The following is a 52445-nucleotide window of genomic DNA, read 5'->3' as shown; positions in this document are numbered from 1 at the left end:
GAGTTACTGTTAGGTGTAACTCTCGCTGTCCGTGTTACGCCTGCAACTCCACAACACGCAACGGCTTGTCAGCAATGATCAGGCGCTCGGCCAACTCGCTCCCCGCAGTGTCGCCGTCCTTGGTATGATCAAATCCTTTAATCGTTACGGCCGTGTATGCGCGCGCTGTGGCAATCAGGTGCGGCGGTAGGGTGCCAACTACGTATTTACCGGTTATTTGCTCTGGTGTCACCGCCTCAAGCACCTGCGGGGCCGGAGTCCACTCGCCAAACTGTTTAATCAGAAGATCAACGGTCCCCTTATGCCGGGAAACAATGACTAGTTCCATCGCGGCCACGCTGGATACGTGCTCAACCTGATACTTGCGCACGTCCAGATCGGCCGCAATGATTTCCTCTGTTGTGTTGTAAACCGTGCCGCGCGTCAACTCAAGCGCGTAGTACTCCGTTACACCTTGCTCAGCCAGGACAGACGGGGCCAGCGACGACAACACAACTTCTTCCGCGCCCCGTGAGTGGGTGGACAGCCCAACTATGGCAGCAAACCCAGAAGCGATAACCTTTTTGTTAGCAAGCAATTGAGATAATTTCATGACAACATTCCTCCAAAATTTTTATTACCCGCCTTGCAGACAGGTTGAGCGGAGCGCCGGTTGCCCAGCGGTCCCGGCTTGCACGGGACTGTCCCTAGCCCTGTAACTCAACACGCAAGTTGCAGTAGTTGGTGCTTTTGTCTGCTTTTCCGCCCCACTTGGATCGCTCGTGTAGATTGTAACCCCACGCATCCCCAAACCCATCGTTGATTAGTGCTGCAAATTTTTCCGGGTTGCTGGCAAAATCAAAAATGGAGCGTCTATCGCAATAGACAAACATATAAATTTTGATATGTGTATCGTATTTGTCGTCACCGTAGATGCTAAATTCCACATCTGCGGTGACGACGTGCTCCCTCAGAGTACTTGGTATGCTCGACTCACTGATGCATAGGGAAGCTTCGACTTGTATGGTGACGTCCTCCTGCTGCAGGGTCTTGTGAAGTCTGAGCGCTTCACAGTCCACAATGACCGCTCGGATTTCCTCTGCCGACGCCGCGAAGGTAAGGTTTTTCCACTCGTCAGCAAAATGTTCCCTTGCGTGAAGAATACGCTCACGGCGTTCTTCAAATCTTTTCTGCTCTGCTTCACGTTTAACTTCCTCTTCCTCTCTTTTTTTAATGTTATCTTTCTCTTCTTCTGAGACTGACCCTGTAACAGTCAGTCCCTTATTTAGTAAATCGTCAATTGTATGATCCAGATACAAGTGACAAGTATCCCAACTACCGTCGTAGTCCAGATCAACAGTGGTTGTGTCGTATAACAATTTGCCATAGCTGTCCAGGACGCAATCAAGGCTTTCCCCTGGAAGTAAGTCTTTATTTCCTGCATATACAGAGTAATCTGCCGAAATGGATACTCGAACTGTATCATGGGTGTTATTTGAGATTGTGTATGGCATTTTATTTTTCTCCTTTTCCGCTGCCTGCCAGATTGGTCAGGACTTACGCGATACGGATATCCGCGACCATTCCGGCCGTAGCCGGTAGGTTTCGACCCGTATCCCTCGGGTCATCATCAGGCGGGTTGAATGCTGATCGTATTACCCATACCGTCCTCCCATCCATTTATATCAGCTCCTGCGGAGAGCTCGTTAATGATATCCGCCTGATTGTCCAGATTGGACGGAACGATTTCATACAATGTCTCGCCGTTTTGTACAACCAGAAATAGATGAAGATCGTAATTAAATGCAGTTTCCGCAACTTCATATCCGTTTCGTGCCCATGTGCTCATTTTCTTTCCTCCAGTTTTATTGATATAATGGAGGGCGGGAAGGCCGTCGAAAGTTTTCCCGCCCAGGACGCCCGGATATGCTCTTATCCAGGCGGCTTTTTATTTGAATATGTGTCCCGGAATGCCTGATTCATTGCTTTCAAAAGCTCCAGGCACTCCTCGTCTGCCCACCGGCTTCGTGTTAAGGAAACGTTCACTAATTCCACGAATATGAAGCAGGCTTCATCCCGCTCCTTTATGCGCTCGAAGAAGCGCATATAATACTGATAATCACCATTGCTACTCAAGTCCATAGCAGTTCCTCCCTGCGTAAGGCCGCCGCCGGATGAAGGGGCCAAGCCCCTTAGTTATCGACTCCGTTTTCTTTGTATTTTGGTTCACACAACATGCACACGTCTTCCTCATAGTCAACTAGGTTGACCTGGTTTTCATGGTAAGTTTGCCCGCAAACAGCGCATGTTGCTACTTCGTCCTTTTCTGACAGCAGATAGGCTATATAATGATCTGACCAGCCGTTAGTTTTTAGCACCTGTATTACAACCTTTTCTGCTTCGCCGTTTCCGAACCCTAGGACCTTTAATTCCCCAGTTTCTTTTAGTAGAGCAACGTTAAAACCGACGCCTGCAGATACCCAAATTTGACCCGCGTACTTGGTGTAAGTAGCACCGTATTTGTCTACCATTGTTTTCATTTTCTTTTCCTCCCGCGTAGGGCCACCGCCAGATTGAAGGGGCAGAAGCCCCTTAATGATTAGTTGTGAGCAGCCTCAAGCTCCTGCATTTTTGAATTAACGTCATTGTGAAACATGAGGTGCCAATTGTTGTACTTAAAGCCTTTGTAGTCTTTCTCGGCACGTACTTTCTCGACCGGATAGCCCATCTCCTTCATGGCACTTTCCAGCAAGATTACATTTGCCTTTGTCGCTCTGTACTTTTTAAACATGATCATTCCTCCAGCGTAAGGCCGCCGCCAAGTTGAGGGACCGAAGTCCCTATTTTAAACGTTGAATTGCTGCGCGCATCTTGTCGCTTTTGTGTATGGACAACCAGCGATCAATGCAGTTTTGTATATCTTTATCCGATGCTCCACGCGCTCGGCGCTTGGTTATTACTCGCTTCATTGCTTCTAAAGCCTTGTTCAATTCATTCACCCCGTTTAATTTGATACCCTCATTATACAGACTTTTAAAGTCCTTGTAAATAGGTGATTTAATGATTTGAAAAGTTTTTTAAAGTCTGTATAATCGACAGTACAAGGTGAGGTGATTGTATGGCACGAATGGGGAGGCCGCCAAAAGACGAAAGCGATAAAAAGGTGCGAGAGTCTATTTACTTTGAGAAAGATATAATCGAGTGGCTCCGGGAAAAATCCGTTTCTAGTGACCGGACTATTAGTGTGGAACTTAATCGGATATTAAGACGAGCGAAAGAGCAGGAGGGATAACCTCACTGCTCTTTTTTACCATTGATAAACAAACGTATGTTCTTATATAATACAAACAAATGTTCTTAAGGAGTGGAGCGCATGACGTCAAAATACATCGGCAGAATTGTTGAAATTGTATACATGGATCAGAGCGGCAAACTGTCTCAACGCCGGATCGAGGTCCACGGTTTGAAGAATGGCTTGATTCGGGCAACATGTCAATATACTGGCCAGCCACGAACATTTCGTGAGGACAATGTGCTGGCATGGCAACCCGTATCCCAAACAGCATAGGAGGTTAACATGCTATCAGATATCGAACGGAAGCTGCTGCGAATCCTGTATAACTTTTCACACCAACAACGCCGAATACCTACGATGAATGAGTTTGAGATCAAGACCGGACGACGGCCGGAACAGATTAAACAAGCTCTTTTGGGGTTGGAGAAGAACAACTACATTACCTGGGAAGATAAATCTTCTACCCAGCAAATTTTGATTATAGAGGCTTGGGAGCGGGGAGTAAGCAAACCCAAGTCTCAGCAATCTCAGAGCAATTTGGACTATTGGACGCAATATTGAGAAGGAGGTTATTTAAAGTGTCAAAGAAACTGAATGGCAATGGAATTTTCGAGGGTTCGCGATTTATCCTTCCGGAGTTCAGGGAAGCTTACGAAGCACAAATGAGGGAGCAGGAGAGACGCGGGAAGCCGGCTCTGGATGATCAGGAAATGCAGCTGATCGAGCAGGCCTTGATCGAATCCTACAATCGGCGCGTGCCAATCACAGTGGTTGTTTTCAATCCATTTGATGATGAGGAGCTGCGCGGGATCGTTACCAGTGTGAATACAAGTCTCCGGGAGGTAAAGCTGATCCGAGGGGATGAGGATTGCAGTTGGATTAAACTGGAGGAGATCATATCTGCGACTATATAAGCAAAGCCCCGGGATCAGCCTCCCCGGGGCTCTTTTGAATGATTTGGTACTATTTAAATTGTGATTTTCAAGGTGTTGCTGCTGGAATCAAGTTCGATGCCCGCCCCAAGCCCCCGAGCAAAAACCTGAGCAGGGACATATGTTACTCCCTTAATTACCTTCGGTGCGGCGCTTGCTGTCTCGCTTGACCCGTTATAGGAAACAGTTTTGCTACCAATGGTCAAAGTCATCTTCCGCTCGCCTTTTTTGACTCCAATTTTCCCGGTGTCTTTATCGTATGTAAGAGATGCGCCCAATCCTTCAGCAATTTCACGCAAAGGAACCAGGTTTGTGTTCTGGTAAATCACCGGCTCGCTACCAAAATTGATTTTTTGTCCATTAACATAAACCTTCAACCCGGATTCTTTGTAGGTCGGCGCTGTCGGCTTAGGGGTGGAGTTTTTATGCGTTGAACTCTTGCTCGACGAAGAACCACTTGAAGAAGATCCTCCTCCATTATGATAGTGATACTCACCATCTTGCAATCCCCATTTGGCACAGTTTGTACGACAATAGTGCCCACCATTTGCATCAGTTCTACCCGGATGTGCGTTGGCAATGGTACTGGAGAACAACAGGACTAATGCAAAAGAACCAGCGATTAATTTCTTATTCATAGTTTCCTAACCCCTTTTTGGTATAATATACCTACACATGATAACATAGAGAGTCATAATTTGGGAACTGCTTGAAAAAAAGATTATCTGGTTTGATTGCTATGTAAAAATAAAAGCCTTGGGTATCTGCCCAGGGCTTGTTTTGTGGTATAATCTGGCTTGTACAACATATCAGCTAACAGGGCGGCGGCCAAATCTCCCGGAAGGGAGGTGAGGCTATGACAGTATACGAAGCATTATCTTTGATGCTCGCGTTCGGCATGTTCGTGATTGCCGTGCTGTCTTTCAATAAGCGGAAATGAGCCGCCCTGTGACTAGGTAAACGGCTCATTTCCATGTGACTGTAATTACTGGCTGACCGCTCTTTTAGCGGTTGTTGTACAGAGGGGATCGGTTGGGGCCGGTCCCTTTTTCTATTCTTATGTTATCATATTGAATTTATTCAGGCAATGCGATTGCCAAAAAGCAAAATTAACACTTGATAGGAACTAGCGTTCGTAATAAAATGAAACCAGGACCAAAATCCCAATAAAAATATTGTCAGATTGTGTGGAAAATAATACAATCACATCAACGCTTTAATACTATTATTGGGGGATATTTGAATGTTGGAGGCAGTTAGGTTTTTATTCTTTTCAACGATCGAAACAATTTCTGCGTTTGTTTTAATGCTTTCTATTTTTCGGCTCAAGGCGTCTTACTTTATATGGCCTGCCCTTTTTGTGAGTCTAATGATGAACTTGCAGAGTTTCTATTTAAGGGAAGCAACTTCATTATCATTCTTGGCCTTCACAATTAATACCTTATTGTTCATTTTGCTGTTGGCGACAGTTGTTAGAATTCCAATCATATGGGCCTCTATAATATCTATCACCGGAACATTCCTGTACACAGTGATACAGGGAATAATTATCTTACTGCTATTCGGAACCATGACTCCAGATATGCAAACTTCATCTACCGGATCGCTGATACAAGCAATAACAAGCGCATGGGTTTTAACGATATGTTGGCTCTTACATAAATTCAAAATTGGTTTCACTGCAGACTTCGAAAACTTAAGATTCAAATGGGAACATGGATTAGTAATCACCTTAATCATTGCCGTTTTGGCGATCTGTGCTTATTTGTTTTATATCAATGATTTTCCGCTGACCATAATTTTTCTGGCAATAACTTCGACAGTGTTTTTGTATTATGCAGTAAAAAAGGAGAGGGATTATTATTCTTGATGCATTGGCATATCGAATGGCAGTTCACATAAAAAACACAGTACCGGACCATCCTTCTTCCGTTGTTGTACTTAAATATGGCATATCAATTTTGATAAATACTCTTTCAACAATTTTTATCACTTTATTCATTTCTTCTTTACTTGGAACAACAATAGATGCGTTAATTGCAATGATATCTTTTGCCTTCCTGCGACAACTGACAGGAGGGATTCATATTAAGAGCAGTGGCTTGTGTATTGTGGTATCATCAGCGATGCTCATATTAATTCCTCTTTTGCAAGTTGATTCAAAATTTATCATCCCGATGTCGATAGTTAGCATTGTTTTGATTATTTTATATGCACCTTCACGAGTGGAAAGACAAACCAGGATACCTAAAGAAAAATATTATCTACTTAGAATTGCAGGGGTTTTGTTGATCGTGATCAATTTGTTTTTGAGTAGTACGATAGTTGCCATAAGCTTTTGTATTCAAAGTCTTACACTAATAGGAAGGAGGTGAAAAGTATGAACTTCATGAACCCAAAAAAATACACTTATTATAAATTTGCGGGAATGGTATCATTCCTTGCTTTACTTACGGTTGGAACCGCAAGCCTTTCTTTTATTCATAATCCCAAACCACCAGAAGAATTGCTGAAGTAGCTAGGAGGATATGTATGTTAAGCCTTGCGGTACATCAAGATATTAAAGGGATGACTGGCATTAAGAACATACCTATAAGTTCCATCCTATATATTTCAAGCCGCGATAGAGATCGGGTTGCGGTTCATACATCCGACAATACTTATTACATGATCGGTACATTAATATATTGGGAAAATGTACTGAATAACAGTGGTTATCATTTCCTAAATGTAGATAGAAGCAACACAATTAATGTCGATAATGTGGTTTGTGTAAACGAAATATTCAAGGATGCATATTTCGAACACAATAAAACGAAAGCTTCTAAAAAATGTCCTATAGCTTCACATAGATATGAAGCTATAGTCCGGGAACTGAAAGTGTTGAAACAAGATATAGTAATTATATGAGCTGCTGCTAGGCAGCTTTTTTTTGTCAAAAACAATCGAAAAGTATGTCGAAATATGCAGAATTATAGGAGGAATTCGCCCCCTGAATTTTAGTGGACAAAAAGGATGTTCTGGAGTTTAATGGAATTATTAATGATTCGTAAGTATAGGAAGGAGGAAAAAGACATGGGAAGAAATGGGGGGGATGCCGCCGCTCATATAGGTCCTTCACACTGATTTTGTTGATCACGGGTATTACTTATGGGCTAGAAAAAAATCTCCGTGATTATTTATAATAAACGACGGAGAAACACCCAAATAAAGATCGAGGTCAATACGTTTCAACCGCTTTGCTTCAAAACGGCTACCCTGGACGGAAAGCCACGTTTTTGCCTCAGAGATAATGATTCAAACAGAGTATACAGTAAACTTCACCTTTGGTAAATAATTAAGTTTGTTAATTTTTAAAAAACAATGGGGGATTGGAATATGGATTCTGAATATTTTGAGTCGTTGGTTGATAAAAAGGGAACAGAATATCTTACGGAGTTATCATTGAAATACTCACATTTTTACAGAGTACATACATCCATGGTGACTGAACTTAAGGACAAACTTTCCGGGCCAGACCTCGATAATTTATTGGAACTGGAAGAAATATTTAATGAACGCATTTGGTTATGTGTAGAATCATACAAAGAAGGAATGAGAACAGCCCTAATCAAAGCGACCAAGCATGCATGAAAAAAGCCCCTTAAAGGGGCTTTTTTAAAAGGGATATATCATTGATAACATGATGGAACAGAGGAATTTGCACATTTGGAAATGATTGCCACAATGGTCTATAAGCTGACCAAGGACGCCACAGTGGAGGATCTGCAGGAGGCCGGTCTGGACCCCCATTATGTGGCGCATGACAGAGCTCTGTTTTACGAAAATGCAGGCGGGGTGCCCTGGACAGCGGCATACATTCAGGCCAAGGGCGAAGCTTTTGTATCATGAGACTAAACAAGTGCATGCCAAGTTATTTCTATGTTTTGTCCGTCGTATATCTCTATTTTATTGATTAATTTCCTGATCGCCACCTTTGCTTTTACTCGATCCGCTCCCATGATCTCTCCCAAGAGCTTCGAGGCATTTTCTTTTAAATCCCCCGCATCAACCTTTCGTTTGAGCGCTTTCTCAAGCTTGCTGCTCAGCTTCTCTCTTTCTTTTTCGGCCCGCTCGCTGGCAACTTTCAAATCACTTGCAGAAATCAGATCATTAGTATAGGCTTCTATTTGCTTCTGGATACGATTATTAATTTTGGTCAATTGGTTTTTTAACTCTTCGACCTCATCTATGGCGGTGGAAGAAGGAGCTACCAATATTTTCAGTTCCTTCGACGATGTTTCTGCTAATCGATTGATATTTCCGATAATTTCCTTCTCAAGATCGTCCCTGTGAACTGCGTGGTATTTGCATCCATAGCCAAGGGTGTAGGATGAACAGATATAACGGTAATAGTCATAAGAAGCTGTAGTCCGTCGCACTCTTGCTGTGCTCCCTTTCATGTTTCGGCCACAATGACCGCATTTAATAAGTCCCGTCAGAAGATATGTTTCACTATCTGCATGCTTGTTTGCTGGTTTTCTACTGTCGAGAATAGCTAGAATTTTATCATGTCGATTTTTTTCTATAATTGCTGTATGGTGATCTTCCTTAATAATCCATTCTTTTGGATCGCGCATAACTGTTTTCCCGTTTTTAGATTTACGAGCATTGTATACCATGAACCCTGCGATGGTACGATTACGAATTACACGTTTTACATTAACCTGGTCCCATGGTTTACCTTTTTTTGTGGTGTAACCTTTATCATTAAGGGTCTTAGCTATCATTCGATATCCATGACCTTGTTCCGCTAAATTAGCCATTATTTGGACTGCTTTTGCTTCTTCGATATTTACTATATAAAGGCCGTCAATAATATTATACCCAAAGCATGGGCGCGTAAGGGCCTTGTCTGTGTTTCGAGCCAACGACATCATATTATCTTTCACACGCTCGCTAATACGCTCTCGTTCAAACTCAGCGAAAATCGCGAGTAATTGAAGAACCATTCTACCAACTGCCGTTGATGTATCAAAACCTTCTGATGCAGAAACATAGTTACAGTCGTGTTCTTCGAGGAGTTTGACAAATTGCAGCATATCCAATAGATCACGAGACATTCGGTCAAGTTTCGAGGTTATTACTACATCAAAATCATGATTTTTAACTCTGGATATAACTTCCTGCGCAGCTGGTCGGCGCATATCCTTTGCACTGAAACCATCATCCTCGAAAAAGACAGGTTGTTCCCATCCCATGGCAACGCAATAGGCTGACAATCGTTCTTTTTGTTCTTTTAACGAATTTCCCTTCTCAACCTGTTCATCTGTACTGACGCGTATATAAGCTGCTGATCGCATAATTATCCCCTCCATTAAAATTTGGCGTCTAGTGGAGCCATGTACCACACCATCTTACCTATGACTTTGATTGTTGTCGCTTCTGCACCTGTATAGACTCTTGCGACATGCTCGGGGTTGTAACTATCTGGTTCCAATGCAATCGAATTTTGTAGTTTAAAGAAATGCTTCAGGGTCGCGTCATAGCCATTAACTGCTACGGCCACAATTTCGCCGTTGTTCGCATCTTCGCAAGGATCTATTAAAGCATATGCTCCGTTCGGAACAATCTTGTTCATGCTGTCACCATTTACACGAAGAAGAAAAGAGTTTGGATACCGAAAAGCTACACTCTCGGGGATTTCAATAAGATCCTCAATTTGAATCATTTCAAGAGGTTGTCCAGCAGCAACCGACCCATAAAGCGGGACATTAGACGAAGATCCTTTTACAGGGGTTACAATGTACGATTCTTTTTTCTCGGCCACCTTATTGGAATATTCCTGCGAATCATCAACAAAGACCATTGGATTAACTTCAAGAAGATCCGCAATTTCTTTAATCTTCGATAGAGCGGGAGATTGCTCCCCGGATTTCCACCTACTAATAGTCGAGCGGTTTACTGACAGACGACGTGCTACTTCCGCATCTGAGTAATTTGATTTTTCGACTAGTCTTGAAAAAACACGGCTGAACGTTTGATAGGACATTGAATTGCTCCTCCTTTATAAATAGTATTATAATCAAGTATTGCGGTAAAAACAACAAAATTGTTGTGGAAACAGAAAATTCGACATAAAAAATAATTTTGTGTTGCGTTTATGACAACATTGGATTATATTGTGATTACGAGGAGGTGAGACTAGATGGCAGCATCTACTTCCGAATATGCTGAACTTTTATATCTTCGCAGAATGGTCAAAAAGCTCCCGGCACCAGATATGGCAAAGACAATCGGAGTCAGCACGGAAACGTACCTCCGATCCGAAAGGGGGGAGCGTGAATTTACGCTTGTTGAAGCGATGAAAATTGCCAACAAATTAAATATGCCTATTGCATTAGTATTTCCAAAAATTTTTGAACAAGATGTTGCGAATTAAACAACAAATTAATAGGGCAAGTCGGACAAACGGTTCGGCATACCATCTAACGAGGTGATGCCAGTGGCGAAACGCGAACGACCACAAATCAAGACAGTAGCCCATTTTATGCAGATTAATGGGGAGATGGTCAAAATAGATCCTTTAAAGACAGATCTCCCCGACCGCTGCAAATTGGTAATAGCTGAAGTGATCACAGGTAACAAATATAAGCACATTGAAACAGTAAGCAGCTCCTAAATGGAGCTCGCTAAGCGGGACAAGCACTTTGGATCTAATGAGAAAGGAGCAATCATATGACCCAATTAGTATACATCGACAAAGGCCGCCCGGTAACGGATAGCCTGACAGTAGCGGAGGTGTTCCAGAAAAGACATGCTGATGTGATTCGCAGCATCGTTAATCTGGAATGCAGCGAGGAATTCAACGAACGCAATTTTGCGTTGGTTAACTACATTGACGGCAAAGGCGAAACGCGTCCGAAGTACATCATTACCGAAAAGGGATTTTCATTCCTTGTGATGGGCTACACAGGGAAAGAGGCTGCGCAATTCAAAGAAGCATACATCAATGAGTTTGAACGCATGAAAGAAGCGCTCAATAAGCCCAATGTTCCGGCCCTTGATCCCAACGCAGCATTGGCGGTAGCGCTTCGGCAGACTGCAGACATGATGGACAAGCTTCCTCAGATAGTGAGCAAGCTGGAACACATTGAGCAGAAGGTGGAAAGCCAAATCACCCTGGACAGCGGCCAGCAGCGGACGTTGCAGCAGGCAATTAACAAAAAAGGTATGCAGCATCGAACCGGTCAAAGACCTGCGTGCAGGACTATTCCGCCAGCTCCACAAGGAAATCAAAACCCGTTGGAACGTCCCGAGCTACAAGGATCTGCTCCGGCATGATTTGAAGGATGCTCTTAATTACGTAAACGCCTGGAAACCCATTCCCCAGGCTATCCAATAAGGAGTGACAAGCATGAAAGAGATTCAGAAACGTATTGATGAACTCCGAGGGTTCTATGACCGCATTTGCGAAAATCCTCTATCAGTGGATTTGGAAGTATTGCCAGCATCCATTGATTGGCTGGTGGGCGAAATCAAACAACTTAAAGCACTGTTGCCCGAGGAACAGACATATGTGGCGGTGTAAACGACAACCGGTTGTAAGTCTGAAACGAATTGTTTGGGAGGGAGAACATGGAAACACGATTAATCCCCGTAATCGATTCTACCGGCTCACGCCAATACCTGGATGCGCCGGGACGGTCGTACTTCGAGGCCGCCTATCATTTAAACAGCTTGCTGGGTGATGTTGTTAGGGTTGACAAGGACTTATTATTACTCAACGCCGAGGAGGTTTGGATGTTGGACAAGCAAACAGAAATCAAATCAATTCGCAGGGATCTGCGTGTGCTGTATCAGGAGAAAATCGAGGTTTTGAAGGCAGGTAACAGCGCGACAGACATCAATGAGAGCATGAACAGCCTCAGCGTCCGGCTCTTTAAAATCGAGAGAGCGGACCGCAGAAACGAACCGCTTGGTATCGGGAAATACGTAGGAAATTGCACGCGCTGCGGCAGGGAGGCGTACGACGGTCGAGCCCCCAGGAATACAGAAGAAGGCCTCTTCTGTAATTACTCCTGCCGCAGTGAGTGGCGTAGAGAACAGAAACAGGCCCGCAAGTAATCGTGTTACCAGCACGATTCGATAAACATTCGTCTTCGGCATTATAGCATTCTATTTTCATTTTGAACAGAGGGAGGCAAGGGATATGAGTACGCCATTCCATCCCTATAGCAAGGAACAGCAGCTCCGCAGCAAGCGGATCAAGCATACACAACGCCAAATGGGCGATATCAGCCAGCGGGTAGACAAGGAACTGAAAGACCGCTCTCAGGGCCTGTGTGAGTACTGCGGCGAGGCTTTTGCAAAAGAACGCGCTCATTTAACGGGTCGGAAGCAATTGGATCATAAAACCACGGCAACAGACCTGCTGCATGTATGCAAACCCTGTCATGACTGGCTGGACGGTTCGCCGGAAGGCATCCGTATGCGCCGGGCTATGGCGCGGGTGATCAATACGGAGCTGCAAAAACACGGAATCACATCATGAAACACGCGACATACGCAGGATGTCCGGTGGATGTCCTGCGGACGTCCATAAAAAAACCACGTTGCCGGGAGGGAGGTCACAGATTTGGCGTGGATAGAAAGTCACCAAGGCACCGACAGGCACCCCAAAACCAGAAAATTGTGCCGCTTGCTGGGTATCTCCAGACCGGCAGCGGTCGGTCATCTACACATGTTTTGGTGGTGGGCCATGGATTACGCCCAGGACGGTGACATAAGCAAATTTGGCCCTGATGACATTGCTGATGCAGTGGATTGGGAGGGGGATGCTGATCAGTTCTATGATGCATTACTGGCATCCGGTTTCGTCGATGAAACCGAGGCGGGGCGCAAGATTCACGGGTGGTACGGCTACGCTGGTCGGTTGATTGAGCGGCGCGTTGCGGACGCTGAACGGAAGCGTATTTCACGCGGTCGCAAGAAGCCGAAACAGTCAGATTCCGAGGATAGTCCGCAGGACGTCCGTGGGACAGGCGAAGGACGGCGTTCGGAGTCCATACGTGACCTTAACCCTAACCTAAACCTAAACCAAAACATAAAAGAAAAAGATATATGTCCCGAACCGCCTCCGGCAGCTCAGGACCCGTCTCCTCCTCCGGATGAAATGGAGAAACCGGAAAAAGGGAAAAAGGAACCAAAATACGATACTGACAACACCTATTACAAAATGGCGGTGTACTTCAAGGGCAAAATTGACATCATGGCTGCCCAGGAGGGGCTGCAGCATTTAACCAGCAAGACAAACCTCCAGAAATGGGCGGACGATTTCAGGAAGCTGGTGGAGCTGAACAAGCAGTCTGACAAGGATTTAATCCGCTCTGTCATGGATTGGGTAGTAACCGACGAATTTTGGCGCAGCAATATTCTGAGTGCTGATAAATTCCGGGACAAGTTCCCGAAACTGGTCATGGATATGCGTAAGGCTAACCGCCCGGCAAAGTCTACAGGGGGCAGCAGCAAGCCGATCCTCCCCATTGTCCAGCACACCGGGGAGGGGTCAGAGGTGTCAGAGCAAGAAATGGAAGAGCTTCTGCAATTGGCCGAACAAATGAGCGGAAAACGATAGGGAGGGGAAAACGGATGAGCACATATGCAAACAGAGGCATGGGATTTGAATCCCTGCTGGATTTTTCAAACCAGTTGTACGAACGAAACGGCGTAGCAGTCATCAATAAACGCCCCACTCCGGTAAAAGTCACCAAGAGCAGCGGAAACCGGATACTGGCAGGCTACTTTGAAAGGGCATCAACCGTGGATTATGACGGATCGTACCGGGGCCGGGCAATTGCCTTTGAAGCCAAGTCCGTGAAAAGCCTGGAACGGTTTGAACTGAAAAACCTGCATGAGCATCAGTTTGACTACCTGCAGCGGAGCGAGGAGGTTGGCGGAGCCATAGCGTTTCTATTGGTCGAATTTACAAAGCACGGGACCACGTTCCTGCTGCCGGTCCAGACCCTCCGGACGTACTGGCGGGAATACCAGAAGCCGGGCGGGAAGGTTCGGAGCATTCCGCTTGCCGACTTTGAAATCTATGCCTACGAAGTCCGGAAAGGGCGGTATCCGGTAGATTATCTATCAACGGTAGATAGGATATGGTTCCCGGCAGCTGAGGCAAAATGATTCTTGTTTGCCTCGAATGTGCCGCTGACATGACTGAGACGGCCCCAGACAGCTACAGATGCCCACGCTGCGGGTTTAGGGCTGATCAGATATCAATACCGATTGAGGACGAAGGGAGGCGGCTACAGGTGCCAAACGAAAAGGGTTGGCTGACCAAAGAAGAAGTTAAGCGGACTGGTAAGCCAATTTTGATACCAGATCCGGACGGAACATCCGGAAAATGGCACAACGGCAATCCGCCCGGCGGCGGTCTGCTGCTGACCCGGACAAGCTGCGAGAAATTTTGCCCGGTGGCAGATGATGAGGAGCCAGTAGCCTTTATGTACAACGGCAAGGCAGTGGCACCGTACAGGTATGTGCCTTACTTCTTCCGGACAAAAGATCAAATTAATTCCTGAAAGGATGGAAGTCATGGTAGATAAAGTGAAATTGACCAAAGCGCAAGCCGGGCATATTGCAGGGGCAAAAGCGCAAATGCGTCCAGAACAAATTGTAATGCTTCAAGCTCATGAACACGATTGGTTAAAATGGACCGAACTCAACGATATGGATTTAGACACTCTTATCAAAGCGGTATACATCGGATACGAGGTTGAATTAACCGTACAAGAACGGCTGAAAGAGGCGTTTGATACTACTACAGGCTCTGATGGTTGCTACTATGGCGAAATTGTAGCAGAAGCAAATGGATTCCATGCGGGCTTTAAAACTGCTCTTGATATCGTAGGCATGACAGTACCCGGTATAAACGATTAAGGGCATAGCCCATAACCATCCATAGGAGGAATGAACAATGAAAACAGAAACGGCTGATAGAAAGTTGCTGCGTGAAATCGGATATGAGGAATCTTTGCTTGAAACCATGACGGATGAAGATTGCGAAGCAGAAGTAACAGAAATCCCGTACAACGCGGGTTAACCATCCATAGGGAAAGGACAAGGGGGACGCAAGATGAACCGGATAATCTTCTTCAGCGGCGGAAAGGCGAGTCTGGCAACTGCTGATTTTGTAAAGGCTCAGCATCCAGAGGACAACATAGTTTTGTACTTCACTGATACTTTATGGGAAAACGAGGACTTATATCGCTTTATCAATGAATCATCTGACAAACTGCAGTTGCCCATGTTAATACACAGTTCCGGTATGAGCCCGATGCAACTCATGTATGAAAAAAAGCTTGTCTTTAACAGCATGATTGGGGACTGCTCCAAGATACTCAAAATGCGTGTTGCCGCTGATTTCTTGAAAAAGGGTAAGCGGCCTGCGATAGAAGAATGGCGGAATAAACAGTATTTGAAGAGTGAGGATTTTGTAAGGGATGCGGTGCTGTACTTTGGAATTGGGTTCGACGAGATGCATCGGCAGGGGGCTATAGTGAAGAACTGGCTACCATTTCGCGTTGAGATGCCGCTTATAGACCACAACATCTACAAAGACGACGCGCTCAAGAAATACAGTATCAGGCAGCCGGTATTATACGATTATGGTTTTTCTCATAACAACTGTAATGGAAGGTGTGTGAAAGCCGGACAAGGTCATTACAAACTCCTGAAGGAGCAGATGCCCGATGTGTTCCGGAAGATCATGGAGCAGGAACACCACTTAAAGATATGTGTTTCAGCCTATCGTTACATCAAGGATACAGAAATGGACGACGATGTCAGGGAAATGATGTACCAAGAACTGGACGATGCCTACCGGGATTATTTTTATGACAGAGCGGACAAACCGAAATCATACATTCACCCGGCTGCGGGATCGTCAGACATGACCATTAAACAATACAGCTTCATGAAAAAGGGCGGTAAACCGTATCCAATTCGAGATTTACATTATGAAGTCGAGGACGATATGCAGATTGATTTGTTCGACATTGGAGGATGCGGCTGTTTCGTAGACGCGTGCGTGATATAGGGGGGATATACCCAGGAAAGGACGGATACAGAACATGCGTAAATTAAGCCTGTTCAGCGGGATTGCCGGCATTGATTTAGCAGCTCATTGGGCGGGCATGGAGACAGTGGCTTTCTGTGAAAGAGAGCCTTTTCCCCGGAAGGTGTTAGCTAAGCACTGGCCCGGTATACCCATATACGACGATGTATGCACGCTAACAGCAAAGAGATTAAAGGAGGATGGAATCATTGGAGACGGTAGAGCAATTGACATTATTTCCGCTGGATTCCCCTGTCAACCATTCAGCCACGCCGGACAGCGAGCGGGAACTGAAGACGAGCGTTACCTCTGGCCGGAAGTTGTCAGAGTCGTTGCAGATGTCCGGCCCACTTGGTTCCTTGGTGAAAATGTTGCTGGGCTCCTCAGTATGGCGGAGCCAGATGGGGGGGCTTACGTGGAAGGTAGAACCATTACCCGCACGGAGGAAGAAGACTTTTACGAAGCAATACTTACACAACAAGAAATTATGCTCCTCGGTCGTATCTGCCAAGACCTTGAAGACATCGGTTACCAAGTCGCCGTTTTTGTTATTCCGGCTGCAGCTGTTGGCGCCTCGCACAAAAGAGACAGAATCGGCATTTTGGGGTACACCGAGCGCAGCGGATTCAACGGGGAACCACGGCGGCGGGCAGAGCAAGAGCCTGCGGACGGATATTTACAATGTGCAACGCGGTTTATGGGCGACCCCTCAAGCGCGGGACTACAGAAGCGGAGACGACCCGAACGGACCGAGAGTGCAGAGGAAACAGGAGCAGGGTTGGTCGCAAGATCTGAACGACCAGGTCAAGCTTTGGCCAACTCCAAGGGCCGGGGACGGTCCACACGGAGGGCCGAACAGTCGAGACAGCAAGGGGAACTATGCTCTATCGGGAGCTGTCCACCATGCGAATCTATGGCCAACACCAAAAGCAACCTTAAGAGGGGATTGTCCATCGGAACGGGAACGCCGTACACCGGACCTGAATGCAGCCGTGAAAATGTGGCCCACACCACGTGCGAACGATGCGGAGAAGCACGGGGAGATCAATGCAGAGGACCCAAGGAACGGCCTTCCGGGTGCAGTGCGGATGTGGCCGACACCGAATACGGAAGCGTGGAAGGATCGCGGCGGGCCGGAGAATTCCTCAATTCAAAGGCGGATAGAATTGGGGAAACAAGTAGATTTGCAAATGACGGTTCAGGGGCAGCTCAATCCGGAATGGGTGGAAGCACTAATGAACTTTCCGATTGGCTGGACGGAAGTGGAGTGAATCCGCTGGATGCCCTTGCCGAGTTTGTTGCAGCATATCCGCAGCCAGCGCTTATGGGGCAACCACAATACGAATGGGAGCCGCCCCGTGTTGCTTCCGGTATAAAGGACCGGACCCCCCGTCTGAAAGCCCTTGGGAATGCGGTTGATCCGCTGCAGTTTTACCCGATTATGGCGGCAATTAAAGCAATAAACGATGGGCTAATGAGAGAGGAGGGTGGCGCAAGATGATACTACACGGCAACTGCCTTGAAGTAATGCCGACACTGCCGGCAGGCTCCTTTAATACGTGTGTGACCTCTCCGCCATATTGGGGTCTGCGGGATTACGGCCTGCCAGCATCGGAATGGCCGGAAGTGACTTATACGCCAATGCCCGGCTTGCCTCCGGTCACCGTTCCGGCGTGGACCGATTGCCTGGGGTTGGAGCCGACGCCGGAAATGTTTGTTGGACATATGGTTCTGGTCTTCCGGGAGGTGTGGCGGCTGCTGCGTGATGACGGTACACTCTGGCTTAATTTTGGGGATAGCTATTGTTCGACGGCACCCGGTACTCAGGGAGATCCGATTCACGCAAAGGGCTATTTCAGCGGTGTGAGTGAGCAGCGGGCAGCAGCCAGTGCAAGGGTGCGCCCCGACATACCGGCAGGATTGAAGAAAAAGGACCTGATAGGTATCCCGTGGCGCGTTGCATTTGCGCTCCAAGCAGACGGCTGGTACCTCCGAATGGATAACATCTGGAACAAGCCAAACGCAATGCCTGAGAGCGTCCAGGACAGGCCGACCAAAGCACACGAATATGTATTCCTGCTATCCAAGTCGGAGCGGTACTACTACGACAAAGAGGCAATTAAGGAACACATGGCTGAATCAAGCCTTGCTCGGCTGTCTCAGGATATCAAGGGGCAGAGTGGCAGTGATCGGGCGAATGGTGGGGCCAAGACAAACGGACGTATGAAGGCAGTAGGTAAAGCGTACAGCTTTGCCCGCACGGTTAACGAGGGGGATGTACCGGGTCAGCCAAAGCAGCACCGCCCGGACCGGGAGGATATCGAGTATTTTGGTACTCGGAATAAGCGATCAGTATGGACGGTGGCAACGGCGCAATTTAAAGAAGCCCATTTTGCTGTTATGCCGGAGGAAATCGCAGAAACCGGAATCTTAGCCGGGGCGCCAGTGGGGGGGGCGGTACTTGATCCGTTTGGCGGATCCGGAACGACGTTGAAGGTGTCTTTGGAGAATAACCGGGAATGTACGATCATTGAGATGGGCGGTCAGTACGTTGAAATAGCAGAGCGGCGGACAGCGATTATTCAACCCACGCTGATTTTATAAAGGGGGATATATACATCCCCCATCCCACCAAAAGGAGAGATATGAATGATCGAATGGGGAAATGAAGTAGACGTTGCCGAGTACACAACAATTTACTTGGCGGATGAACGGCAGCCTCCAGAATGGTTCCCATCGGACGCTAGTCCATTCGCTGGGGAACAGGTAACCCATTGGGCATTTGTCAATTTTCCGGGAGAGAGGAGCACATAACAATGCAACTTGTGAAACTCAACCGTCAGGAACAGTTCGACGCCTTGAAGAAGGGCGACTTGGTAATCGTGAAGTGGCATCCACGTAGTAGTGAACATCGTTTGGCTGAACGCCGGAAGAAAATCGCCGCCGACGCTCCGTATTATATCGGTCATTACCGAATGGTGGAAGTGAACCGGAATAACGAAATAATCCTCCAGGTAAGGGACAACGTTTATTTCAACATTCAAATGTACCTGGATGGAGAATCCACGGCCGCTGAAGCATACACGATTGAGGGATGAGACTTAACAGCCTCTTACCCTATAACCCTAAAGGAGTTGACAAGATGGAGCGGATTTACAGGACACACGCTGATACCGAAGTCACTCAGTTATCTACTGCTGTAAAGTGCCCTCATTGCGGCAAAGAGTGGATGGAACCGGATGCAGATGAATGCGGAAGAACATATAAACTGACTTGCGAGAATGAAGACTGTGAAAAGGAGTTTGAAATGTACTTTGATGCCTCATAGCTTCTTACCCTATACCAAAGGAGAGATAAACCTTGAGAGGTGTAAATGTTTGGCCTGTATCAGCCATGAATGTTGACGGTAAGAATCGTTGTTCCAACTGTGGTAAGCCCGAGGAAGAAGCGGGCGATATTATTGTCGGCAACTCCATGTATGACGGGGAATGGTGCTGTTGTCCCGAATGTGAAGCAGAACATGATACATTGGGATGTCCGTTTGAACATGGGATCAGATACAGGGATCAAAAATACTGAGGTTACGGCCTTACCAGGGAGGGATGACATGGAGCCAAACGGACAAATGGACAGCAGGGATGATCTTATGGCGTACCTCCGTATGCTTCCCGAGCAAGACAGATTCCGATGCTTGGGCATTATCCAACGTATGCGTAACGGGAAAATGAGCGCGTCACAGGGCGCTGCTCAGATAAAAGAACTACTCTTCAAAAACGGTATTTTTGAAGAGTAGCCAGGAGGATATACATGGCTGACAATGTGCATCCGTCGTTCGGTGAACACGGCATTTGCGCAGTTTGCAAACGCAATCCAGTCAATCGCTGGTGTGATTATGTGGTGGAGTACACCAATCCGGTCACATTTTTGCGCAACTACAAGGATTTTGTCGCCGTGAACAGTGGCAACGACTATACAACGTGCGACTTGCCTATATGTGACAAGTGCGCAACGAGTGTAGGCAAAGACAGGGATTTGTGTCCGCATCATATGAGCCTACACCGCCAAGCAAAGCTGCCAGATGGGTATCAACGGCGTCGACAGGCCCAAGCAAGAGAGAGTATGTACAGGGAGGGATAAACAAATGGAAGATTACGAGAAATGCGGTAATCATGTGTTTCTGACAGCCGAGAGCGCTCAGAAAACCATTGAACTAGCGATAAACCATATTGTAGAGGATGCGCGACAAAAGGCCCGCAGTAAGGCATTTGATGATTGTACAACCTATTGGAAAGCAGAGATTGAGAAGATTCATGCGTTTGGAGCGCCGCCAAGGGCGCAGTTATCTAAGATACTGGCATTATTTAGGATTGAAGTGAGGGAGGAAGAACAGTCATGAGTACAGAGAAGAAAATGTATCGCGTGCTTGCTCAATCGAATGGTATTACCGTTACCCTCAGCATGAATAAGCCGGATACATGGGATCAGGCGGAGTCTGATGCAAAGAAATATATACCTCCTGAAACAAAACCATATGTAATACAAGAAATTTGCGATGAAGATGACTGGTATGCTGGGACACTAAACTTTTGCCCCCGCTGTGGGTCGAAAGCTAATTACGACAATAACGGGGAGTTTGAATGTAACGATTGCGAATCTTCTGGCGAAGCGTATATTCACGAATTGGGAGGAGAACAGCCATGACACAAGTAAAGGGAATGACAGATCAGCAGCTTAATATAGCCATAGAGGTTCTGCTGGGCGCAAAAGTGGACAGAGTCAGACCGGGGAACGTGCTCATGGGCAATTACTCATACACAGCAAGGAACTACAGCGGTGACCCTGCCGCCTCTCTGGAGGTACAGGCAGCAGCATGCAAGGTAAATCCCAAAGGATATATCCGCAATTTGGGCACAGTCCAGAATTGGGCTGCTGGCATCATCATCAGCGCGACAGAGGCGGCACGACTGGTTACTGCAACGCCCCGCCAGCGGGCTGAGGCTGCATATATGACCTTATCACAGGTTAAGGAGTCTTCACAGTCATGATTGAATGGAGAAAGTACAACCCGAATGATCGTAGCATTGAGAGCCATGTAGATCATCTTGTTACAAACGGGACCAAGACTTTAATAGCGTGGCACGCAAGTATTCCAGGGACAGGGACATACAGTTGGAGGATTAACCAATCCTTGATCGGATGGGTAACACATTGGTCACCAATCAATCTACCACCCAAGGAGGTACATGGGCATGAATGAAAGATACAAACTCAAGAAGGGCGACAAGGTTGTAATGCACACATGCTTGGAGCATGATAATCCGGATCACTTCGGGAAAATCTGGACATGCAGCAGCGATCAATTTACTCGTGGGAAAGGCGTTTATGCCCAGGATTCAGTGTTTCTCGAAGGGTACAGCGGATCATTTGCCCCTGAATTTCTTCAAAAAGTCAATGTGGACGAGGTGCTAGAAGAGGCACAAGGAGATATCGAGATCCTTAAATTTAATGGAGACTCATTCAGCGAAATGTTGTCCGAGGCACACCGGGAAATTGTGAGACTCTGTAAGGGTCTTGAAGAGAAAGATACAACTATAGAAATGCTTACCAAACAGATTACTGATGAGGTTGCAATTTCCGCTGCAGCTATTGTCGAGCGTGATCGGCTCCGCAAGCAGCTTGAAGATAAGAAGAACCTGCTTCGTATGACCGATCAAAGTCGCGACGAGGCGCGGAGAATGTATAAAGAAGCGTGTGATGAGGCGAATGAACTACAGCAGCAGCTTGCAGAGAAGGAAGCAGAGATACAGCAACTACGTAAGGCACTCAAATTTTATTCGGTCAACTCTCATTATGAATGTTCTCACACATATGACGAAACAGGAGAAGCCGAAGTTGTCCCATCAAAAGTTGGGCGTGATCGTGGAAGCTTGGCCCGTAAAGCATTAGGGGAATAACCCTCCCCATATACAACAACCCACCATATCGCGGACATGCTCGATATGGTGGGAGTAGAAAGGAAGGGGCTACGGTGGAACAAATGGAACTATTCCCATCAGCATCTAAAACCGATATGCAGGCTGCCCGTAGTCTCCTGAAACGATATGACCGCATGCGCCGATCGGCGGACATACTCAGCCGTAAACAGGAACTGACCGGGAAGGAAAGGGATGTCCTGGACGATTGGCGGCAGAAGTCTGAAGCTGTCGAAATGGCCGTTAAAATGATCGTTGAAGAAGAGGTCCGCACGGTGATGGAATTCCGTTTTATCCGGGGGCACACTCGTTGGGGGACAGTCAGCCGATTTCCTGAGATCACGGAACGGTCGGTTGACAGGCGAATTGTTCGCGGGGTAGAATCCGTGGCAGAAACATTGAAGCTGCTTGGCATCATATAAATGATTTTCACGTCTGTATCGCGTCTGTACCACGTCCGCATAAGCATGAGGATAGGATTTACAGTAGGGACATAGGGAATAACATCCCGGGTGTCCCTGCTGCCCCTTATCGCCGCAGGACTCGTCCATGCTGATAGGTGGGTCTTGTATCGGCTGCATTTTTGCATGCTGCTGCAACAAGGCCGACTAATGCACTGGTTGCGGCGGCATGGAAGCGGGGAACAGGGGTAAGATTACCCTGGCGGTCGCTCCTCCTGGGCGGCATAGAAATACAGGAATATCATAAATATGGATACGAGGGCGACGGGAAACCGCCGTCCTTTTTTCTTTGTTAAATTTGCGTTTCAAAAACAATTTGAGAGGATGAATGCGCATGGGAGAGTACCATATATATCGTAAGACTTCAAGGGTGGAGCTTATCGGTCAAAGTGAGGATGGGTTAATCGTTCGTAATATGGGAGCTCCCGAAGATCGGTGGGAAGTGCCGTTCGACGTTTTCAAAAACACGTACGAGCCAGAAACCCGAGTAGCTAATCCACAGATCGAAAATAATTTCACCTATCACGCGCCGAAGCCGGGGCAGCCTGATACCTACGAAGCAATTCGGGAGAAGGCCAAGGAGCTGGCTTATTTGATTGATGAGCTGGTACCGAATAGCCGCGAGAAGTCATTAGCCCAGACCAAGCTTGAAGAAGCGGTTATGTGGGCCAATGCTGGAGTAGCACGGAACTGAAGCAAAATTATTTTCAAAACCCTATTGACGTATGTACGACAAAGGTGTATATTTGGATTAACAAGTCGTACATACGACACCGACAAGCCGGATAGACTGGATGAGGTGAAAGGGGAACATGAAAATGAAAGCATGGACAGTAAAATTCAAATCGTATAACAAAGTAGATTATTGCGAAACTGTGTCTGGCAAGGACGAGAAAGAGGCACGCAAAAATGCCCAACGTTTGACGGTCAAGAAAGATGACCGTGATAAGATTGAATGGATTAAAGAAGACCTTGAAGCCAACAATCCTTACATGGGAAACTGACACCGCTGGACTGCGTAACGACCGTAAAGGGTTACGCTGAAAGAACAGGCAAGAACATACGGACAGTCCAGCGTATGTGTGAAGATGGCAGATTGAAGGCTAAGTTTGAACATGGTGTTTGGTTAATCGAATATCAACCGGAAGAGTAGCGATGCCGCTACTCTTTTTGCTGTGTACAAAAACAATGAAAAGGACGTGACGTAATGAGTTATGCATACTTGGATCAAAGTGAATACCGAGTGCTTCATGTAGTTGCTGCTGAGGGGACTGCTTCCAAACACGGCAAGTACGTACAGACGGATATTGATACCGAGGGTACCGGCTACCCTGCCGTAAACGGTGAGTCAATCGTCTACTATAGCGAGTTGGACGAGGCGTACATCAAGGGAAATCGCAAAGACGGCAAGCTGATCCCGACACCACGGGTCATCAGAGACTTAGCAGATCAACTTAAGTAATACTTTTCCCGGCGCTGTCCGGGATTTTGGCGCTATAGGAATATGCGCGGTTCGATTCCGTGCGGCGTCGTTAAATTTTAGTAAAGGAGCTGAATGGTGATGGCGCTGACGGCCAAACAGAAGCTATTTATCAAAGAATACCTGGTTGACCTGAACGCCACTCAGGCAGCCATTAGAGCTGGATATAGTGCGAAAACAGCTAATGAGCAAGGTGCCCGGCTGTTAGCGAATGTTAGTGTACAGGCAGCTATCCAGGTAGCAATGGATAAGCGAGCGGCCAAGCTTGAGATTACGGCCGACATGGTGCTGGAACGATGGTGGGCGATTGCTACTGCTGATCCAAACGACATCATCCACCTACGCCGGACATGCTGCCGGTATTGCTTTGGGGAGGATCACTCATACCAGTGGACGGACGAAGCCGAGTACGAGAGGGCTGTGCAGGCTGCTATAAGAGACGCCAGGCTACAGAGTGAGGAACAGGGGAAAGAGATTCAGCCCAATATTCCATCCGACGAAGGTGGTTATGGTTTTGATTCGCCGGAGCGTCCGCATCCCAAATGTCCGAATTGTCGCGGCGAGGGTGTTGCTGGCGTGCATATCGAGGACACACGACACCTCAGCGACAAGGCCAAGTTGCTTTACGCCGGGTTGAAGACAACCGCCACCGGCATTGAAATAAAGCTTCATGACCAGGGCAAGGCGCTGGAGAATGTGGCACGTCACCTCGGCATGTTCAATGACAAGGTGGAGCTGACCGGCAAAGATGGAGGCGCACTGCAAGTCGTGTTTGACGGGGGGATGACAAAAGGTGAGTAAGGTCATTATCCCGTACAAGCCGCAGCCGCGCCAGCAAGTCTATCACCAGACCAACGACATTGACGAGCTGTTATACGGTGGAGCTGCCGGAGGTGGCAAGTCTGAGGCGACGATCTGGGATGCCCTGAAGTACGCCATGCAGTATCCAGGCAGCCGGCAGATTATCTTCCGGCGGACATTTCCGGATCTCCAGCGTTCGATCATTGCCCGGACGATTGTAGCCTATCCGAAGGAGCTTGGAAAATATAATGCTTCTAAGCATGAGTGGGTGTTTATTAACGGATCGGTGATTGAGTTGGCCTATTTTGATAGTGACATGCACAAGGCCAATTATGCCGGTGCCGAGTATGACGTCATTCGATGGGAAGAGCTGACGCATTTTGAGGAAGGCTGGTATACCTTCATGCTCTCCCGGCTGCGCGGATCTACGCCGTATCCACGGTATGTGAAGAGCACAACCAACCCCGGCAGCATTGGGCATGCCTGGGTTAAGAAACGGTTTATCGACATTGGAGCCTGGGAGCAGGTCCATGAGGTGCAGGAGGTTGACGATACCGGCACGCCGCTGGTTCATCCTGATACCGACGAACCTATCATTTCACGGCGTATCTTCATCCCGGCAAAGGTACAGGACAACCCGGCGTTGCTTGAGGCTGACCCGAATTACATCGTCCGGTTGATGCAGCTTCCTGAGCAGGAGCGCAAGCAGTTGCTTGACGGGGATTGGGATACGTTCTCCGGTCAGTATTTCAGCGAGTTTTCCCGATCCCTGCATGTCGTGAAACCGTTTGAGATTCCGCAGTCCTGGCCGCGATTCCGGGCGCTGGACGAGGGATATACCGACCCATTTGTATGTTTGTGGATCACCTTATCGCCTGACGGCACGGCCTACCTATATCGGGAGCTGGCACAGACCAAGCTGCTTACATCGGAGCAAGTGGAGCGTGTGCGGCTCAATAGTCCTGTGTCGGAGCATTATCAGTACAGCGTAGCGGATACGAGCTTTTGGAATAAATCCAAGACGGAGAACATCACGCCTGCCGAGATATTTGCTCAGAAGGACGTGCCGCTGATTCAGGCGAAGAAGGAGCGGGTCAATGGATGGAAACGGCTGCGGGAGTGGCTGCATCCCTATGACGCTCTAGATCATGTGACAGGCAACACATACAAGACAGCCAAGCTCAAGATATTCGAAACGTGTATCAAGGCCATTGAGGCGATTCCCGCCATGGTTCACGATGATAAGCACGTGGAGGACGCCGCCGCGCATCCGCTGGACCACATTCCCGATGCTCTGCGCTATTGGGTTATGAGCCAGCCGACACCAGCTAAAGGTGAGAAGCCTTGGGGGGCTAACGCAGAATCAATCCCAGACAAGTCGTCCGGCGGCGACGATGACGATGATGACGACGATCTGCCGCAGGTCGATGGCTTTTGGTAAATCGATATACGGCATTTATGCAGGACATGTGTACAAAACACAAACTTTGGTGAACATGTCTAACCGCCGGAACCCTTGATACATAAGGGTTTGTTTACGATTCGGGGAAAAGTCTTTATGCATCGTTTATACAGCGTGCTAATAACCCGCGTGGTTGATGGGTTTAACATAAAATAACAATTAAAAAATATGCATCGAATATGCAACCAGGAGGGGTATAAATGGAAATTGCATACGTGGCGGTGAGCGCTCTGTTCGCCGTCTTTTTGTATTTGCGGATGCGTGAGCAGGACAGGACCATTAAGGACCTGACGGACCGGCTGGCTGCCCGTAGCCACGCCGAGTACCTTGCGACTAGGGCATATGTTGAACGACCCCCGGACGATAAGCCAGCGAAGCGTATGAGCTGGTACGATGATCCGCTGGAGGAGGATGAAGAATGAAGATAATCGACAAAGTGAAAGGCATATTCAGCGGCTCCGATGATACTGCTGACTCCACTAATCCGAATACGCCGGAACAACAGCGGATATGGGATACCGTCAACGAGGATTATCAGGTATTCAAAGCAGCCAGACAGGAGATCGAGAAGCATTGGCGAGAGGAACAGCGGTTCTTTATGGGCGATCATTGGCACGGCCTACGAACAGAAGTAACATCCAAGCGTAGACCGAATGCGGTAGAAAACATCGTATTTAGCCAATTGGAGTCTATTGTCGGCAAGTTGGCGGGCTGGATGCCGTATCCCGACTTCTCTGCTCCCGAGCCTGGAGACGAGCAGAAGGCTCGTGATCTGAATGACTTCATGCCTTATGAGCTGCGCCGTATCAAGTTTAGAGCAAAACATATGCGCGCGATTCGGCGTATGGTCATTCACGGTCATCTGATCTATAAGACCATCTTTGACCCTACGGTTGAGGGTGGGCGAGGAATGAATCGCTATACAGGACGCAACGACATTCTGCCCGTGGACTTGGCGACATTCTTCCCTGATCCGCGCATCCACGACTTTATCTACTTGCAGCAGATGTCGGCTATCATCGTGCACACACGGCAGCCGTTGGAGTATTTCCGCAAGCGCTGGCCCGGCCAGGGCGCCAAGGTGCAGCCGGATAATGGGTCTGCTGACGTGGATATATTCACGGAGACACCGGATAACCGCATTCACACCACGGATAAGACGTCCGGGCTGATTGAGTATTGGTATCGTGGGCTGCCCAAGATGGTCACGGACGAGGACAGGGAGCTATTTTCCGAGTTGGCTGAGACAATGCTTGCTCGTGGTGCTGATCCGTCTGAGTTGGTAGCCAAGGCAGCAGGTCAGATGGAGGGTGTGCATTGTATTTACATATCCACGTCCGGCGTCATGCTGGAGCATAAATCCTACGTGTACGATCATGGGCAGTATCCGTTCACGGCGAGGACGCTGTACCCGGAAGAGGGGTCCGTGTGGGGTAAAGGCTTTGCGAGGGATATGATTAAGCCGCAGATCATGAAAAACAAGTATGCGGAGATTGCTGTCGAGACGTCGGCCAAGATGGGCGGATCGGCGATTGTGTACGAGGAAGGAGTCATCACCAAGCCCCGAACATGGCAGGAACAGCGCGGGCTTCCTGGTGCGATGCTACCGGTTGCCCCCGGCAGGCTGAATGGCGTAAAGGAGTTGCCGGGCGTCAACGCTCCAGCGACCGTATTTAACGCGCTCAGCTATTACGATGAGGTGTTACAGAAGATTCCGGGCCAGTTTGACAGTTCGAACGGCCAGGCTAGCAGCAATGTAACCAGCGGAGAGCAGGCCAAGGCGCTCATGGCTGCAGCAGGAACGCGGCTTAACACAGCGTCCGATATGATCCAGGAAGCGCTGGAGGAAGTGTTTGCGCAGTATGTGGAGCTGATTGCACAGTTTTACACGACAGAGCGTATTGCCCGTGTGACAGGGCGTAACGTGTCCATCAGCCGTGATGCAATCATATCCAGGGTGCCGAGTGAGTTTCAGACGGGGAATAGGATACCCGATCCGGTAACAGGACAGGAACAGCCGGAAGCTTTGCCGGTGCAGGAGGAGTTTGTACCGGAGTTTGACATACTGGTCAATATCTCCGTAGACAAACCGCAGGACCGCGAATACTGGTTGCAGCTTGTATTTAACTTGATGAACATGCGTGATCCCATTACGGGGCTGCCGCTGGTAGATGCTGAGGCCGTTCGCTTTGTTATCCAGACAGGGCGTATGGAGCCGATGGACGTCATTAAGCGCCGGATTGAAGAAGAGGCGGGCTTGCAGCAGCAATTTGCCCAAGCACAGCAACAGGCACAGGAAGCCCAGGTTCAAGTACAGCAATTGAGCCAGCAGAACCAAGCCATGCAGCAGCAGCTTGAGCAGTTTGGTGGTGAGCAGGCGCAGCGAGAACAGCGTGATCGACAGTTTGAGCAGGGGATCAAACAACAGAAGATGAATCTGGATGCAGCCAAGGTTGCCCAGCAACTGATGCAGCCTAATCAGGCCAGCGGTAGATAGTCTGCTGGCCTATTTATCATTCCGCCAGCCATAGCGGATAGGGAGGTTATCTATTATGAATGACCCAATCGCCAGCCATAGCGATGAGGTTCAGCAGCAACAACAGCAGTTTAGCGATGAGGACAAGGTGCGGGCTTATTATCAGGCTTTCGGTATTGAGTATCCAGCGCCCGAGCCTGCAGGCGACGACCTCAAGGACGATGTTGACCCGACAGAGCAGGATGATCCCGCCATAGATGATCCGGCAGTAGCAGCCGAGGGGCTGCAGGTCAAGTACAACGGCCAGGAGACGGTCGTGCCTGATGACCAGGTACGCGATTATGTCGAAAAAGGTATGAACTACGACAAAATCAAAGACCGCAGTCAGCAGTATGAAGCGGCCTTAAACCGTCTTGCACGCCAGCAAGGGTTCAAGGATCACGCCGAATTACTGGATAACCTGGACCGTCTTGAACAGGAGCGCATTCAGCAGCAGCAGACAGAGTTCGAGAGGCTCAAGCAGTCGCTGCGTGAGGATGCCGAGAATGCCGGTATTGATGTGGAGACGCTGGACAGATACCTGGACAACCACCCCCTGCTCAAGCAGGCACAGGAGACGGTGCAGCGCAGCCAGCAAGAACAGGAGCATCGCAAACAGGAAGAGCTTCAGCAGCAGCAACTTGCAGGCTGGCAGGCGCTATTTGCTAAATACCCCGACTTGGCGGAGCAGGTAGATGCGGAGACGGGGGCAGCAACCTGGATGACGCCAGACATGCACGCACGTCTGGAGAGAGGCTACGACCCTGTCGACGCTTACGAGCTTGTACACCGTGATGTGCTGACAGCTCAGACCCGGAAGCAGGCAGAGCAGGCCGTCATTAAGGCGCAGCGGCTCAATAGACGGTCACAGGTGGAGACGAACCCGTCTGGCAGCCTGGAGCCGCAAACGCCGGAAGAGTTGACTTCTGCGTTTGCCTTGTTCGGGATCGATCCGAAGGCAGCACAGAAATATGCGAAAAACTTCAATAAATAGGAGGTATGTGTGATATGGCACAAGGATTTAAGTATGTATACAACGACTACGGAAAGGACCCTACACGAATCACCAGCTTGCTGATGACAGATAACGAAGCTGGTCTGGCCGGGGAAGCTATTAAGATTGCAAATGGCCGTGTGACCAAGGCAGCGGCAACAGATGCTATTGCAGGCTTCCTGAACGCTAATGTCAAGGCAGGGAAAGACCAGCCGGTTGAATTTATCCTGGCACGTGAGGGCGATTGGTACGATGCCCCATATACCGGAACGGCTGATGACGGGTTTGTTGCCGGGGCCAATGCTGTAGCTTTGGCTGCCGATGGGCTTGCTGCTGATGCGGCAACCGTAGCCGGTGGCGCCCTGGCTGTATTTGACATCAACGCAAACAAAAAGACAGCACGGTTCAAAGTCAAGAACCGTCAGTTGTCTTAATTGAAGGAGGAATTGACATATGACAGCATTGAATTGGGACCCTAATGTATTGGAACCGATTTTCAAAGAGCTCTATGCCTTAGAGATGAAGAACAAAAAGGACTTTATTCCGTTGCTCTACAATGTTACAGATTCCAATAAATCTATGGAATCCTATATCGGAGTAGGTGGAGAGGGCCTGATGGAAGAATGGGGTCACTCGAACAATCAGGTGTACTATGAGGACGTCGATCAGTTGTGGGAAAAAATCATTAAAAACCGTAAGTTTTCGGATGGTCGAATCATTGAACGTGATTTTATTGATGATTTGAAGCTCACGGAAATCAAACGCCGGATTACGTCCTTGGCAGATGCCGTATACAAGACACAGCAGCTTCAAGCGGTTGAGTTTTTGAACAATGGATTTGATGCAACGGGTCCAAACTGGCGCAGTCGCACAGATAGCTACCTTGGTCCTGACGGCAAACCACTCTTTGCAGCAGATCACCCGTATAGCCCGATAAACAATACAGACGTGCAATCCAACCTGGGTAATAGCCCGCTGACTATCGATTCATGGGACGAAACAGCGGTGAAGATGCAAGAGTGGGTGGACGACAAAGGGAACATTATGGCGGTTATCCCTGATACGTTAATCGTTGCTCCGTACAATGCGCGTGCAGCCTTTAAGATTGCTGGGTTGCCGGATGCAGATCTGCCGAAGTACGAGCCTGGCAGCAACAACTTCGATGCCAATATGTACATGGGTAATATCAAGGTTGTTGTCAATCCGTTTATCCATCCGTCCAAACGCAAGAACTGGTATGCGGTTGACTCAGCCCGTCTGCGTCAGTTTAACATCTGGCAGTGGAGACGGAAGGTTGAGAATGGCACAATGACCGATTTCGATACAGAATCTACGAAACACAAGGCAATTGGCCGCTGGGCTTACGGGTTCACGAACTATTCCTTTGCATTCGGACACAAGGTGGTAGACTAGGGGCTTCGGCCCCTTTTTGCATTGGGAGGTGTGTTATGTATCGAGACGAGTTGCAGGTGCTGAATGCCATCCATCAGGAGCAGCAGCGCACAAATGAGTTACTGAAGCAATTATTGGACCAGAAACAACCTGTTCCAAAACAGGTAACCCGAAAGCCAGAGAAGGTGAGCCGTGATGAAGGTAAGTGACGTCGTTGAGGAAATTATTGAGAAATCGCCACATACCCTGTCGCCTGCTTCCATCCTGCGGAAAATCACTAATATACGTGATAGATTGCTTAGGAATCTGGGTTCCGCACAGCAGCAGTCTGAGACGGTCTGTACTGCAATTGATTTGAATAAAGATCAGGCTTCGTATACGCTTCCGTGTCCGCAGAGCGCGGTAACGGAAGTGACAATGCTGGTAGACGACAGGTATATCCGTCTGCCGCTCCGACAGTTTCATAATGCGTCAATCAAGCCATATCATTACTTCCAGGCGGGACAGATCGGCATTGTGCCGACACCGCAGGAAGACGTGCCGTATGGCATAAAGGTGTTTCACGCGCCGGTCCTGTACCCGTTACGGCTGCAGGACATGGACAAAGATACCGGCTTTGACCCGGACTATGACATGCTGCTGGTGTACGGCGTGCTGCGAGAGATAACCAGCGGAGCAGAGGCTCAGGAATACAGCGCCAAATACGACCAGTTGTATATTGAGTACCAATCAGCCAGTAACGGCTATGAGCGGTATTCCGTTGATGAGAGGTGGTAACATGGACAGATACCCGTGGAGGGATACAAGCAGTGATATAGCAGGAGGCCAACCGCCACAATGGGAGACGCCGCAGGGGGCGCAGGCCAAGGCGGATAAAGCGGAGGCTGCCGCTAATAAGTATACAGATGAAAAGAATACGGACTTTACGGCGCATATCCAAAATACCGTTATCCACGTGACACAGGCGAACAAGGATGATTGGAATAGTAAAGCTGCTGGAAATCATACGCACCCGAACGCTACGGAAACAACGCCAGGATTTATGTCCGCTGCTGATAAGACAAAATTGGACGGCGTTGCGGACAGAGCTAACAACTATGTGCATCCGGCTACACATCCACCGTCCATTATTGCCCAGGATTCCGGCAACCGTTTTGTAACAGATGCGGAAAAAGTAGCATGGAACGGCAAAGCAAACACGACAGAGGCCAGCACCACGGCTAAAGGTCTTATGTCCGTAGCCGATAAGGTGAAGCTTGACGGAATAGAGCCTAAAGCAGAGGTAAACCAAAATGCTTTTGCTGCGATTAAGGCAGCCGGGCAAAGTGACGTGGTTGCAGGTGTGGAGCAGGATGCAATTAACCTTGCTGGTGGAACGGGCATCACGATCACGACAGATCCTGCCGCTAAACGGGTTATGATCACCGCGACAGGCGAAGCTACACCAGGTCCGCATGCGTCATCCCATATCACAGGCGGTACAGACGTCATCCCTGACGCGGTGACAGACGGTGCCAGCGGGCTTATGAGCGGTGCAGATGCTCGGTTTGTCCGGGCGGATGGGGAAACGAAAACAGGTGCTCAAGAGAAGGCAGACGCAGCAGAAGCAGATGCCAAGCGATATACAGACGACCGAATAGCCGATGTAATCCCGTCTGCTGAAAAAGGAGCTGCCAACGGGGTAGCTGCGCTGGGTACGGATTCAAAGGTGCCTGCTGCTCAATTACCTATTAGCACGGCCACAAACGACACAAGCCAAACAAAGGTTGCTTCAGCATCCGCTGTAAAGGCGGCGTTTGACTTGGCGAATAGCGGAATGCTGCCGCGCGTCTATTCAGGATTGACCGATTTCAATAGCTTCACTACTGCGGGCATGTATACCATAGGTGAAGCATCGCAATTATCTAATAATTTCGGGGTCGCTGGATGGGGCCTGTTGTTCGTGGAAGCTACAAACCAACCGTATCTTGTTCAAAGATTTTTTTCTATCGGAAGTGGCAGCAGAATTTTTGTGCGTGGCAGATCAGAAGGAGCTACAAGCTGGACGGCATGGAAAGAGCTATTCACGACATCAGGCGGTGCAATGGTAGGAACCATCGCATCCACAAACGGAATTCCTTTAGTGTCGGTTATTCCAGGACAAACATCATGGATTCTCCACAATAGTAGTAACGGAGGATTTTATATCTCCCCATCTAATACTAACGGGGGTAACGATTGGAACTTTGATAAAGGAATAAGAATTTCACGCGATGGTGTTATTTTTTCCACTTCTAGCGGCAGTATACTGGCTGAGAATCTGGTAGAGATGTTTAGAGGAGTAGGAAGCCCAGAAGGAGTGGTCGCCGCTCCTGTGGGTGCGCTATATCGTAATAGAGTCGGAGGAGCCGGATCAACGCTCTACATTAAAGAGTCCGGCTCAGGCAACACAGGATGGAGGGCTGTGTGATGATAAAAGATGTTGTGGTATTAGATGGACAGGTTATCAATATTGGCCCGTGGGATGAGCAAATTCGCCCTGTCCTAGTTTCACCGCCCGAGCACGACGATGAGGGCAATGTCACGAAAGAAGCTGTCTACGAGGACCGAGTAACCAATCCTATGCCGGAGGGCGCTGTGATCGAGCAGAGGGAGATTGAGACGGCCCCGGACGGTGGACTGATTGTAAAGGGTACGGCCAAACCTTCAGAAACGGAGCTGCTTGGACAGCAGCTTGCCACCATGAAGCTACAGGCTATGCAGCAGACAGCCACGGTCAACGAACTGGGACAGGAGCTGGCGGCGGCCAAGCTCGAATTAATTAACCTTAAAGGAGCTGAGCAGGTATGAGATTTTGGCAACTGGCTTATCAATGGAAATGGGTAACAGCGGAGCAGCTTAAAGGAGCTGTTAAGACGGATACGAATCCCTTCGGGGAGATTACGGCAGCGGAGTATAAGGATATTACCGGAGTTGACTTTATGTGAACATCTCCGAAATTATAGCCGAAGCGGATCTGCTTGTTCCGAATGATGCCCCGCAGGCAGATAAGGTTGTGTGGCTGAATGCCATCAATCAGGACTTTTTCAACGTGGTCAAAATCCCGAAGATTGCCCGATTCGCTTGTGTCGTTGCTCAATCGGATTATGCGCTGCCGGCAGATGTGCGATCCAAGAATATCGACCTTGTTCTGATCGGCATGTCCTCGTACAAGAACCTGAACCGGGACGATATCACACCAGCTCAAAACGCCTACTCCTTTGCTGATGACACAAAGACACTATCCCTTTATCCAGCCCCGTACACCAATCTACAGGGCTTTTTGCGTTACCGTCGGATTGCTACGACAAACTTCACGGCTGGCAACCTTGGCGCCGTACCGGACGCACCGGACGAATATCACTGGACGTACATCCCCGCGCTGGCGGCTTTCATCGCCAATAGCCAGGACGACAGTGTGAAGGCGGGCAATTATGAAGCGCAGTATAAGGGTGCCTGGAATGTCGCCAGTCAAAATTACCAGGCAGGTGAGCGGAAATGAATCCGATCCAATACAACGGCCCGACATACCAAGCGCTGCCGGGTATTCAGGCACCAATCTCAATCCGAGAGTTCCGCGGCCTGAACAGCTTTGACCCGTTGTCCATTGATGACCGATTCTTCACGGACATGCAGAATATGTCTACAGCAGACTATCCGTCTCTGACGACCAGGCCGGGTTACACGGTCATTGGGCAAGCTGGCAGCCGGGTGCTGGGTATGGGCGTATGGGAAGGGCGAGAGCTGCATGTCGTATGGAATGACGGTACGTGGCGGCGCTGGAATGGATCAGATTGGCTTACACTGGCAAGCGGCTTGAACACATCTGCCGAATGGACATTTACCAACTTCCAAGGCAACTTGAGCCGCGTGAACCTGATCGGCTGCAACGGCGTGGACGCTATGCGAAAGTATGACGGCAGCAGCGTAACGAACCTTGGCGGCAGTTCCCCGGCAAGCGGCAAGTATATTACCACATACCAGAATCGCCTGTGGTGTGCCGTGGGTAAAGAGTTGTGGGCGTCGAAGCTGGACAACCCTACGGTGTGGGACAGCTTTCTGACGGAGGAAGGCAGCTACCGCAGACAGATGGAGTCATCGCGCGGGGAACAGATCAGCATGCTGACGGGAAGCCTGACCAAGTTGACAATCGGCATGCCTAATAGTCTGCATGAGCTGTACGGCGGCTTGCCCTCTGACTTCAATACGAAGCTGATCACAGAGGACATGGGGCCGATATCCAATAAGGCCTCGGTGACGCAGGAGGGTTTCTTGCGCTTTCTTCACCAGACGGGCATTTACGATTATGGCGGCGGTACGCTGCCAAGTAAGAGCTTTGCCGATATCATCGGGACATACCTGGATGGGGTGACCGACCAAAGCGCAGCGGGGACGGATGGAACCCGGCTGCTGTTTAACATTCCGGCTGATAAGCTGCTTGTATATGATCCACGGCCAGGCATACAGTCCTGGTGTCTGTGGCGAGGGATTCAGGCTGTCCGCTTCATCCAGATGCAGAATAAGTTGTACGTGGGCGATGCGCAGGGCCGCGTACTGCGCCTGGATGGGCAGACGGATAACGGCTCTCCAGTAAATTGGAGCGTGACGACCAAGCCGTTCAATAATGGCGTGATCGCCCAAAAGCAGCGGTGGTATAAGCTGTGGGTGGTCGTGGAGCTGTCTGGCTCAATGAATATACACGTATCCCCGTCGATTACGGGGGAGGACTGGACACTGGTCAGCTCCATCAGCGGCAACGGGGCTCCAAGAGTGCAGCGGGTGATTGTGCCAGTGTCGAAGTTCACGCGAGAACAATGGGTTCGGCTCCGATTGTCCGGATCTGGTTGGGCAAGGATACACGAGATTACAAGACAAGTGCGGCAGTTGCCGCTTTATTAGGAGGATGGTAGATATGCAAGGGAAGCCGATTGATGAGGAATATGTGAAAAAGATGGATGAGGCATTCAAGCAAAAGCCTGAAATGCCTCATCGTTTCTACCGAGTGTACCACATGAAGGATGGACGTGAAATCACCATGGAGTCCAGTCCCCACCTAACCTATGAAGATGCAGTTGCTAAACTGTGGTACTTTCATCCATCTAACTATCAAGGCGCGGATGACATGAAGGATGTTGCTTACGTCACTATCGAAAAACGATTCATGCCACGAGGGTACTTTGATTAGAATCTTGGCAAACTCAATAGATTATTTGCAGTGGTGTCGTCGGCTTTAGTTTTAACATAAGGTTTTCCCGCTTCAGTAAAAGCGACCATCACATAAGCCTTCTTCCCGTCAGCGTAAGTGTAGAATGTGTTCGGGTTGAATAGTAAAAAAGCAACCATAGCCTCTTTTTCCATCTCACTTCCGCTTTCAAGTCTGAAGCGGACAATATGACGTTCGTGTGTGCCTGGATGCTCTACACGGACAGCGATAATTTTACTTTCCATGACAAAATCCCTCCTTTCTGCCTAGTACATATTCGACAGGAGGGAATAAATTCCTACAGACGGAGGTTCTATAGATGACACAATGGAGCGATAGCCCCAGATTAAGCGGTCCCCCTGACACGCAGGATGTGGGCCAAATGCTGTTATATGTGAAAGACTTGGCGAACACGGTAGCCAAGATGGCTAAGGATCTGGAATTCATTATCAACGGTAACCTGGATGCGAACAACATCCGGGCAAACAGCATCGAGACCAAGAACCTGCAGGCTGGCTCTATTACAGCAGATAAGATTCAGGCGGGCGCCATTTCGTCTGATAAGATCCAAGCCGGGGCAATAACGGCCGAGAAGATCCAGGCGAATGCCGTGACTGCATCCAAGATAGATGTAGATGAGCTGTCCGCCATATCGGCAAATTTGGGGTGGATCACGGCGGGAATAATTGAATCGATAGAGATTTACGGCAGCCTTATTGCTACACGCCGTACAGGATTTCCACGGATTCAGTTGGATGATAACGGACTGGCTGCATACAGCGAACGTGGCGGTGAAGCTGTATCCCTGGGTCAAGGGGGGAATGGTGGACACTTGGTATTCTCTGATGATGGCAGTCCGGTTGGGGATATATTCGGAGACGGCAACGGCTTGCAGATCGGGAATATGGGCGGTGTGTATATCGGTTCAAGGGATGACTATACGTATCTGACCAAGGCAGTTAGTTTTGAGCAAGCTACTGAAATCCAAGGTTTGGAGATAAAACATATTAAGAACTTAAAAGATAAATTGGATGATATTGTGTACGATATTTCGAGAATAAGAGGCGAACTCCTTGAAGACATGATAATCAATGCCACCTTTGATGATAAGACGAGGAATCTTAAACTCTACAGCCAAGGCAGAACAGTTGCTACAGTTAATATTCCTAAGTAGACCATCTTAATAGGGGATTTACGACAATATCTGCTAATGGTAATATTAGGACAAACGAGCCATTGGAGGTTGTCATGAATAAGAAGATGTATTTGGGCGTAGGTGTTTTACTTGGAGCTTTGCTGGCCACGGCCGGCGGTGCTGCTGCGGAACAAATTAATACACTGATCGGTAAGACGGTCGCTGGAGAGTACAACGTGCGTGTGAACGGATCGGCGTTGTCAGAAAGCGCGATTGTAGTTGACGGTAAAGCACATGTGCCTCTCCGGGCTGTCTCCGATTCATTGGGGGCTGATCTTGTGGTGAATGGAAAGACAATCGAAATCAATACAGGTGTGGAATCATCGTCAACTGTAAGTGTTCCGGAACAGTCGGATGCTTTGAGTGATAATCCTTATGCGACTTGGTCAAAGGAATCGATTGTGGATTTGAAAGCTATAGTCGAGCAGTCGATACAGACCATTGAAAGTGATACTGCGATGTATGAAAAAGCCCTCCAACGAGTGGATAAAAACCTTAGTTCAGCAGGTGACGACCAAAGCATTATTGATCGGGTACTGGAGAGTGCACAGGAGGACAGGGCTAATTTAGAACGAATCAAAATCAAAAAAGTCGAACTTGAAAAAGACCTGGAGTTACTCAACGCAGCACTGGCAACTAAATGAAGATTGCTATTGTTCTTGAGGTATAAAAACGGGTATGGTAAAGTAAGAATAGAAATAAGGACCGACGGCCATCGGTCCCCAGTACAGATTTTGTGGTGGGTACACCCTCCAGAATCGACGAAGAGTAACCTGCTAGGCCTTCAACCTGTGGCGGGTTACTTCTTTTTTAAATCAATGTAAGTCAATAACGCGATTACAAAAGCCGCGAATGTGATTACATCGGAAAAAGAGAAGTTCATAGGCTACCACCTCCCTCTGGAGGTTAGCCTAATACCCACCACAAATTGTTCTGTACAAGCCAAATTATAACATTGAAGGGCTCTCATTGCGAGAGTCCTTTTTTCATTGGAGGTGAGCAGATGGCAACAACGAAATATGATTACGGCATCCGTGGTGCGTTGAACAACAAAGGCGTGGATAATAGCCGAATCGGCTATAGCAACGGCTATGTAACGGTGGACGGGAAGAACTTCCTTAAAGCTGGTTCGGTCAATAATGGTTCGGCTATGACGACACAGGCCAGCTTCAATAGTGCGTTCAAGAACCTCAAACCGACGAATGCCCCGATTACTGTACCGAAGCAGCCAAGCGCTGCCAGCACAAGTCCGATGGTGCAAGCTGCTGCGAGTGTGCAGAAATCGCCGCAGGCTACGTATACGCCGCCTACAAAACCGACAGAGCAGACCTTGCAGCGCATGAGTGACCTGATTGGGCAGCCAGCATTCCAATATAAGGCGCCGGAAGCCTGGAGCTATGACCCGCAGTCTGATCCGTCGTATACGTCCAGCTTGGCCGAAGCCAAACGGAACATCGAACGAGAGCAGGCTGATACGAATGCACGCCTTCGGGCAAATGGGCAGGGCAAGTCGTCCTATTCCGAACTGGTAGCGAACCAAGTTGCTGATGATACGATGGAAAGCCTGGCGAATACGTTGGTTCCGCAGCTCATGCAACAGTCTTATGCGAGATATCAGGACTCAGCCAATCGGGACTTGCAGCTTCAGCAACTCAACTATGGTGTACAACGTGACCAAATGAGCGATCTTTCTAATCTGTATGGCTTGCAGAATCAGGAGTATTTCCAGAATCCGATAGCGGAGGCGCAGCTTACCGGGAACTATCTGCCGGCAGAAGGGAAGCAGATTGTAAACGAACTTCTCTCGTTGAAGCAGCAGGCTGAGACGAAGGGGATTTCCGCTGACCAACGAACAGCATTGTCCCAACAGGCGGATACACTTAGGGCGCAGTTGTCGGCGCTGGGCATTGACCCAAGCCGTTACGGTTCGAATGTCAGCTACAGCGCAGCCAGCCAGACCGCTCCAGGCATCCGAACGCTACAGGGGCAGCAACTCGACCTCCAGAATAAGCAGGCTAATATGGACGCAGCGACGACAGTGAGTGATGCAACAGGCCGACTTGTAACACCACAAAGTGACTGGAACGGTCTTTATAGACAAGCAGCTAACGCGCCGCTTACTTGGAATGCTACTCAGGATGTTATAAAAAATCAGCAGTTTGATAGACAGCAAACATTTAATGAGGGCCAGCAGCAGTGGGAGAATGCTTATAATCAAGCTCAATTTGCTGAGGATGTACGTCAATTTGGCCTTAGTTATGCTATTGAGCAAGACAATTTAGCTCGCCAATGGGCTTCACTTGATTATGAGATGGCTACAGGGGGAGGCAACGGATATAGCGGCATGACCGCGAGCCAGGCGCTTTCTTCTGCCCGTCAGATGTTCCGCAATAAAGACGGCAAGATTCCGACCAATGCGGCAACGAAGCAAAAAATTTATGAGTATGTTGGAAGTTTAGGCTTACCAACGGGGCAGGATGATCAAGTCATGCTTAGTCTTGGATTGAATCCTGATGAAATAGCTAAATTCGACAAGGAATATGAGGTGCCGATGGGAAACTGAGTAGCGCTACTGGTAGTTATAATAATTATTACAAAGCAGAGAGGGATGCCAAGGCGAGCCCTCAAAATTATCAAACGGCCAGTAGCGCTATATCCAAAGCATTGCAAGCAGGCGGTTATGATCAAAGTTGGTTAAAACCTACGCTGGAATTGGTGGCGAGGGAATCCAGCTTCAATGTTAATGCAAAGAATCCGAAATCTTCCGCCCGAGGGCTGTTTCAGTTTCTGGATGGTACCCGAAAAAATTACGGTGGAAGCAAAGTGAATTGGAATGATCCTTATCAACAAGCCGTGGCCGGTCTGAAATACATTAAGGATCAGTATGGGACGCCTGAAAAGGCTCTGCAATTCTGGGATAAAAATAACTGGTATTAGTGAGGTGATGACATGGCAAGCCGTGCAGATGCGATAAGAAGAAAAAAGCAAGGTGATGAAGCCAGAGCCCGCGTGCTGAGCGGCATGTACAATCAGCCTCAACAGGCGGCAATCAGTCCACGGGCAGCAGCGATCCGGCAGACCATCCTTAACGGTGGCGGCCTCAACCTGGATAAAGAAATACCAGGCTCCAGCAATATGGTTCAGGGACCACCAAAGCCAAACGCGGTCGATCCGCTGAAGAATTTGCCGCCTGAGCTACGCATGACCGGTCCTGACTTCATTGCCCAATCCACCCTGGGCCGTGCTGCAACCGGTAATCCGCAGGCCGTCAAAACTGTCCGGGATGCAACGGGCGTCACCGTGGCGCCGGTACAGGGTCCACCAGCACCTAAAAATATACCTACGAATGCTTATGAAGAATGGTACAACGACAATATAGCCGATTCACCAATCGATAAAATTGCCAAGTCGCTTTGGGGTGCTGATCGGGCTGTCCAACAAGTCAAAGCAGGTTCTTTGGACACTGCTACACTTGGACTTACAAGAGGCATTGGAAGGGCTGCAAATGCACTTACACCAGGAGGGCAAGAGAATCTAACGCCTAAACTGAATGAACAGGTTGAAAGTCTACCTTATCGAATTGGTGAGTTTGCTGGTTATATTCCGCCTGGTATGGCAATAGAGCGCGGTGTATCTAAGGTGATTGGTCCGGCGCTTCAAAAGGCAAATAAATATGGACGCGCAGCCATTACGGGTGCAGCGGTTGGTGCAATTGATGCGGGGGCTCAAGAGCTTGGGGATGTGGCATTCAGAGGAGAAGAGTTCAATCCAAGTAATATTGCCCTAGGAGGAGCGATAGGCGGCGTTGCTGCTCCTGCGTTAACGGGGATTGGAGCAGGATTGCAGAAAGCATTAAGTAAGTTTAATCAGAGTAAATCAGTTCCAGCGCTTCCTGTAGGCAGAAGAGAGAACCGGATGGACGCCGCAGCTGCTCGATCTGTACAGCAATCTGGTACTGACGCCATTGCCACACCGTACACGTTCGACTTGCCCGAGGGGACGCCGGCAACACGGCGGGCTGTCGAAAATGCTGCTGAAGGCCGTAACGAGATTCAGCAGATTAATTCCCGCTTGAGAGAGTTGGAGACGCAATACGAGCAGCGCGTGATTGACGAGTACAAGTATCTCAAGCAGTCCAGAGACAACCGGGGCGGCGTGAAGCAGGGGCAATTGCAGCGGGACGTTAACGGGGATGTCGTAGGACGTACCGGGCGAACGTCTGAAAATCCGCTATGGTATCAGGAGTTTTATCAAACCAATGGCAGGGCTCCAACCAACAAGGATTTATATCAACTGGCCCGGCAGCGGGTAGATGACGGATTTGCCGATGAGAGTGGGCAGGTGCCGTCCTGGCGGCAGGAGTCAGGCTATGATGACCAGATCGCGGCTTATACTGTGGCAAGAGATGCCATGCGCTCTGGAGTACGTGAGCTGGATCCGGCTCTGAACGTGACGGAGCAGCCGCTGGTTACTCAGCGTTTGCGGCAGGAAGGCGGCAGCGGGCCAAGAGTAAATGACAGCTCTTTGAACCGGCAGCACATAGAAATGCCGCCAGAGCCTGAGATTCCGGCGTACCTGAGAGCGCGGGAACAACGCCAGAATGCTGCCAGATCTACGGAACCGGTTAATGATGAAGTGGAAGAGATCGTCCAAGCTGTTCAGAACCCGCGTATTCGTGACCGGGTTTATACCTTCCTGGATGAAGCTGAGCAAAATGCAAGGAAACGCATTGCAGCCAGAAAGAACCGTCTTTCCTCCACACCTGTCGATGAATGGGCAGACTACGCCATTATTGGTGCTGCAAAGATGGGTAAAGGAACAATCAAATTTGCAGACTGGACAGAGGAGATGGTCAAAGAGTTCGGGGAGAGTTTTAGACCGAAAGCCGAACGAGCCTACAGAGACGCAAAGGAAGAGCTTCGCCGTCAGGAAAGAAGAGCTTCGAAAGAGGGCCAGGCCGCTGAAAAATTTAACGATAGTGGAATAGGGGACGCGACAACCTTTGAGCAGAAGATAAGCCGACAGCCGTCAAAGAGAAGGGAGTCGTTTCGGAAGAAATGGGAACATGTGAGGACGCAATTTGTTGATGACCTCGCACCACTTGAGGCGCTGGAGAAGCGCGTCAGAGGAATCGTGAGCAGTGCAGAGAAGAGCTTGTATAAAATGGCTCGTATGTACAAGGGGACACCGGAGAAAGCCAACCAGATCGTCAAGAATCGTCTTGCTCCTATCGTGGATGCGGTGGAGAAAGCAGGCTACACAGCCGACGATTTAGGTAAATATGCCTTGGCCGTTCATGCCCGCGATGTGAATAAAGCGGGCTATAAATCAGGCTTTACCAACGCTGAAATTGAAGATGTGATAGGTAAATATGGAACTCCAGAAATGGAGAAAGCCCGAGAAGCTCTGGTACAGGTTAATAAGGATATGATGAAAGAATTGGTTAATTCCGGAGTGGTCAGCAAAGAATTAGCGGACGTTCTGGATAACCGATGGAAAAACTATATCCCCTTGTTCCGATCTTTTGATGACGATGTAGAGGGGTTCGGCGGCAGCATGTCCAAGTCGCTGGCTAATGTGGCGAGTCCAGTCAAAGCGTTGAAGGGTTCCGAGCGGGCGGTCATTGATCCGCTGGAAAACATGGTCAGGAATATTTTTCAGTCCGTAAGCGCAGCCGAACGTAACAAGGTGGCTTCCCAGCTGGCTAATTTAGCGAAATCAGATCCAGAAGGGAAGTTTATTCGGAAGCTTGATCCTAATGAGCAGGTAGGACGTAAAAACGTGGTCAACGTCAAGGTGAACGGCGAGAATGTGAAATATGAGGTCGAACCGGAAGTTTACCGGGCGATGCTGAATCTGGATCAGGAATCATCCAATATGCTGATGAATATTCTCTCCAAGCCTGCTTCCTTGCTTCGGGCCGGTGCGACGTTGACGCCTGAATTTAGTTTGCGGAACCCTATGCGTGATGTGCTGCAGGCATTTGTAACCAGTGAAAGCGGGTTTAATCCTATAACTGATTTCACGGTCGGCCTGATACAGTCTATTAAGAAAGACAAGCTGTATCAAGAATGGATAGATAACCTGGGCGCTTACGGCAACGTCCTGTCGATGGACCGGAATGTACATCGCAAGGCGCTGGAAAAAGTCCTCAAAGAGAAGCCAAGCAAAAAGTTCGTTAACATTTTAAATGGTAAATCCTTGATTAACCTGTTGAGAGCGATCACAGATACAACAGAATCGGCAACCAAAGTCGGAGAGTACCGTGCTGCATTACGAAGTGGAGCGAGTCCGCAAGAGGCTGCTTACCGTTCACGGGATATCATGGACTTTGCGCGTGCTGGTGTGGGTGTTCGGCAAGCAAACCGAATTGTAGCTTTCCTTAATGCTAATATTCAAGGTAAATCTAAGTTGATTCGATCAATAAAAAAAAATCCAGGCGGCACAATAGCAAGAATGTTTGTATCTGCAACTCTCCCAACCGTAGGTATTTACCTGCTGAATAGACAGGTCGCAAATGAAACGCAGAAGCAGACTATTGATGAGTCGCCGGACTGGCTTAAGGATACATTTTGGTTGATTGCTGTCCCAGGAACGGACACGGTAGCGCGGATTCCAAAGCCGTTCGATATCGCGCCGCTCTTTGCGAATCTGCCTGAAAGGGCACTGCAATTCGTGGAGACAAAGGACCCGGAGGCGTTTGAGGGATTTGTCCGCCGTACCTTGAGCGATGCGGCTTTACCGGCGCAAATCACAGGATTATGGCCGTTTATCGAAGGGATGTCTAATTATTCATTCTTCCGTGAGGGGCCGATCATCCCGCAGCGGGAACAAGGATGGGAGTACCGGGACCAGTATGACCCTGTGAGGACGACGGAATCAGCCAAGTTCCTGGCCGGTGCTATGAGCAAGATCACTGGCGATAAAGGCATGCTCAAGAATTTTTCTTCGCCACGGATTATGGATAACACCATTCAAGGCTTAACGGCCGGTCTTGGCTCTTATGGTACGAGCGCATTGGATTCAATCTTAAAAGGTGTCGGGGCAGTAGACAGGCCGGCAGCTCCTGCAAAAAGAATTGAGCAGTTACCGTTTGCCAAGGCGTTCCTGGTGGATCCGCTCCAAAGTACGAAGTCAATCGAGAAGCTTTATGATTTACGCCAAAAACTATCTAGTGAAAAAGCGTCCGATAAAATAAACAACAGCGCATTTACAAGGGAATCTGATTTGAAAACGCTGAATAGTGCTGCAGATGCAATGGGCGATATCAATAAGCAGATAAGAGCAATTGAGGCCGACAAAAATCTTAGTGCCCAGGTGAAACGTCTGCAAATCGAACCGTTACTGTCTGAGCGAAATCGCATTGCTTCAACAACGATGGACGGTATGAAAAAATAAAGTGCCTGTGGGTTACCCGGAGGCGCTTTATTTGTGTTGTCAAATTGAGAATGGGGGAGAAGAACATGGATAATGTGAACGTAGTAGGTAAATGGGTTATGGTTGCTGGAAGTTGGGCGGCATCTTATTTATTCGGGGGCTGGTCGGCCCTGCTCGGGGTATTGCTGGCGTTTGTAATCTTTGATTACGTGACCGGCATTATTGCCGCTGGGGTTGGGGGGCAACTGAAGAGTAAAATCGGCCTTATCGGGATTGCCCGTAAGGTCTTTATTTTTGCTATGGTTGGAGTGGGGCACCTGGTGGACGGAGTGCTTGGGGATGCTCATATGTTTCGTGATACGATCGCATTTTTCTATATTGCCAATGAGCTCCTATCAATCGTTGAAAACGGCGGCAAGTTAGGGGCGCCGATCCCGCCTGTAATCCGCCAGGCGGTCGAGGTGTTACAAGGTAAAGGTGGAGTAGAGAAAGGAGCTGATAAGTAATGACACTAACACTCGAATATGTAATGTCCAAGTCGGCAAAAAGACTGGAAGGATTGTTACCTGTCGTTCGCACAGCCACAGAGCGGCTTATACAGCGCTCTTTTGCGGCAGGGATACCCATCGTCATTACTCAGGGCCTGCGTACCATAACGGAGCAAAATGAGCTTTATGCACAGGGTCGTACCAAACCGGGGCAGGTTGTCACAAACGCCAAGGGAGGGTACTCATTCCATAATTTCGGTGTGGCCGTGGACTTTGCGTTGCTGCTGCCGGATGGCCGCTCAGTGAGTTGGGACACGTCCAGGGACGGGAATGCCGATCGTAAAGCGGACTGGATGCAGGTCGTTGAGATTGGCAAGGCCCTGGGTTTTGAATGGGGAGGAGACTGGAAGAGCTTCAAAGACATGCCGCATTTTGAGATGACATTCGGATTGTCCACAGCTCAATACCGGGCAGGCAAACGACCAAGCCAAGCGCAAATTCAGACGGCTATGAAGCGAATAGGGGAGGATGATGAACAGATGGACAAGGCAAAGACAATCGTAAATGATAAGCGGATTGCCGATAGCCTGTTGGTCGATGGAACGGTATATGTGCCGCTCCGGTCTGTCGGGGATGCCCTGGGTGCGGCAGTGAGCTGGGACAATAAGACCAAGACGGCCACATTGACTATTAAGTCCAACTAGATTATATTGAAGGTAATCCGAAAGCATCGGTAAAAGCCCCGCAGCCATTTAAGGTTCGCGGGGATTTTTGTTCTCTTTTCTTAAAACAGTCGAATTTCGTACTTTCCGAAGACTTTGCTAGGTATTTTGTAGTGTACATTAAGACTAATGGCACATGTGTTCGGAAGGATAATTTCCTATATCGTCGAATTATACATAATTACATCATAATCAGTCATGGTAATAACTACAGAGAGAAGAGTGTTAAATGACTATTGCGATATCTATCAAAGTTAATGACGGTATAGTTTTGGCAGCAGACAGTGCATCATCAATGATAATAAAAAATAATGATGGTTCATCAGGAGTTATTAATGTTTATGAAAATGGTAACAAGGTGGCGAACTTACACAAGGACATACCAGTTGGTATTATAACATGGGGTGCAGGGAGTATCGGCGTAGCATCAACATCAACACTGATTAAGGATTTCAGAAAACTAATTACAGAGGATCCGGAACATAAGATTGATCCCGAGTCATACACTGTTGAAGAGATTGCCCATAAGTTCTTTGATTTTATATACAACGACCATTATCAGCAGGAATTTGAAGCGTGGGAATCAATACAAAGACCGTCTCTTGGTTTTATAATTGCCGGTTATTCGACTGGGGCTACGCTTGCCGAGCAATGGCAAATCGATATCCTTGAAGGCGGATTTTCACATGGTCCATTTATTTCGAGGGATAAAGAAGAAGTGGGGGCTACATGGAGTGGTGCTCCAGAGGCTATATCAAGACTTGTTTTAGGGTACTCCGAAAATTTCCCCAATGTATTGTTAATGTCTGGGGTAGAACCAGAACAAGTGGGTAAAATAATGAGAGTAGCGAGCGAGGTTGTGCAGGCACCTATCTTCATTCCTGCGATGCCGATTAAAGATGCAATCGACATTGCTCACTTTTTGGTGGATACAACAATAAAATATGTTAAGTACAATCCTGGTCCAAATACTGTCGGCGGGCCAATTGAAATTGCCGCGATAACTAAGCACGAAGGGTTTAAGTGGATTACACGCAAACATTATTTTAATAATGATATTAATTAAGGAGGGGAGAAAGATGGATGCTAACAAAAGAAAAGAAATCGATACATTAAAGGGTACAAAATACCTTGTCACAAACGTGCAATCTGGATCAGGTAGTTCGACTTATAGCAGGAAAAATGTTTTGTCTTATATGAAAAATTTCATAAAATAACATGAAGGCTCTACCGGCATATAAGCTGGCAGAGCCTCTTTTGTGTGTTACAAAGTGTCCTGATAAGCCCGATTCATGGTTTTGACGAGTGTCAACCGTTCGGGGTCCGTGCATCTTGCGCGGGTTAAGGTATCGTTTACCAATTCGGCAAAAATAAAGGCAGCGGCCTCATGTGCCATTGTGACCGGCAATCTCGATCTAACGCGAACGAATAGTTTCCGGTAGTGTTCATAATCATTCATTGATATTGCTTTCCTCCTTTGCGGAGGATAAGCCATGTAATGATTCCCAAATTCGTTCCCTGTTCATCCGTTCGTCCACTTGGCCTTTTAGGTAAGCTTGGTCGTACAGATAGTCTAAAAATTCCTCTAAACTATCCGCCCCATTTTTAGCCAAATATTCGCTTGTTCTCCCGATATAGTAGCGTTTATGTTCTTCTTCTGTACTGGTGTGTAAATCGGGACGGTTTCTTGCTCTGTACATCCCACCCAACCCTCCCGACAATTATTTTCTTTTGCATATGGTCATTACCAAGGCAACTAAACTAATACCAAGCCCGGCTAAGCTGATGATCCAGATTAAAATGTTCATGACATTGCCTCCAGTCATTAAAGTGGAAACTAAATTGCCCTTTGTGATATTATTGGGAGTGAGAAGGCGCTTTGTTAGCCGCCTTCTCTCGGAACTATTTACGTCTGCGTGGCTTGCGTCGTGTTTAAGTTCCTTTTTTCTTGCTCGTTGTCAGCTTGTCAATCAAATTGATAATGGCTGTTATCAAGTTTGATATCGCTGTGACGAGCAAGACCCAATATAGTAAATCCAAGTTGTTCACCTCCTTCCCACTACTTAATTATATACTTACGCAAGTATAATATCAAGACTTATTTTTGTACTTGCGTAAGTATTATTTAAATAGTATTCTTTCAATAAAGGAGTGAATCACTTGACCGAAGAAAACAAAACAGGCAAAGCATCTACAAAAGCCAAGAACAAGTACAATGCGGCTAACTATGATCGTCTATATCCTGTTGTGCCTAAAGGACAGAAAGCTGTTTATGAGGCTGCTGCCAAAGCTGCTGGAATGAGTTTGAACGATTTTGTCGTCACAGCATTAGACGAGAAAATAGAACGGGATAAACAAAAGGAGCAGGAGGGATAACCTCACTGCTCATTTTTGTGTTCAAGTATCTATGCGTTTTGCGTGGTAATATACGCCCGCCTTCGGTTTTTCGGTCTGCTCAGATAGTTTTAACGCCCATTCCTCAGCCTCGTCATAAGTCCCATATTCGCCTAGTTCCAGACGGTCCTTGCCACGACGGAGCACCAGGGCAAATAGTTCTCCTCGTTCCTCAATGTGAATCTGCGCTGCCTGCTGCGATATATTTAACAGTTTATCAATCATTTGGCTGATTGCTAGCACTTCGGGATGGTTCAAACCCTTCTCATCGGCCAGTTGGTACATAATTTCTCGAAATTTTTCTATTTTTTTATCCGGCATATAACAACCTCTTTTTGTGATTGTTATGCCCAATAGTAAGACAGAGTATCCAGAATATTTTAATTATTCGACGGCAACGCGATTTTTGACCTTTATATGTCGAACGATTTTGCTTTTATTTGCACAAAAGTACATGTATTATGAGCTCATAGCATTAAATGCCTAAATGTTTAGGCCTATATATTAGACATAACACTGTCATTATCTGTCGTTTTTTTCTGGTGAGTGAGTAAAAAGGACTACTTAACAAAACGGATTGAGGTGATTGAAATTATGTATACTGTTACATAAGAACTTCCGTGTTAGGAGCGTAAAAAAAGTGTACGGATCATCCGTACACTTACCCAGAGGGGAGAGTTGTTAGGTTAAATTAAAGATCCTCGACCAAACACCTTATGGCAGCAGCAGACATTTTATCATGTGGTATAAACCCAATCAACCTTATACCACTGGAGGTGTCATAGGTAAACAAGAGAATAAAGGGCGTGTATTGTTCAATGGTGACACCTGATAGATGTACACTTATAGGTGTACTTTTGATCGGGAAGCGCAGCGAATGCTGCATTTTGCTCACCATCGATAGGTATAAAAGTCATCCATAGGTCTATCAAAAATAATTGACAAAGCCTTTAGTAATAGATGACTTGCCGGTGTGCCTCTGTTATTTTCTAGGTTTGATATGTAAGCAGGCTTGACATCAATACCTAGGAATCTGAGGCGGATACACAGTTCTGCCTGTGTTAATTTGGCTTGCCTACGGATGGATCGCAGCTGGCACTTCCTGATCTCGAGCGCCATGGCTATCCCCCAAAAGAATGAAAGACTTGACGCTAACATTATACATTAAAAGGCGGTAACGTAAATGGTTCGAATAACTTTAGATCAAAGGCTGACTTTTCGCAATGTTCGTCACATGCGCGGCATCACCTTGACACATGCCGCTAAGCACATAGGAATTACTCCGAAATCATTAAGTGATTACGAAAAAGATGTTGGCACAATGCCTCTTGATATAGCGTTAAAATTGCTCGACCTGTATGAGTTTCCAAGGAAATCATTGGTGTTTAATTAGTTGTGCTTCCATATACAAAGGGCGATCCGATTGCGGATCTGTACAAGAGGCTGGCATCATGCTTGCAACTTTGGTTCATACTTGAAGTAATCAAAACAAGTTGGCGATAATGCGGATAATGGTCCCCGGCATAGCAATAAACCAGTCCAGGGCACTCCATAATGGCTTTTGCAAAAATTCTCTAGTAGTGATTTTTGATTTAATGGATCTTTTCATCGCGAACACTCCAATTTTTATAAATTCAAAATAGCTACTCCTTTAAACAGATGCTACAATATGCATAATACCCGCAAAAAGTAAAACTCCTCCAAGCATCATAGACACCATTCCTCCAAACCTTGTCACACTTAAATAAGTTTCGCTGGGTTCGGAGTCTCCCTTTACTTTCCAGCCTTCATTGATATACCATCCGATTGAGGGTTTCAGGAAGGACAGTAAACCTAATGCAATACTGATCAGACCGAGCAGGATCAAAAAGATTCCGCTAGAGATGGACATTCTGGATCTCTCCTTTAAGGATAACTACGTAATGAACTGGGAATGAGTTCCATGCAAGTATTTAAATGCACAGGAGGCTTATGAACATGAAAAAATGGATTCTGAATGAGAAGTTTGACAACGAAAACTTGAATAGTCTGCTTGAGTGGCAATGTGAACCGAATAAGTGGTTCTTAGACAAATCTCATTCACAGCTTGTTGTAGAAACGGATGCAGAAACGGATTTCTGGCAGCGGACCCATTACGGTTTTCGGGCAGATAATGGACATTTTCTATCTATCCAAACAAACCAAAATTTTCGGATGACAACAAAGGTTCAAGCTTTTCCCAAGTCAAAATATGATCAGGCTGGCCTGATGATTCGCTATTCGGAGGATGTATGGGTTAAAACTTCTTTAGAGTATATACCGGACGGTCTAAACAAATTAGGGGTTGTAGTTACAAATCACGGATACTCAGACTGGTCAACACAATATGTAGATTGCACAGATGTTAATCTGTATTTCAGAATATCGAGGATTGCTCAGAACTGCTATGTGGATTTCTCATGGAACGGGGAAGATTGGAACCAGATTCGCATAGCTCATATGGATATACCGGACAACGAGTCCGTTTTGGCTGGATTATATGCGTGCAGTCCTCAGGGGAAAGGGCAGGTTGTTTACTTCGATTTTTTGTCTATAGAAGAAATCTCCGACGATACGAGGGAAGCTTATCTATGAAAGGTGAGCTAGCAATGCGTGCGGTGTTGGGATAGCGACTGGATGCTTGACTTCGCTTGCAAACCGGTGTTTCAGTCGGTAAAGTGAAGTCAAAGGAGGCTGAGTTAAGGTGATGCAGGAGCCGGTTAAAATTTATAACACAGCGGTTGAAGCATTTCTGGAGGTGATCGGCGGCAAATGGAAGCCTGTAATTCTTTTTCACCTGACCTTCGGCAAAAAGCGTAACGGCGAACTCATGCGGTTAATGCCTGGTGTCACACAAAAAATGCTGACTCAACAGCTCGGTGAGCTGGTAGAGGCTGGAATTGTAGCACGTACTTCGTACAACCAGGTTCCGCCCAAGGTCGAATACGAATTGACGGAATATGGCTGGAGCCTGAAAGAACTTCTTCATCTCATGTGCAGATGGGGAGATATGCATGCTGAAAGGGTGTACGGCGATAAAGTAAGTATACTTTTCACACCACCGCAGGTAGGGGATGAGGAAAATACCGGCCCTTAACGATAGCGGACCGGTATTTTGATTAAGGTATGATTTTGCGGCGGCGGAAATCCGCAAAGATGTCTACAAACATCCTTTCTGTATCGACGAATTCATGGAAGCCGAAGCGGCGTGCTTTGGACCCGTCGGCAAAAAAGTCGTAGTCCCATGAAAATACGAAATCACCGAAGCCCCAGGAAGAAACGTCCTGGTAGCTGTTTTTCTCCAAGTCATATTTTTCAACCATAGCATTCCACAGCATTTCCTTATCAGCCATAACCGTCTCCAGCTTCATTGGCAGCGGCGGGGCAGTCTCAAGCTCGAAAAAGGCGGCAATCTTCGGCCAAAGCTCGTTCCAGCGGAAAAGGTCACCGTTCGTGATGTTAAAGGCCTGATTCGCGCAGCGCGGCTCGGTTGCCGCCCAGATCGTTGCGCGTGCCAGCAGCCCGGCATCCGTCATTTCCAGCAGACTGTGATAAGCCCCCTGCTTTCCGGGGAAGCGGAGCGGCAAGCCGAGCTCTTTAGATATGGAGGCATAAACCGCAATAACCATGGCAAGGTTCATCGG

77 protein-coding genes and 2 pseudogenes (1 of these 79 only partly in view) are annotated in these 52445 nt (G+C 48.0%); 65 read left to right on the top strand and 14 right to left on the bottom strand.

What is annotated here, in order from left to right; genetic code table 11:
* Window positions 1-34: 34 nt before the first annotated feature.
* From ACE5LO_RS11845 to ACE5LO_RS11825, 5 genes are all read right to left on the bottom strand, one after another.
* Window positions 35-592 carry a CRISPR-associated protein Csx16 gene (locus tag ACE5LO_RS11845; protein WP_375520227.1) on the bottom strand — a complete coding sequence of 186 codons (558 nt, stop codon included), beginning with the start codon at window positions 590-592 and terminating at the stop codon, window positions 35-37.
* Between the two features lie 94 nt (window positions 593-686).
* Window positions 687-1493 carry a hypothetical protein gene (locus ACE5LO_RS11840; RefSeq protein WP_375520226.1) on the bottom strand — a complete coding sequence of 269 codons (807 nt, stop codon included), beginning with the start codon at window positions 1491-1493 and terminating at the stop codon, window positions 687-689.
* Window positions 1494-1609: 116 nt separating this feature from the next.
* Window positions 1610-1828 (bottom strand): hypothetical protein, encoded by a 219-nt coding sequence (locus ACE5LO_RS11835; RefSeq protein WP_375520225.1) that lies wholly within the window; start codon window positions 1826-1828, stop codon window positions 1610-1612.
* Between the two features lie 343 nt (window positions 1829-2171).
* A complete protein-coding gene (locus ACE5LO_RS11830) occupies window positions 2172-2519 on the bottom strand; it encodes a hypothetical protein (RefSeq protein WP_375520224.1) in 348 nt (115 codons plus the stop codon).
* Window positions 2520-2578: 59 nt separating this feature from the next.
* Window positions 2579-2770, bottom strand: coding sequence for a hypothetical protein (locus ACE5LO_RS11825; protein WP_375520223.1), 192 nt, complete (start codon window positions 2768-2770; stop codon window positions 2579-2581).
* 582 nt (window positions 2771-3352) lie between these two features.
* Here ACE5LO_RS11825 and ACE5LO_RS11820 point away from each other — a divergent pair.
* Genes ACE5LO_RS11820 through ACE5LO_RS11810 form a run of 3 tightly spaced genes read left to right on the top strand, consistent with a single transcriptional unit; the run spans window position 3353 to window position 4188 of the window.
* Window positions 3353-3547: a hypothetical protein gene (locus tag ACE5LO_RS11820; RefSeq protein WP_375520222.1), complete on the top strand. Its 195-nt coding sequence runs from the start codon at window positions 3353-3355 to the stop codon at window positions 3545-3547.
* 9 nt (window positions 3548-3556) lie between these two features.
* Window positions 3557-3835: a hypothetical protein gene (locus ACE5LO_RS11815; protein WP_375520221.1), complete on the top strand. Its 279-nt coding sequence runs from the start codon at window positions 3557-3559 to the stop codon at window positions 3833-3835.
* Between the two features lie 17 nt (window positions 3836-3852).
* Complete coding sequence (locus tag ACE5LO_RS11810) at window positions 3853-4188, top strand: YolD-like family protein (RefSeq protein ID WP_375520220.1); 336 nt, start codon at window positions 3853-3855, stop codon at window positions 4186-4188.
* A 53-nt stretch (window positions 4189-4241) separates the two neighbouring features.
* Here ACE5LO_RS11810 and ACE5LO_RS11805 read toward each other — a convergent pair whose 3' ends face one another.
* Window positions 4242-4844, bottom strand: a complete 603-nt coding sequence (locus ACE5LO_RS11805) for a copper amine oxidase N-terminal domain-containing protein (RefSeq protein WP_375520219.1) — start codon at window positions 4842-4844, stop codon at window positions 4242-4244.
* Between the two features lie 218 nt (window positions 4845-5062).
* On the opposite strand from ACE5LO_RS11805, the gene ACE5LO_RS11800 reads away from it, so the two are divergent.
* From ACE5LO_RS11800 to ACE5LO_RS11770, 7 genes and pseudogenes are all read left to right on the top strand, one after another.
* Window positions 5063-5146 (top strand): putative holin-like toxin, encoded by an 84-nt coding sequence (locus tag ACE5LO_RS11800; RefSeq protein ID WP_375520321.1) that lies wholly within the window; start codon window positions 5063-5065, stop codon window positions 5144-5146.
* Between the two features lie 303 nt (window positions 5147-5449).
* Window positions 5450-6076, top strand: coding sequence for a hypothetical protein (locus ACE5LO_RS11795; RefSeq protein ID WP_375520218.1), 627 nt, complete (start codon window positions 5450-5452; stop codon window positions 6074-6076).
* Between the two features lie 16 nt (window positions 6077-6092).
* Entirely contained in the window at window positions 6093-6581 is a 489-nt protein-coding gene (locus ACE5LO_RS11790) for an accessory gene regulator ArgB-like protein (protein ID WP_375520217.1), read from the top strand.
* A 5-nt stretch (window positions 6582-6586) separates the two neighbouring features.
* Window positions 6587-6724: an AgrD family cyclic lactone autoinducer peptide gene (locus tag ACE5LO_RS11785; protein ID WP_375520216.1), complete on the top strand. Its 138-nt coding sequence runs from the start codon at window positions 6587-6589 to the stop codon at window positions 6722-6724.
* Window positions 6725-6738: 14 nt separating this feature from the next.
* Window positions 6739-7116 (top strand): LytTR family transcriptional regulator DNA-binding domain-containing protein, encoded by a 378-nt coding sequence (locus ACE5LO_RS11780; RefSeq protein ID WP_375520215.1) that lies wholly within the window; start codon window positions 6739-6741, stop codon window positions 7114-7116.
* A 468-nt stretch (window positions 7117-7584) separates the two neighbouring features.
* Window positions 7585-7839, top strand: a complete 255-nt coding sequence (locus tag ACE5LO_RS11775; RefSeq protein WP_375520214.1) for a hypothetical protein — start codon at window positions 7585-7587, stop codon at window positions 7837-7839.
* Between the two features lie 54 nt (window positions 7840-7893).
* Window positions 7894-8082, top strand: a pseudogene (locus ACE5LO_RS11770) (manganese catalase family protein); the annotation flags it as partial.
* Window positions 8083-8099: 17 nt separating this feature from the next.
* Here ACE5LO_RS11770 and ACE5LO_RS11765 read toward each other — a convergent pair.
* Window positions 8100-9548, bottom strand: a complete 1449-nt coding sequence (locus tag ACE5LO_RS11765; RefSeq protein WP_375520213.1) for a recombinase family protein — start codon at window positions 9546-9548, stop codon at window positions 8100-8102.
* 14 nt (window positions 9549-9562) lie between these two features.
* A complete protein-coding gene (locus tag ACE5LO_RS11760) occupies window positions 9563-10237 on the bottom strand; it encodes a LexA family protein (RefSeq protein WP_375520212.1) in 675 nt (224 codons plus the stop codon).
* 156 nt (window positions 10238-10393) lie between these two features.
* Between ACE5LO_RS11760 and ACE5LO_RS11755 the strand changes: the two genes are divergently transcribed.
* From ACE5LO_RS11755 to ACE5LO_RS11550, 42 genes and pseudogenes are all read left to right on the top strand, one after another.
* The gene (locus ACE5LO_RS11755) at window positions 10394-10627 is read left to right on the top strand and encodes a helix-turn-helix transcriptional regulator (protein WP_375520211.1); all 234 of its coding nucleotides are present in this window, start codon (window positions 10394-10396) and stop codon (window positions 10625-10627) included.
* A gap of 296 nt (window positions 10628-10923) precedes the next feature.
* The gene (locus ACE5LO_RS11750) at window positions 10924-11529 is read left to right on the top strand and encodes a Rha family transcriptional regulator (protein WP_375520210.1); all 606 of its coding nucleotides are present in this window, start codon (window positions 10924-10926) and stop codon (window positions 11527-11529) included.
* Window positions 11480-11590 (top strand): ORF6C domain-containing protein, encoded by a 111-nt coding sequence (locus tag ACE5LO_RS11745; RefSeq protein WP_375520320.1) that lies wholly within the window; start codon window positions 11480-11482, stop codon window positions 11588-11590. The genes ACE5LO_RS11750 and ACE5LO_RS11745 overlap by 50 nt, the downstream gene beginning before the upstream one ends.
* 12 nt (window positions 11591-11602) lie before the next feature.
* Entirely contained in the window at window positions 11603-11776 is a 174-nt protein-coding gene (locus ACE5LO_RS11740; protein WP_375520209.1) for a hypothetical protein, read from the top strand.
* A gap of 47 nt (window positions 11777-11823) precedes the next feature.
* Window positions 11824-12312, top strand: coding sequence for a hypothetical protein (locus ACE5LO_RS11735; protein WP_375520208.1), 489 nt, complete (start codon window positions 11824-11826; stop codon window positions 12310-12312).
* A gap of 85 nt (window positions 12313-12397) precedes the next feature.
* Window positions 12398-12739 carry a hypothetical protein gene (locus tag ACE5LO_RS11730; RefSeq protein WP_375520207.1) on the top strand — a complete coding sequence of 114 codons (342 nt, stop codon included), beginning with the start codon at window positions 12398-12400 and terminating at the stop codon, window positions 12737-12739.
* A gap of 84 nt (window positions 12740-12823) precedes the next feature.
* Window positions 12824-13822 (top strand): phage replication protein O, encoded by a 999-nt coding sequence (locus tag ACE5LO_RS11725; protein ID WP_375520206.1) that lies wholly within the window; start codon window positions 12824-12826, stop codon window positions 13820-13822.
* A gap of 14 nt (window positions 13823-13836) precedes the next feature.
* Window positions 13837-14376, top strand: a complete 540-nt coding sequence (locus ACE5LO_RS11720; RefSeq protein WP_375520205.1) for a Holliday junction resolvase RecU — start codon at window positions 13837-13839, stop codon at window positions 14374-14376.
* A gap of 128 nt (window positions 14377-14504) precedes the next feature.
* Window positions 14505-14774: a hypothetical protein gene (locus tag ACE5LO_RS11715; RefSeq protein ID WP_375520204.1), complete on the top strand. Its 270-nt coding sequence runs from the start codon at window positions 14505-14507 to the stop codon at window positions 14772-14774.
* 13 nt (window positions 14775-14787) lie between these two features.
* Window positions 14788-15132, top strand: a complete 345-nt coding sequence (locus ACE5LO_RS11710; RefSeq protein ID WP_375520203.1) for a hypothetical protein — start codon at window positions 14788-14790, stop codon at window positions 15130-15132.
* A gap of 37 nt (window positions 15133-15169) precedes the next feature.
* Entirely contained in the window at window positions 15170-15295 is a 126-nt protein-coding gene (locus tag ACE5LO_RS11705) for a hypothetical protein (RefSeq protein ID WP_375520202.1), read from the top strand.
* Between the two features lie 33 nt (window positions 15296-15328).
* The gene (locus tag ACE5LO_RS11700; RefSeq protein WP_375520201.1) at window positions 15329-16291 is read left to right on the top strand and encodes a phosphoadenosine phosphosulfate reductase domain-containing protein; all 963 of its coding nucleotides are present in this window, start codon (window positions 15329-15331) and stop codon (window positions 16289-16291) included.
* A 34-nt stretch (window positions 16292-16325) separates the two neighbouring features.
* Window positions 16326-16880 (top strand): annotated as a pseudogene (locus ACE5LO_RS11695) (DNA cytosine methyltransferase); the annotation flags it as partial.
* A gap of 648 nt (window positions 16881-17528) precedes the next feature.
* Window positions 17529-17810, top strand: a complete 282-nt coding sequence (locus ACE5LO_RS11690; RefSeq protein WP_375520325.1) for a hypothetical protein — start codon at window positions 17529-17531, stop codon at window positions 17808-17810.
* Window positions 17807-18913, top strand: a complete 1107-nt coding sequence (locus ACE5LO_RS11685) for a DNA-methyltransferase (RefSeq protein WP_375520200.1) — start codon at window positions 17807-17809, stop codon at window positions 18911-18913. Before ACE5LO_RS11690 ends, ACE5LO_RS11685 begins: the two co-directional genes overlap by 4 nt.
* A 45-nt stretch (window positions 18914-18958) precedes the next feature.
* Window positions 18959-19123 carry a hypothetical protein gene (locus ACE5LO_RS11680; RefSeq protein WP_375520199.1) on the top strand — a complete coding sequence of 55 codons (165 nt, stop codon included), beginning with the start codon at window positions 18959-18961 and terminating at the stop codon, window positions 19121-19123.
* Window positions 19124-19125: 2 nt separating this feature from the next.
* Entirely contained in the window at window positions 19126-19407 is a 282-nt protein-coding gene (locus ACE5LO_RS11675) for a hypothetical protein (protein ID WP_375520198.1), read from the top strand.
* A gap of 509 nt (window positions 19408-19916) precedes the next feature.
* Complete coding sequence (locus tag ACE5LO_RS11670; RefSeq protein WP_375520197.1) at window positions 19917-20102, top strand: hypothetical protein; 186 nt, start codon at window positions 19917-19919, stop codon at window positions 20100-20102.
* Window positions 20103-20116: 14 nt separating this feature from the next.
* Window positions 20117-20446, top strand: coding sequence for a hypothetical protein (locus tag ACE5LO_RS11665; RefSeq protein ID WP_375520196.1), 330 nt, complete (start codon window positions 20117-20119; stop codon window positions 20444-20446).
* 4 nt (window positions 20447-20450) lie between these two features.
* Window positions 20451-20705 (top strand): hypothetical protein, encoded by a 255-nt coding sequence (locus ACE5LO_RS11660; RefSeq protein WP_375520195.1) that lies wholly within the window; start codon window positions 20451-20453, stop codon window positions 20703-20705.
* Window positions 20702-21010: a single stranded DNA-binding domain-containing protein gene (locus ACE5LO_RS11655; protein ID WP_375520194.1), complete on the top strand. Its 309-nt coding sequence runs from the start codon at window positions 20702-20704 to the stop codon at window positions 21008-21010. Before ACE5LO_RS11660 ends, ACE5LO_RS11655 begins: the two co-directional genes overlap by 4 nt.
* Window positions 21007-21354, top strand: coding sequence for a hypothetical protein (locus ACE5LO_RS11650; RefSeq protein ID WP_375520193.1), 348 nt, complete (start codon window positions 21007-21009; stop codon window positions 21352-21354). Before ACE5LO_RS11655 ends, ACE5LO_RS11650 begins: the two co-directional genes overlap by 4 nt.
* A 204-nt stretch (window positions 21355-21558) precedes the next feature.
* On the top strand, window positions 21559-22263 hold the full coding sequence (locus ACE5LO_RS11645; RefSeq protein WP_375520192.1) for a hypothetical protein: 705 nt from the start codon (window positions 21559-21561) through the stop codon (window positions 22261-22263).
* A 74-nt stretch (window positions 22264-22337) separates the two neighbouring features.
* A complete protein-coding gene (locus ACE5LO_RS11640; RefSeq protein ID WP_375520191.1) occupies window positions 22338-22703 on the top strand; it encodes a hypothetical protein in 366 nt (121 codons plus the stop codon).
* A 541-nt stretch (window positions 22704-23244) separates the two neighbouring features.
* Window positions 23245-23436 (top strand): Acb2/Tad1 domain-containing protein, encoded by a 192-nt coding sequence (locus ACE5LO_RS11635; protein WP_375520319.1) that lies wholly within the window; start codon window positions 23245-23247, stop codon window positions 23434-23436.
* Between the two features lie 118 nt (window positions 23437-23554).
* On the top strand, window positions 23555-23746 hold the full coding sequence (locus tag ACE5LO_RS11630; RefSeq protein WP_375520190.1) for a hypothetical protein: 192 nt from the start codon (window positions 23555-23557) through the stop codon (window positions 23744-23746).
* A gap of 203 nt (window positions 23747-23949) precedes the next feature.
* Window positions 23950-24204, top strand: a complete 255-nt coding sequence (locus ACE5LO_RS11625) for a hypothetical protein (RefSeq protein WP_375520189.1) — start codon at window positions 23950-23952, stop codon at window positions 24202-24204.
* 99 nt (window positions 24205-24303) lie between these two features.
* Window positions 24304-25023, top strand: a complete 720-nt coding sequence (locus tag ACE5LO_RS11620; protein ID WP_375520188.1) for a terminase small subunit — start codon at window positions 24304-24306, stop codon at window positions 25021-25023.
* Window positions 25016-26464, top strand: a complete 1449-nt coding sequence (locus tag ACE5LO_RS11615) for a terminase large subunit domain-containing protein (RefSeq protein WP_375520187.1) — start codon at window positions 25016-25018, stop codon at window positions 26462-26464. Before ACE5LO_RS11620 ends, ACE5LO_RS11615 begins: the two co-directional genes overlap by 8 nt.
* A gap of 221 nt (window positions 26465-26685) precedes the next feature.
* Entirely contained in the window at window positions 26686-26907 is a 222-nt protein-coding gene (locus tag ACE5LO_RS11610; RefSeq protein ID WP_375520186.1) for a hypothetical protein, read from the top strand.
* Complete coding sequence (locus ACE5LO_RS11605) at window positions 26904-28982, top strand: portal protein (RefSeq protein ID WP_375520185.1); 2079 nt, start codon at window positions 26904-26906, stop codon at window positions 28980-28982. The genes ACE5LO_RS11610 and ACE5LO_RS11605 overlap by 4 nt, the downstream gene beginning before the upstream one ends.
* A 55-nt stretch (window positions 28983-29037) precedes the next feature.
* Complete coding sequence (locus ACE5LO_RS11600; RefSeq protein WP_375520184.1) at window positions 29038-29994, top strand: hypothetical protein; 957 nt, start codon at window positions 29038-29040, stop codon at window positions 29992-29994.
* A gap of 14 nt (window positions 29995-30008) precedes the next feature.
* Window positions 30009-30428 (top strand): hypothetical protein, encoded by a 420-nt coding sequence (locus ACE5LO_RS11595; RefSeq protein ID WP_375520183.1) that lies wholly within the window; start codon window positions 30009-30011, stop codon window positions 30426-30428.
* Between the two features lie 19 nt (window positions 30429-30447).
* Complete coding sequence (locus tag ACE5LO_RS11590) at window positions 30448-31407, top strand: Mu-like prophage major head subunit gpT family protein (RefSeq protein WP_375520182.1); 960 nt, start codon at window positions 30448-30450, stop codon at window positions 31405-31407.
* A gap of 35 nt (window positions 31408-31442) precedes the next feature.
* Window positions 31443-31595, top strand: coding sequence for a hypothetical protein (locus ACE5LO_RS11585; RefSeq protein ID WP_375520181.1), 153 nt, complete (start codon window positions 31443-31445; stop codon window positions 31593-31595).
* Window positions 31582-32163: a phage adaptor protein gene (locus tag ACE5LO_RS11580; RefSeq protein WP_375520180.1), complete on the top strand. Its 582-nt coding sequence runs from the start codon at window positions 31582-31584 to the stop codon at window positions 32161-32163. The genes ACE5LO_RS11585 and ACE5LO_RS11580 overlap by 14 nt, the downstream gene beginning before the upstream one ends.
* Before the next feature lies 1 nt (window position 32164).
* Window positions 32165-33835, top strand: a complete 1671-nt coding sequence (locus tag ACE5LO_RS11575) for a pyocin knob domain-containing protein (protein WP_375520179.1) — start codon at window positions 32165-32167, stop codon at window positions 33833-33835.
* Window positions 33835-34215: an XkdW family protein gene (locus tag ACE5LO_RS11570; protein ID WP_375520178.1), complete on the top strand. Its 381-nt coding sequence runs from the start codon at window positions 33835-33837 to the stop codon at window positions 34213-34215. Before ACE5LO_RS11575 ends, ACE5LO_RS11570 begins: the two co-directional genes overlap by 1 nt.
* Complete coding sequence (locus ACE5LO_RS11565; RefSeq protein WP_375520177.1) at window positions 34212-34352, top strand: XkdX family protein; 141 nt, start codon at window positions 34212-34214, stop codon at window positions 34350-34352. The genes ACE5LO_RS11570 and ACE5LO_RS11565 overlap by 4 nt, the downstream gene beginning before the upstream one ends.
* Window positions 34349-34906 carry a phage adaptor protein gene (locus ACE5LO_RS11560; protein WP_375520176.1) on the top strand — a complete coding sequence of 186 codons (558 nt, stop codon included), beginning with the start codon at window positions 34349-34351 and terminating at the stop codon, window positions 34904-34906. Before ACE5LO_RS11565 ends, ACE5LO_RS11560 begins: the two co-directional genes overlap by 4 nt.
* The gene (locus ACE5LO_RS11555) at window positions 34903-36303 is read left to right on the top strand and encodes a hypothetical protein (protein ID WP_375520175.1); all 1401 of its coding nucleotides are present in this window, start codon (window positions 34903-34905) and stop codon (window positions 36301-36303) included. Before ACE5LO_RS11560 ends, ACE5LO_RS11555 begins: the two co-directional genes overlap by 4 nt.
* Before the next feature lie 13 nt (window positions 36304-36316).
* Window positions 36317-36589, top strand: a complete 273-nt coding sequence (locus ACE5LO_RS11550; RefSeq protein ID WP_375520174.1) for a hypothetical protein — start codon at window positions 36317-36319, stop codon at window positions 36587-36589.
* Here the strand turns inward: ACE5LO_RS11550 and ACE5LO_RS11545 are convergent.
* Complete coding sequence (locus ACE5LO_RS11545) at window positions 36586-36852, bottom strand: DUF3892 domain-containing protein (protein ID WP_375520173.1); 267 nt, start codon at window positions 36850-36852, stop codon at window positions 36586-36588. The genes ACE5LO_RS11550 and ACE5LO_RS11545 overlap by 4 nt on opposite strands.
* A 74-nt stretch (window positions 36853-36926) precedes the next feature.
* Here ACE5LO_RS11545 and ACE5LO_RS11540 point away from each other — a divergent pair, with 74 nt between their 5' ends.
* The 9 genes from ACE5LO_RS11540 to ACE5LO_RS11500 all read left to right on the top strand — a co-directional run bounded on the left by ACE5LO_RS11540 (window position 36927) and on the right by ACE5LO_RS11500 (window position 47606).
* Window positions 36927-37781, top strand: coding sequence for a hypothetical protein (locus ACE5LO_RS11540; RefSeq protein ID WP_375520172.1), 855 nt, complete (start codon window positions 36927-36929; stop codon window positions 37779-37781).
* Between the two features lie 74 nt (window positions 37782-37855).
* Window positions 37856-38446: a 2,' 3'-cyclic nucleotide 2'-phosphodiesterase gene (locus tag ACE5LO_RS11535; RefSeq protein WP_375520171.1), complete on the top strand. Its 591-nt coding sequence runs from the start codon at window positions 37856-37858 to the stop codon at window positions 38444-38446.
* A gap of 359 nt (window positions 38447-38805) precedes the next feature.
* Window positions 38806-40365, top strand: a complete 1560-nt coding sequence (locus ACE5LO_RS11530; protein WP_375520170.1) for a hypothetical protein — start codon at window positions 38806-38808, stop codon at window positions 40363-40365.
* A gap of 152 nt (window positions 40366-40517) precedes the next feature.
* On the top strand, window positions 40518-40739 hold the full coding sequence (locus ACE5LO_RS11525; protein ID WP_375520318.1) for a lytic transglycosylase domain-containing protein: 222 nt from the start codon (window positions 40518-40520) through the stop codon (window positions 40737-40739).
* A gap of 12 nt (window positions 40740-40751) precedes the next feature.
* Window positions 40752-45200 carry an LPD38 domain-containing protein gene (locus tag ACE5LO_RS11520; RefSeq protein WP_375520169.1) on the top strand — a complete coding sequence of 1483 codons (4449 nt, stop codon included), beginning with the start codon at window positions 40752-40754 and terminating at the stop codon, window positions 45198-45200.
* Between the two features lie 65 nt (window positions 45201-45265).
* Window positions 45266-45685, top strand: a complete 420-nt coding sequence (locus tag ACE5LO_RS11515) for a phage holin family protein (RefSeq protein ID WP_375520168.1) — start codon at window positions 45266-45268, stop codon at window positions 45683-45685.
* Entirely contained in the window at window positions 45685-46371 is a 687-nt protein-coding gene (locus tag ACE5LO_RS11510) for a M15 family metallopeptidase (RefSeq protein WP_375520167.1), read from the top strand. Before ACE5LO_RS11515 ends, ACE5LO_RS11510 begins: the two co-directional genes overlap by 1 nt.
* A gap of 247 nt (window positions 46372-46618) precedes the next feature.
* Window positions 46619-47455: an Ntn hydrolase family protein gene (locus tag ACE5LO_RS11505; protein ID WP_375520166.1), complete on the top strand. Its 837-nt coding sequence runs from the start codon at window positions 46619-46621 to the stop codon at window positions 47453-47455.
* Between the two features lie 13 nt (window positions 47456-47468).
* Entirely contained in the window at window positions 47469-47606 is a 138-nt protein-coding gene (locus tag ACE5LO_RS11500) for a hypothetical protein (protein WP_375520165.1), read from the top strand.
* 234 nt (window positions 47607-47840) lie between these two features.
* Here the strand turns inward: ACE5LO_RS11500 and ACE5LO_RS11495 are convergent, their stop codons facing one another.
* Window positions 47841-48089 carry a hypothetical protein gene (locus ACE5LO_RS11495; RefSeq protein ID WP_375520164.1) on the bottom strand — a complete coding sequence of 83 codons (249 nt, stop codon included), beginning with the start codon at window positions 48087-48089 and terminating at the stop codon, window positions 47841-47843.
* 460 nt (window positions 48090-48549) lie between these two features.
* On the opposite strand from ACE5LO_RS11495, the gene ACE5LO_RS11490 reads away from it, so the two are divergent.
* A complete protein-coding gene (locus ACE5LO_RS11490; protein ID WP_375520163.1) occupies window positions 48550-48765 on the top strand; it encodes a transcriptional regulator in 216 nt (71 codons plus the stop codon).
* Between the two features lie 21 nt (window positions 48766-48786).
* Here the strand turns inward: ACE5LO_RS11490 and ACE5LO_RS11485 are convergent, their stop codons facing one another.
* Window positions 48787-49104, bottom strand: coding sequence for an aspartyl-phosphate phosphatase Spo0E family protein (locus ACE5LO_RS11485; RefSeq protein WP_375520162.1), 318 nt, complete (start codon window positions 49102-49104; stop codon window positions 48787-48789).
* Window positions 49105-49674: 570 nt separating this feature from the next.
* A complete protein-coding gene (locus ACE5LO_RS11480; RefSeq protein WP_375520161.1) occupies window positions 49675-49902 on the bottom strand; it encodes a helix-turn-helix transcriptional regulator in 228 nt (75 codons plus the stop codon).
* A gap of 64 nt (window positions 49903-49966) precedes the next feature.
* On the opposite strand from ACE5LO_RS11480, the gene ACE5LO_RS11475 reads away from it, so the two are divergent.
* A complete protein-coding gene (locus tag ACE5LO_RS11475; RefSeq protein WP_375520160.1) occupies window positions 49967-50176 on the top strand; it encodes a helix-turn-helix domain-containing protein in 210 nt (69 codons plus the stop codon).
* A gap of 258 nt (window positions 50177-50434) precedes the next feature.
* Here ACE5LO_RS11475 and ACE5LO_RS11470 read toward each other — a convergent pair whose 3' ends face one another.
* Entirely contained in the window at window positions 50435-50674 is a 240-nt protein-coding gene (locus ACE5LO_RS11470) for a DUF6199 family natural product biosynthesis protein (protein WP_375520159.1), read from the bottom strand.
* 86 nt (window positions 50675-50760) lie between these two features.
* Here ACE5LO_RS11470 and ACE5LO_RS11465 point away from each other — a divergent pair, with 86 nt between their 5' ends.
* Window positions 50761-51396, top strand: a complete 636-nt coding sequence (locus tag ACE5LO_RS11465; RefSeq protein WP_375520158.1) for a DUF1349 domain-containing protein — start codon at window positions 50761-50763, stop codon at window positions 51394-51396.
* Window positions 51397-51508: 112 nt separating this feature from the next.
* Complete coding sequence (locus ACE5LO_RS11460; protein WP_375520317.1) at window positions 51509-51898, top strand: winged helix-turn-helix transcriptional regulator; 390 nt, start codon at window positions 51509-51511, stop codon at window positions 51896-51898.
* A gap of 22 nt (window positions 51899-51920) precedes the next feature.
* Here the strand turns inward: ACE5LO_RS11460 and ACE5LO_RS11455 are convergent, their stop codons facing one another.
* On the bottom strand, window positions 51921-52445 hold the final stretch of the coding sequence (locus tag ACE5LO_RS11455; RefSeq protein ID WP_375520157.1) for an SDR family oxidoreductase. It continues 549 nt past the right edge of the window; 525 of the gene's 1074 nt are visible here — the last part of the coding sequence; its start codon lies beyond the right edge, outside the window; it ends in the stop codon at window positions 51921-51923.

It is taken from the genome of Paenibacillus medicaginis, assembly GCF_042138635.1.
In the GTDB taxonomy this organism is placed as follows: Bacteria; Bacillota; Bacilli; order Paenibacillales; family Paenibacillaceae; genus Paenibacillus; species Paenibacillus medicaginis.
This window is presented reverse-complemented; position numbering and strand designations above follow the sequence as displayed.

Coding starts and splice junctions, on each gene's coding strand:
- ACE5LO_RS11795 (WP_375520218.1), top strand. CDS start 5,450: ATGTTGGAGGCAGTTAGGTTTTTATTCTTTTCAACGATCGAAACAATT.
- ACE5LO_RS11625 (WP_375520189.1), top strand. CDS start 23,950: ATGAGTTATGCATACTTGGATCAAAGTGAATACCGAGTGCTTCATGTA.
- ACE5LO_RS11645 (WP_375520192.1), top strand. CDS start 21,559: ATGAATGAAAGATACAAACTCAAGAAGGGCGACAAGGTTGTAATGCAC.
- ACE5LO_RS11665 (WP_375520196.1), top strand. CDS start 20,117: ATGGCTGACAATGTGCATCCGTCGTTCGGTGAACACGGCATTTGCGCA.
- ACE5LO_RS11675 (WP_375520198.1), top strand. CDS start 19,126: ATGCAACTTGTGAAACTCAACCGTCAGGAACAGTTCGACGCCTTGAAG.
- ACE5LO_RS11655 (WP_375520194.1), top strand. CDS start 20,702: ATGAGTACAGAGAAGAAAATGTATCGCGTGCTTGCTCAATCGAATGGT.
- ACE5LO_RS11480 (WP_375520161.1), bottom strand. CDS start 49,902: ATGGCGCTCGAGATCAGGAAGTGCCAGCTGCGATCCATCCGTAGGCAA.
- ACE5LO_RS11765 (WP_375520213.1), bottom strand. CDS start 9,548: ATGCGATCAGCAGCTTATATACGCGTCAGTACAGATGAACAGGTTGAG.
- ACE5LO_RS11535 (WP_375520171.1), top strand. CDS start 37,856: ATGAATAAGAAGATGTATTTGGGCGTAGGTGTTTTACTTGGAGCTTTG.
- ACE5LO_RS11630 (WP_375520190.1), top strand. CDS start 23,555: ATGAAAATGAAAGCATGGACAGTAAAATTCAAATCGTATAACAAAGTA.
- ACE5LO_RS11570 (WP_375520178.1), top strand. CDS start 33,835: ATGATAAAAGATGTTGTGGTATTAGATGGACAGGTTATCAATATTGGC.
- ACE5LO_RS11680 (WP_375520199.1), top strand. CDS start 18,959: ATGATCGAATGGGGAAATGAAGTAGACGTTGCCGAGTACACAACAATT.
- ACE5LO_RS11620 (WP_375520188.1), top strand. CDS start 24,304: ATGGCGCTGACGGCCAAACAGAAGCTATTTATCAAAGAATACCTGGTT.
- ACE5LO_RS11520 (WP_375520169.1), top strand. CDS start 40,752: ATGGCAAGCCGTGCAGATGCGATAAGAAGAAAAAAGCAAGGTGATGAA.
- ACE5LO_RS11825 (WP_375520223.1), bottom strand. CDS start 2,770: ATGTTTAAAAAGTACAGAGCGACAAAGGCAAATGTAATCTTGCTGGAA.
- ACE5LO_RS11465 (WP_375520158.1), top strand. CDS start 50,761: ATGAAAAAATGGATTCTGAATGAGAAGTTTGACAACGAAAACTTGAAT.
- ACE5LO_RS11815 (WP_375520221.1), top strand. CDS start 3,557: ATGCTATCAGATATCGAACGGAAGCTGCTGCGAATCCTGTATAACTTT.
- ACE5LO_RS11835 (WP_375520225.1), bottom strand. CDS start 1,828: ATGAGCACATGGGCACGAAACGGATATGAAGTTGCGGAAACTGCATTT.
- ACE5LO_RS11845 (WP_375520227.1), bottom strand. CDS start 592: ATGAAATTATCTCAATTGCTTGCTAACAAAAAGGTTATCGCTTCTGGG.
- ACE5LO_RS11475 (WP_375520160.1), top strand. CDS start 49,967: ATGGTTCGAATAACTTTAGATCAAAGGCTGACTTTTCGCAATGTTCGT.
- ACE5LO_RS11670 (WP_375520197.1), top strand. CDS start 19,917: ATGGAGCCAAACGGACAAATGGACAGCAGGGATGATCTTATGGCGTAC.
- ACE5LO_RS11790 (WP_375520217.1), top strand. CDS start 6,093: ATGGCAGTTCACATAAAAAACACAGTACCGGACCATCCTTCTTCCGTT.
- ACE5LO_RS11690 (WP_375520325.1), top strand. CDS start 17,529: ATGGGTGGAAGCACTAATGAACTTTCCGATTGGCTGGACGGAAGTGGA.
- ACE5LO_RS11660 (WP_375520195.1), top strand. CDS start 20,451: ATGGAAGATTACGAGAAATGCGGTAATCATGTGTTTCTGACAGCCGAG.
- ACE5LO_RS11460 (WP_375520317.1), top strand. CDS start 51,509: ATGCAGGAGCCGGTTAAAATTTATAACACAGCGGTTGAAGCATTTCTG.
- ACE5LO_RS11775 (WP_375520214.1), top strand. CDS start 7,585: ATGGATTCTGAATATTTTGAGTCGTTGGTTGATAAAAAGGGAACAGAA.
- ACE5LO_RS11540 (WP_375520172.1), top strand. CDS start 36,927: ATGACACAATGGAGCGATAGCCCCAGATTAAGCGGTCCCCCTGACACG.
- ACE5LO_RS11500 (WP_375520165.1), top strand. CDS start 47,469: ATGGATGCTAACAAAAGAAAAGAAATCGATACATTAAAGGGTACAAAA.
- ACE5LO_RS11755 (WP_375520211.1), top strand. CDS start 10,394: ATGGCAGCATCTACTTCCGAATATGCTGAACTTTTATATCTTCGCAGA.
- ACE5LO_RS11740 (WP_375520209.1), top strand. CDS start 11,603: ATGAAAGAGATTCAGAAACGTATTGATGAACTCCGAGGGTTCTATGAC.
- ACE5LO_RS11805 (WP_375520219.1), bottom strand. CDS start 4,844: ATGAATAAGAAATTAATCGCTGGTTCTTTTGCATTAGTCCTGTTGTTC.
- ACE5LO_RS11550 (WP_375520174.1), top strand. CDS start 36,317: ATGCAAGGGAAGCCGATTGATGAGGAATATGTGAAAAAGATGGATGAG.
- ACE5LO_RS11495 (WP_375520164.1), bottom strand. CDS start 48,089: ATGTACAGAGCAAGAAACCGTCCCGATTTACACACCAGTACAGAAGAA.
- ACE5LO_RS11840 (WP_375520226.1), bottom strand. CDS start 1,493: ATGCCATACACAATCTCAAATAACACCCATGATACAGTTCGAGTATCC.
- ACE5LO_RS11685 (WP_375520200.1), top strand. CDS start 17,807: ATGATACTACACGGCAACTGCCTTGAAGTAATGCCGACACTGCCGGCA.
- ACE5LO_RS11585 (WP_375520181.1), top strand. CDS start 31,443: ATGTATCGAGACGAGTTGCAGGTGCTGAATGCCATCCATCAGGAGCAG.
- ACE5LO_RS11505 (WP_375520166.1), top strand. CDS start 46,619: ATGACTATTGCGATATCTATCAAAGTTAATGACGGTATAGTTTTGGCA.
- ACE5LO_RS11820 (WP_375520222.1), top strand. CDS start 3,353: ATGACGTCAAAATACATCGGCAGAATTGTTGAAATTGTATACATGGAT.
- ACE5LO_RS11800 (WP_375520321.1), top strand. CDS start 5,063: ATGACAGTATACGAAGCATTATCTTTGATGCTCGCGTTCGGCATGTTC.
- ACE5LO_RS11530 (WP_375520170.1), top strand. CDS start 38,806: ATGGCAACAACGAAATATGATTACGGCATCCGTGGTGCGTTGAACAAC.
- ACE5LO_RS11720 (WP_375520205.1), top strand. CDS start 13,837: ATGAGCACATATGCAAACAGAGGCATGGGATTTGAATCCCTGCTGGAT.
- ACE5LO_RS11710 (WP_375520203.1), top strand. CDS start 14,788: ATGGTAGATAAAGTGAAATTGACCAAAGCGCAAGCCGGGCATATTGCA.
- ACE5LO_RS11700 (WP_375520201.1), top strand. CDS start 15,329: ATGAACCGGATAATCTTCTTCAGCGGCGGAAAGGCGAGTCTGGCAACT.
- ACE5LO_RS11485 (WP_375520162.1), bottom strand. CDS start 49,104: ATGCCGGATAAAAAAATAGAAAAATTTCGAGAAATTATGTACCAACTG.
- ACE5LO_RS11650 (WP_375520193.1), top strand. CDS start 21,007: ATGACACAAGTAAAGGGAATGACAGATCAGCAGCTTAATATAGCCATA.
- ACE5LO_RS11705 (WP_375520202.1), top strand. CDS start 15,170: ATGAAAACAGAAACGGCTGATAGAAAGTTGCTGCGTGAAATCGGATAT.
- ACE5LO_RS11515 (WP_375520168.1), top strand. CDS start 45,266: ATGGATAATGTGAACGTAGTAGGTAAATGGGTTATGGTTGCTGGAAGT.
- ACE5LO_RS11735 (WP_375520208.1), top strand. CDS start 11,824: ATGGAAACACGATTAATCCCCGTAATCGATTCTACCGGCTCACGCCAA.
- ACE5LO_RS11575 (WP_375520179.1), top strand. CDS start 32,165: ATGGACAGATACCCGTGGAGGGATACAAGCAGTGATATAGCAGGAGGC.
- ACE5LO_RS11555 (WP_375520175.1), top strand. CDS start 34,903: ATGAATCCGATCCAATACAACGGCCCGACATACCAAGCGCTGCCGGGT.
- ACE5LO_RS11590 (WP_375520182.1), top strand. CDS start 30,448: ATGACAGCATTGAATTGGGACCCTAATGTATTGGAACCGATTTTCAAA.
- ACE5LO_RS11470 (WP_375520159.1), bottom strand. CDS start 50,674: ATGTCCATCTCTAGCGGAATCTTTTTGATCCTGCTCGGTCTGATCAGT.
- ACE5LO_RS11780 (WP_375520215.1), top strand. CDS start 6,739: ATGTTAAGCCTTGCGGTACATCAAGATATTAAAGGGATGACTGGCATT.
- ACE5LO_RS11785 (WP_375520216.1), top strand. CDS start 6,587: ATGAACTTCATGAACCCAAAAAAATACACTTATTATAAATTTGCGGGA.
- ACE5LO_RS11830 (WP_375520224.1), bottom strand. CDS start 2,519: ATGAAAACAATGGTAGACAAATACGGTGCTACTTACACCAAGTACGCG.
- ACE5LO_RS11510 (WP_375520167.1), top strand. CDS start 45,685: ATGACACTAACACTCGAATATGTAATGTCCAAGTCGGCAAAAAGACTG.
- ACE5LO_RS11750 (WP_375520210.1), top strand. CDS start 10,924: ATGACCCAATTAGTATACATCGACAAAGGCCGCCCGGTAACGGATAGC.
- ACE5LO_RS11565 (WP_375520177.1), top strand. CDS start 34,212: ATGAGATTTTGGCAACTGGCTTATCAATGGAAATGGGTAACAGCGGAG.
- ACE5LO_RS11595 (WP_375520183.1), top strand. CDS start 30,009: ATGGCACAAGGATTTAAGTATGTATACAACGACTACGGAAAGGACCCT.
- ACE5LO_RS11605 (WP_375520185.1), top strand. CDS start 26,904: ATGAAGATAATCGACAAAGTGAAAGGCATATTCAGCGGCTCCGATGAT.
- ACE5LO_RS11545 (WP_375520173.1), bottom strand. CDS start 36,852: ATGGAAAGTAAAATTATCGCTGTCCGTGTAGAGCATCCAGGCACACAC.
- ACE5LO_RS11610 (WP_375520186.1), top strand. CDS start 26,686: ATGGAAATTGCATACGTGGCGGTGAGCGCTCTGTTCGCCGTCTTTTTG.
- ACE5LO_RS11600 (WP_375520184.1), top strand. CDS start 29,038: ATGAATGACCCAATCGCCAGCCATAGCGATGAGGTTCAGCAGCAACAA.
- ACE5LO_RS11730 (WP_375520207.1), top strand. CDS start 12,398: ATGAGTACGCCATTCCATCCCTATAGCAAGGAACAGCAGCTCCGCAGC.
- ACE5LO_RS11580 (WP_375520180.1), top strand. CDS start 31,582: ATGAAGGTAAGTGACGTCGTTGAGGAAATTATTGAGAAATCGCCACAT.
- ACE5LO_RS11760 (WP_375520212.1), bottom strand. CDS start 10,237: ATGTCCTATCAAACGTTCAGCCGTGTTTTTTCAAGACTAGTCGAAAAA.